Annotated in this window: 51 protein-coding genes (1 of these 51 running past the window's edge); 19 read left to right on the forward strand and 32 right to left on the reverse strand. The window is 67.4% G+C overall.

The window, feature by feature from the left end; genetic code table 11:
• From GRX31_RS15620 to GRX31_RS15635, 4 genes are all read left to right on the forward strand, one after another.
• Positions 1-3,470: RHS repeat-associated core domain-containing protein (locus GRX31_RS15620; RefSeq protein WP_160853503.1), on the forward strand; the 3,470-nt coding region annotated here is incomplete at its 5' end.
• Positions 3,467-4,504 (forward strand): right-handed parallel beta-helix repeat-containing protein, encoded by a 1,038-nt coding sequence (locus GRX31_RS30835; protein ID WP_237426694.1) that lies wholly within the window; start codon positions 3,467-3,469, stop codon positions 4,502-4,504. The genes GRX31_RS15620 and GRX31_RS30835, both read left to right, overlap by 4 nt.
• A complete protein-coding gene (locus GRX31_RS15630; protein WP_160853505.1) occupies positions 4,476-4,889 on the forward strand; it encodes a hypothetical protein in 414 nt (137 codons plus the stop codon). Before GRX31_RS30835 ends, GRX31_RS15630 begins: the two co-directional genes overlap by 29 nt.
• A 500-nt stretch (positions 4,890-5,389) precedes the next feature.
• Positions 5,390-5,914, forward strand: a complete 525-nt coding sequence (locus tag GRX31_RS15635) for a right-handed parallel beta-helix repeat-containing protein (RefSeq protein ID WP_160853507.1) — start codon at positions 5,390-5,392, stop codon at positions 5,912-5,914.
• 29 nt (positions 5,915-5,943) lie between these two features.
• Here GRX31_RS15635 and GRX31_RS15640 read toward each other — a convergent pair whose 3' ends face one another.
• On the reverse strand, positions 5,944-6,594 hold the full coding sequence (locus GRX31_RS15640) for a cysteine hydrolase family protein (protein ID WP_160853509.1): 651 nt from the start codon (positions 6,592-6,594) through the stop codon (positions 5,944-5,946).
• A 266-nt stretch (positions 6,595-6,860) separates the two neighbouring features.
• On the reverse strand, positions 6,861-10,934 hold the full coding sequence (gene hrpA, locus GRX31_RS15645; protein WP_160853511.1) for an ATP-dependent RNA helicase HrpA: 4,074 nt from the start codon (positions 10,932-10,934) through the stop codon (positions 6,861-6,863).
• A gap of 214 nt (positions 10,935-11,148) precedes the next feature.
• Between hrpA and GRX31_RS15650 the strand changes: the two genes are divergently transcribed.
• Entirely contained in the window at positions 11,149-12,315 is a 1,167-nt protein-coding gene (locus tag GRX31_RS15650; protein WP_237426695.1) for a metallophosphoesterase, read from the forward strand.
• 3 nt (positions 12,316-12,318) lie between these two features.
• On the opposite strand, the gene GRX31_RS15655 is transcribed toward GRX31_RS15650, so the two are convergent.
• From GRX31_RS15655 to GRX31_RS15670, 4 genes are all read right to left on the reverse strand, one after another.
• Positions 12,319-13,050 (reverse strand): ABC transporter substrate-binding protein, encoded by a 732-nt coding sequence (locus GRX31_RS15655; RefSeq protein WP_126312069.1) that lies wholly within the window; start codon positions 13,048-13,050, stop codon positions 12,319-12,321.
• Positions 13,051-13,140: 90 nt separating this feature from the next.
• Positions 13,141-14,286 (reverse strand): AAA family ATPase, encoded by a 1,146-nt coding sequence (locus tag GRX31_RS15660; protein ID WP_160853515.1) that lies wholly within the window; start codon positions 14,284-14,286, stop codon positions 13,141-13,143.
• 35 nt (positions 14,287-14,321) lie between these two features.
• Positions 14,322-15,176 (reverse strand): RNA ligase family protein, encoded by an 855-nt coding sequence (locus tag GRX31_RS15665; protein WP_012206358.1) that lies wholly within the window; start codon positions 15,174-15,176, stop codon positions 14,322-14,324.
• Positions 15,177-15,587: 411 nt separating this feature from the next.
• Positions 15,588-16,445, reverse strand: coding sequence for a LysR family transcriptional regulator (locus tag GRX31_RS15670; RefSeq protein ID WP_160853517.1), 858 nt, complete (start codon positions 16,443-16,445; stop codon positions 15,588-15,590).
• A gap of 120 nt (positions 16,446-16,565) precedes the next feature.
• Between GRX31_RS15670 and GRX31_RS15675 the strand changes: the two genes are divergently transcribed.
• Positions 16,566-16,949 carry a tautomerase family protein gene (locus GRX31_RS15675; RefSeq protein ID WP_047474894.1) on the forward strand — a complete coding sequence of 128 codons (384 nt, stop codon included), beginning with the start codon at positions 16,566-16,568 and terminating at the stop codon, positions 16,947-16,949.
• A gap of 50 nt (positions 16,950-16,999) precedes the next feature.
• On the opposite strand, the gene GRX31_RS15680 is transcribed toward GRX31_RS15675, so the two are convergent.
• On the reverse strand, positions 17,000-17,884 hold the full coding sequence (locus GRX31_RS15680) for a LysR family transcriptional regulator (protein ID WP_016448236.1): 885 nt from the start codon (positions 17,882-17,884) through the stop codon (positions 17,000-17,002).
• Positions 17,885-18,016: 132 nt separating this feature from the next.
• Here GRX31_RS15680 and GRX31_RS15685 point away from each other — a divergent pair, with 132 nt between their 5' ends.
• Positions 18,017-19,006 (forward strand): Bug family tripartite tricarboxylate transporter substrate binding protein, encoded by a 990-nt coding sequence (locus tag GRX31_RS15685; protein ID WP_013801719.1) that lies wholly within the window; start codon positions 18,017-18,019, stop codon positions 19,004-19,006.
• Between the two features lie 13 nt (positions 19,007-19,019).
• Entirely contained in the window at positions 19,020-20,651 is a 1,632-nt protein-coding gene (locus GRX31_RS15690; RefSeq protein WP_160853519.1) for a gamma-glutamyltransferase family protein, read from the forward strand.
• A 25-nt stretch (positions 20,652-20,676) separates the two neighbouring features.
• Here GRX31_RS15690 and GRX31_RS15695 read toward each other — a convergent pair whose 3' ends face one another.
• Together GRX31_RS15695 and GRX31_RS15700 are read right to left on the reverse strand one after the other, a co-directional pair.
• Complete coding sequence (locus tag GRX31_RS15695) at positions 20,677-21,672, reverse strand: tripartite tricarboxylate transporter substrate binding protein (protein ID WP_013801717.1); 996 nt, start codon at positions 21,670-21,672, stop codon at positions 20,677-20,679.
• A 26-nt stretch (positions 21,673-21,698) separates the two neighbouring features.
• Positions 21,699-22,589, reverse strand: coding sequence for an amidohydrolase family protein (locus GRX31_RS15700; protein ID WP_160853521.1), 891 nt, complete (start codon positions 22,587-22,589; stop codon positions 21,699-21,701).
• Between the two features lie 70 nt (positions 22,590-22,659).
• Here GRX31_RS15700 and GRX31_RS15705 point away from each other — a divergent pair, with 70 nt between their 5' ends.
• The 3 genes from GRX31_RS15705 (at position 22,660) to GRX31_RS15715 (ending at position 25,623) form a co-directional block, all read left to right on the forward strand.
• On the forward strand, positions 22,660-23,658 hold the full coding sequence (locus GRX31_RS15705; RefSeq protein ID WP_160853523.1) for a LysR family transcriptional regulator: 999 nt from the start codon (positions 22,660-22,662) through the stop codon (positions 23,656-23,658).
• A gap of 51 nt (positions 23,659-23,709) precedes the next feature.
• Positions 23,710-24,915, forward strand: a complete 1,206-nt coding sequence (locus tag GRX31_RS15710) for an MFS transporter (protein ID WP_016448243.1) — start codon at positions 23,710-23,712, stop codon at positions 24,913-24,915.
• Between the two features lie 78 nt (positions 24,916-24,993).
• On the forward strand, positions 24,994-25,623 hold the full coding sequence (locus GRX31_RS15715) for a DUF4124 domain-containing protein (protein ID WP_160853525.1): 630 nt from the start codon (positions 24,994-24,996) through the stop codon (positions 25,621-25,623).
• 63 nt (positions 25,624-25,686) lie between these two features.
• Here GRX31_RS15715 and GRX31_RS15720 read toward each other — a convergent pair whose 3' ends face one another.
• The 4 genes from GRX31_RS15720 to GRX31_RS15735 are packed head-to-tail and all read right to left on the reverse strand — an operon-like array spanning position 25,687 to position 30,559.
• Positions 25,687-26,832 carry an ABC transporter permease gene (locus GRX31_RS15720; RefSeq protein WP_160853527.1) on the reverse strand — a complete coding sequence of 382 codons (1,146 nt, stop codon included), beginning with the start codon at positions 26,830-26,832 and terminating at the stop codon, positions 25,687-25,689.
• Between the two features lies 1 nt (position 26,833).
• On the reverse strand, positions 26,834-28,048 hold the full coding sequence (locus GRX31_RS15725) for an ABC transporter permease (RefSeq protein WP_160853529.1): 1,215 nt from the start codon (positions 28,046-28,048) through the stop codon (positions 26,834-26,836).
• Positions 28,049-28,061: 13 nt separating this feature from the next.
• Positions 28,062-29,111, reverse strand: coding sequence for an HlyD family secretion protein (locus GRX31_RS15730; protein ID WP_016448246.1), 1,050 nt, complete (start codon positions 29,109-29,111; stop codon positions 28,062-28,064).
• Positions 29,108-30,559, reverse strand: a complete 1,452-nt coding sequence (locus GRX31_RS15735; RefSeq protein ID WP_160853531.1) for a TolC family protein — start codon at positions 30,557-30,559, stop codon at positions 29,108-29,110. The genes GRX31_RS15730 and GRX31_RS15735 overlap by 4 nt, the downstream gene beginning before the upstream one ends.
• Positions 30,560-30,842: 283 nt before the next feature.
• Between GRX31_RS15735 and argA the strand changes: the two genes are divergently transcribed.
• Positions 30,843-32,189 (forward strand): amino-acid N-acetyltransferase, encoded by a 1,347-nt coding sequence (argA, locus tag GRX31_RS15740; RefSeq protein ID WP_012206372.1) that lies wholly within the window; start codon positions 30,843-30,845, stop codon positions 32,187-32,189.
• 172 nt (positions 32,190-32,361) lie between these two features.
• Here the strand turns inward: argA and bla are convergent, their stop codons facing one another.
• Positions 32,362-33,273, reverse strand: coding sequence for a class A beta-lactamase (gene bla, locus GRX31_RS15745; RefSeq protein WP_160853533.1), 912 nt, complete (start codon positions 33,271-33,273; stop codon positions 32,362-32,364).
• Between the two features lie 109 nt (positions 33,274-33,382).
• Between bla and GRX31_RS15750 the strand changes: the two genes are divergently transcribed.
• The 3 genes from GRX31_RS15750 to GRX31_RS15760 all read left to right on the forward strand — a co-directional run bounded on the left by GRX31_RS15750 (position 33,383) and on the right by GRX31_RS15760 (position 35,759).
• On the forward strand, positions 33,383-34,240 hold the full coding sequence (locus GRX31_RS15750) for a LysR family transcriptional regulator (RefSeq protein WP_012206374.1): 858 nt from the start codon (positions 33,383-33,385) through the stop codon (positions 34,238-34,240).
• Positions 34,241-34,333: 93 nt separating this feature from the next.
• A complete protein-coding gene (locus GRX31_RS15755; protein WP_016453271.1) occupies positions 34,334-35,005 on the forward strand; it encodes a glutathione S-transferase in 672 nt (223 codons plus the stop codon).
• Between the two features lie 106 nt (positions 35,006-35,111).
• Positions 35,112-35,759, forward strand: a complete 648-nt coding sequence (locus GRX31_RS15760; RefSeq protein ID WP_016453272.1) for a LysE family translocator — start codon at positions 35,112-35,114, stop codon at positions 35,757-35,759.
• 41 nt (positions 35,760-35,800) lie between these two features.
• Here the strand turns inward: GRX31_RS15760 and GRX31_RS15765 are convergent, their stop codons facing one another.
• From GRX31_RS15765 to rpiB, 7 genes are all read right to left on the reverse strand, one after another.
• Positions 35,801-36,757: a sugar-binding transcriptional regulator gene (locus tag GRX31_RS15765; RefSeq protein ID WP_012206377.1), complete on the reverse strand. Its 957-nt coding sequence runs from the start codon at positions 36,755-36,757 to the stop codon at positions 35,801-35,803.
• A 45-nt stretch (positions 36,758-36,802) separates the two neighbouring features.
• Positions 36,803-37,924, reverse strand: a complete 1,122-nt coding sequence (locus GRX31_RS15770) for an alcohol dehydrogenase catalytic domain-containing protein (RefSeq protein WP_160853535.1) — start codon at positions 37,922-37,924, stop codon at positions 36,803-36,805.
• A gap of 48 nt (positions 37,925-37,972) precedes the next feature.
• A complete protein-coding gene (locus tag GRX31_RS15775; protein WP_016448253.1) occupies positions 37,973-38,953 on the reverse strand; it encodes an ABC transporter permease in 981 nt (326 codons plus the stop codon).
• A gap of 48 nt (positions 38,954-39,001) precedes the next feature.
• Complete coding sequence (locus GRX31_RS15780; protein WP_160853537.1) at positions 39,002-39,766, reverse strand: GolD/DthD family dehydrogenase; 765 nt, start codon at positions 39,764-39,766, stop codon at positions 39,002-39,004.
• Complete coding sequence (locus GRX31_RS15785; RefSeq protein ID WP_160853539.1) at positions 39,763-40,818, reverse strand: substrate-binding domain-containing protein; 1,056 nt, start codon at positions 40,816-40,818, stop codon at positions 39,763-39,765. The genes GRX31_RS15780 and GRX31_RS15785 overlap by 4 nt, the downstream gene beginning before the upstream one ends.
• 62 nt (positions 40,819-40,880) lie before the next feature.
• Positions 40,881-42,383 carry a sugar ABC transporter ATP-binding protein gene (locus GRX31_RS15790; RefSeq protein ID WP_160853542.1) on the reverse strand — a complete coding sequence of 501 codons (1,503 nt, stop codon included), beginning with the start codon at positions 42,381-42,383 and terminating at the stop codon, positions 40,881-40,883.
• Between the two features lie 2 nt (positions 42,384-42,385).
• Positions 42,386-42,859 (reverse strand): ribose 5-phosphate isomerase B, encoded by a 474-nt coding sequence (gene rpiB, locus GRX31_RS15795; RefSeq protein WP_012206383.1) that lies wholly within the window; start codon positions 42,857-42,859, stop codon positions 42,386-42,388.
• A gap of 294 nt (positions 42,860-43,153) precedes the next feature.
• Here rpiB and dhaL point away from each other — a divergent pair, with 294 nt between their 5' ends.
• On the forward strand, positions 43,154-44,950 hold the full coding sequence (gene dhaL, locus GRX31_RS15800) for a dihydroxyacetone kinase subunit DhaL (protein ID WP_160853544.1): 1,797 nt from the start codon (positions 43,154-43,156) through the stop codon (positions 44,948-44,950).
• A 3-nt stretch (positions 44,951-44,953) separates the two neighbouring features.
• On the opposite strand, the gene GRX31_RS15805 is transcribed toward dhaL, so the two are convergent.
• The 7 genes from GRX31_RS15805 to GRX31_RS15835 form a co-directional block, all read right to left on the reverse strand.
• Positions 44,954-45,460, reverse strand: a complete 507-nt coding sequence (locus tag GRX31_RS15805) for a disulfide bond formation protein B (RefSeq protein ID WP_016453280.1) — start codon at positions 45,458-45,460, stop codon at positions 44,954-44,956.
• A 98-nt stretch (positions 45,461-45,558) separates the two neighbouring features.
• Positions 45,559-46,686: a sulfate/molybdate ABC transporter ATP-binding protein gene (locus tag GRX31_RS15810; RefSeq protein WP_016448258.1), complete on the reverse strand. Its 1,128-nt coding sequence runs from the start codon at positions 46,684-46,686 to the stop codon at positions 45,559-45,561.
• A 32-nt stretch (positions 46,687-46,718) separates the two neighbouring features.
• Entirely contained in the window at positions 46,719-47,717 is a 999-nt protein-coding gene (gene cysW, locus GRX31_RS15815; RefSeq protein ID WP_061287734.1) for a sulfate ABC transporter permease subunit CysW, read from the reverse strand.
• Position 47,718: 1 nt separating this feature from the next.
• Positions 47,719-48,624, reverse strand: coding sequence for a sulfate ABC transporter permease subunit CysT (gene cysT / locus GRX31_RS15820; RefSeq protein ID WP_160853546.1), 906 nt, complete (start codon positions 48,622-48,624; stop codon positions 47,719-47,721).
• Between the two features lie 74 nt (positions 48,625-48,698).
• The gene (locus GRX31_RS15825) at positions 48,699-49,700 is read right to left on the reverse strand and encodes a sulfate ABC transporter substrate-binding protein (RefSeq protein WP_026062880.1); all 1,002 of its coding nucleotides are present in this window, start codon (positions 49,698-49,700) and stop codon (positions 48,699-48,701) included.
• 157 nt (positions 49,701-49,857) lie between these two features.
• Positions 49,858-50,493, reverse strand: a complete 636-nt coding sequence (locus tag GRX31_RS15830) for an RBBP9/YdeN family alpha/beta hydrolase (RefSeq protein ID WP_016448261.1) — start codon at positions 50,491-50,493, stop codon at positions 49,858-49,860.
• Positions 50,494-50,603: 110 nt separating this feature from the next.
• A complete protein-coding gene (locus GRX31_RS15835) occupies positions 50,604-51,533 on the reverse strand; it encodes a LysR family transcriptional regulator (RefSeq protein ID WP_017407342.1) in 930 nt (309 codons plus the stop codon).
• Between the two features lie 175 nt (positions 51,534-51,708).
• Here GRX31_RS15835 and GRX31_RS15840 point away from each other — a divergent pair, with 175 nt between their 5' ends.
• Entirely contained in the window at positions 51,709-52,347 is a 639-nt protein-coding gene (locus GRX31_RS15840) for an FMN-dependent NADH-azoreductase (protein ID WP_016448263.1), read from the forward strand.
• Positions 52,348-52,682: 335 nt separating this feature from the next.
• The gene (locus tag GRX31_RS15845) at positions 52,683-53,171 is read left to right on the forward strand and encodes a hypothetical protein (RefSeq protein ID WP_160853548.1); all 489 of its coding nucleotides are present in this window, start codon (positions 52,683-52,685) and stop codon (positions 53,169-53,171) included.
• A 91-nt stretch (positions 53,172-53,262) separates the two neighbouring features.
• Here the strand turns inward: GRX31_RS15845 and GRX31_RS15850 are convergent, their stop codons facing one another.
• From GRX31_RS15850 to GRX31_RS15865, 4 genes are all read right to left on the reverse strand, one after another.
• Positions 53,263-53,811 (reverse strand): NADPH-dependent FMN reductase, encoded by a 549-nt coding sequence (locus GRX31_RS15850; protein WP_160853550.1) that lies wholly within the window; start codon positions 53,809-53,811, stop codon positions 53,263-53,265.
• Between the two features lie 84 nt (positions 53,812-53,895).
• The gene (locus tag GRX31_RS15855) at positions 53,896-54,726 is read right to left on the reverse strand and encodes a MetQ/NlpA family ABC transporter substrate-binding protein (protein WP_017407338.1); all 831 of its coding nucleotides are present in this window, start codon (positions 54,724-54,726) and stop codon (positions 53,896-53,898) included.
• Positions 54,727-54,789: 63 nt separating this feature from the next.
• Positions 54,790-55,455 carry a methionine ABC transporter permease gene (locus tag GRX31_RS15860; RefSeq protein WP_012206396.1) on the reverse strand — a complete coding sequence of 222 codons (666 nt, stop codon included), beginning with the start codon at positions 55,453-55,455 and terminating at the stop codon, positions 54,790-54,792.
• A gap of 50 nt (positions 55,456-55,505) precedes the next feature.
• A complete protein-coding gene (locus GRX31_RS15865; protein WP_016448267.1) occupies positions 55,506-56,387 on the reverse strand; it encodes a methionine ABC transporter ATP-binding protein in 882 nt (293 codons plus the stop codon).
• 386 nt (positions 56,388-56,773) lie between these two features.
• Between GRX31_RS15865 and GRX31_RS15870 the strand changes: the two genes are divergently transcribed.
• A protein-coding gene (locus tag GRX31_RS15870) for an energy-coupling factor ABC transporter ATP-binding protein (RefSeq protein ID WP_160853552.1) crosses the window boundary here: on the forward strand, positions 56,774-56,930 show its beginning. It continues 584 nt past the right edge of the window; only the first 157 of its 741 coding nucleotides appear in the window; it begins with the start codon at positions 56,774-56,776; its stop codon lies off the right edge, out of view.

Below are 56,930 nucleotides of genomic sequence, written 5' to 3' on the forward strand. Positions count from 1 at the left end.
TCCGCATCCGCTACAACAGCAGCCGCCAGCCGCTGCAGATCACCGAGACGGGCTTCAGCCCATTGGATGCCCAGGGCCAGCCCGCAGGCAATGCGGACGGCGCCACGCCCATCGAGCGCAGCACGCGCTACCGCTACACCGAGATCAACGGCCGCAGCGTGCTGGTGGACATCGACGGGCCGCTGCCCACCTCGCTGGCAGGCTATGACGATGGAAGCCCGGCGCAGAACGACCTCACGCGGCTGCGCTGGGACCGCAGCGGCAGCCACGTCACGCGCGTGCTGCAGCCCGATGGCACCACCGTGGCGCTGGAGCATGACCAGGCCGGGCGCATCACGACCCGCACCGAAGACGACGGCGTGCGGCGCCTCCAGCGCCAAATGCGCTACAGCGCCTTGTCCGCCAACGCCCTGCAGGCCGAAGAAATCACCACCAGCGGCTGGCTGCTCGATGCCGACGGCCAGCCCCGCGCCAGCAGCCGGCTGAGCCTGAATCCATACCGCATCCGCCACGACGCCCTGGGCCGCCCCAGCCAGGCCATCGACACGACAGGCCGCAGCACCACCTGGACCTACCAGGGCAGCACCCAGGCTAGGCTCGATGGCCTGGGCAACCGGGGCCAGATCGAGCGCGACAGCGAAGGCCGCATCACGCGGCTGGGCCTGTACCGCGAAGGCCAGGACCTCCCCGAACGTGCGGCCTACTACGGCTGGAATGCGCAAGGGCGCCTGAGCCACCGCCTGCTGCCCGATGGGCGCCTGGACAGCTACACCTACGGCGATGCGGGGGAATTGCTCCAGCACACCGATGGCGACGACACCCGCACGCGCTGGCTGGACAACGGCAGTCTCCATGCCAGCCTGTCGCAAACGCCCGATGGGGCGGTACGGCTGGCATTGCAAGGCTCCTCCGATGTGCCGACAGCACCCCAGGACATCGGACACCAAACCACTGCTTCCCAAGGAGCCCAACCCGCCGAACGCCGCCAGGCCCTGCACGACGACTTCGGCCGCACCGTCTGGCTTCAGCTTGCCGATCATGGCCGCCAAAGCGCACGCTACAACGAAGCCGATCAATTGCTGGTGCACACCCGCGCCGACGGCAGCAGCACCCACTACCAGTACGCCCCCAGCGGGCGTCTGCTGGCCAAGCGCTACGAAGCGGCACCCGGCGCAGATCGTCGCTCTTCCTCGCAAACCCGGCTGCACTACCAGGGCCGGCTGCTGCAGACCATCGACAGCAACTGGCAGCGCGAGTCCATCGAATACGACGCCCTGGGCCGCCCCGTGGCACGCACCATTGCGCTGGCCACGCCCGACGGCCAGGGCGAGCATACCTACCGCACCGCCACGCGCTATGGCCCGGACGGCCGGGTCCACAGCCGCACCCTGGCCGATGGCCGCGTGCTCGTCACCCGGCGCGGCCCCGCCAGCGACGGCGCCAGCGTGCAAGGGCTGCAACTGCAAAGCGCCTGGGTGGCCGGCCTGCTGCAGGCCAGCGACCACTGGCTGGGCGCCGGCGCCACAGGCTTGCTTGAACGCTTGCTGCCCGCGCAGACGGTGGTCGGCGACATCCAAACAGACGCCTTCAACGGCCTGCAGCACTACACGGCAGGCAATGGCCTGGCCACCTCGCGCCAATACGACATTGCCGGGCGCCTCACGCAGCAGACCACCGGGCAAGGCACATCGCAAGGCACATCACAAGGCAGCGCACCCATCCTCAGCCAGCGCTACCGCTACGGCGTGGGCCCGCGCATACGCGCCATCGAGCAGGAGGGGCCACCAGCGGGCCTGCACAAGACCGACTACCGCTACCAGGGCTTCGGCAGACTGGTGCAGGACAACGCACCGTCAGCACCAGCGCCCGTGCAGCGCGACAGCCAGGGCCGCACCGTCCAGGACGCATTGCACCGCTACACCTACACCGAGGCAGGACAGCTCCAGGGCATCAGCGACCACCAGGACCGGCCCATCGCCAGCTACCGCTACAACAGCCTGGGCCAGCGCGTTGGCAAGACCGTGCACCAGGGCGATGGGCAAACGCACAGCCACTACCTGTGGCAGGACAACCGGCTCGTCGCGGAAATGGATGGCGAAGGCCGCATCACCAGCCAGTACCTGTACCTGAACGAGGGGACTCGCACCCTGCCCATCGCCAAGCTGGAATCCGCGCACAACCGGGACAACGCCAGCGGCAAGGCGCGCATGCTGCACATCCACAACGACCACCGGGGCAGTCCGCAGGCCATGACGGACGCAGGCCAGCGCGTGGTCTGGCGTGCCCGCCAAACCCCCTGGGGAGCGCCGGCCATGCATCAGGCCGGCCACACAAGCCTGCCCCGGCAGCAGGCCGTGCTCAACCTGCGCCTGCCGGGCCAGTACTTCGACGAGGAAAGCGGACTGCACGACAACTGGCACCGCAGCTACGACCCGGCCAGCGGCCGCTACCTGCAGCCGGACCCGCTGGGCTACCCGGACGGACCCGATGCCTACCTGTATGCCGGCGGCGACCCGCTCAACCGCATCGATCCCACCGGGCTGTACCAGGAGGACATGCACTACTACATGGTCTTCTTCCTGGCCCTGGCCGCCGGCCTGGACTACGAACCTGCGCGCATCACGGCGCTGGCTTCGCAGTACGTGGATGACAACCCCATCACCAAGCCGCTGGACGATGCCAACACCCTCACCACGGTGGGCTCGATCTTCAAGAACCACCGGCAACTGCTGTGGTACCACTTCACGCTGTCCGACGACAAGGGCACCACGCTGCCCCAGTACGCCAACGACAACGTCAACAGCGTGGTGGGCAACCTGAGCCCGCAACTGAACAACCTGCTCAACGCCAGCCGGCTGGGCAACCCGGCCCAGCCCTGTGCCGAATACCAGTTCCTGGGCGAATTCCTGCACTCCTACCTGGACACCTTCAGCCACCGGGACAAGGACAACCGGCCGTTCGATGCCATCAGCGTGAAGCTGGGCATAGGGCATGGGTTTGCGGGGTCCGAGCCGGATTACACCTATGACGAGGACATGCCAATACTGGGGAATATGCCTGACCCAGAGGTGCCTTATTGGGACAAGCGTGAGTATCGATCGCTGCAAGGGGAGAAAGCGGTTTATGAGTTTTTGACGGCGTATGGAACTAGGCCTGCGCTGGGGTTTGAGGAGATCAGGAATGTGCTCGAGAGATTCAATGCAATTAGAGAGGAAGGGAAAGAATTTCCAAAGAAGATCGATTTCCTGCAAAAATCCGTTAATAGATTCATTGCCAATGGCAAATTAAATCCAAAAGGAAAGAATGACAAAGAAAATCAAGAAATAAATTTTCTTGATAAGATGAGCGAAAAATATGATAAAGATCAGGCGCAAATCAATAGAGAGATTTTTCTAGGAAATCTTATCGGACAGGAAGAAAAATACCCAGGGGTTTGCCTTCCGGGGAGCAGCGTATGCAAAGAGGTATGATCACTCTATTCTTGATGCTTAATTCCGCACTATTGATTGAATGTCATTCAAATCAAAAAAAACAGCCAACAACAGAAGAATGGGCGGAGCGTCGTCACCCACCTAGCGATACTTCCCCCCTACCGGAAGGGTGCAAAGCGATTAAATATCTCGGAGGCTATTACCCTATAGCAGCGGCTATTAGAGGCAATGGCCGCTATTGTGTAATTCACGATTTTATACAGCGAAAGGCCATTGACTGGATAGAGGGTGGAACAGTGCATGGCTCACCCACGGATAGTCAAGGCGATGGAAGCGTACTGACTTTTTACAAAAGCAGTCTATCTGAATTGGATTTGAGAGAACATCTAATCTCCGGTAGACCATTTAAGAATGTAAATGGAATAGGAATATTGGGTAATGATCAAGTTTTTTTAAAAATTCATAACGGAAAAATAGAGACTCCTGGGGCTTTTGGCATAGGTGTTGAGATGGCGCCAAATATTATGATAAATAAAAGAATGAAAATGCTAACAGAAGACACTGCTGTTACGAAAGAATCCAACTGGAACCCGGAAACCGAGGCTTTTAACAAAATACCTTGGGATTATTTCCCTCCCACCTTCTACACCGCAGAAAACCTCCAAATCAAATCCGGCGGCCGCGCCATCATCATGGCGGGCTCCGACAACGTGGTGCGCAACAACACCATCGAGGTCGATGGCCGCACCGCCGTCTACCTGTACGGCCCGCGCTCGCTGGTGGAGGGCAATACCTTCATCGTGCATATGGACCCGCGAGACAAGGCCCCGCTGCCCGCCATCCTCAAGCTGCGCGATGCCGATGGGTCCATCATCCACAACAACCGCTTCATCGTGAAGCGCAGCGGGCTGTTCAGGAAGAAGGAAGAGGAACCCCAGGCAGGCATCAACCTGCTGGAGTCCAAAGGCGTTGTGATCGAAGGCAATGTGTTCGAGCAGATCGCCGTGCCGGTGCGCAAGGATGCGGCCAGTACCACAACGGAGAGTGGAAACATTTCAAAAGGCAGCCCCTGATGGAATGGAGGTATTCGACGGCCATATGCGTTATGAGTTTTTGACGCGGTATGGGGCTAAGCCGGCGGCGAGCTTTAAAGAGATAGAGAAAGTGCTGGAGAGATTCAATGCCACGCGGAAGAATGGGAGCAATTCTCCAGATAAATTTGATTTGCTACAAAACCATCTAAATAAATGGATTAATGAGGGAAAATTGAATTTAACGAAAGACAATAAAAGTCAGATCAAAATAACAAAAATAGATTTGAAAGATAAAAATTCAGAGGAATATGACTTTGAGAAAGCAGAAAACAATAGAGAGATCTTTCTTGGTGGTCTAGTGGGTAGGGAGAAAGACTATCCAGGTGTGTGTTTGCCAAGGAGTTTGTTATGCAAACCCGTATAGTGTGCATTTTAATAATATTTGTGCTGCTAGCTTTTTGGCGGACTGGGCATGCAGAAAAACAGCAATGGGAAAAATGGACCGAGAGCCAACACCCTCCTGTTGACGCAAAACTTCCACCCATATGGTGCAAGGCTGTGAAATATAGAGGTCAGAGAGTTCCAATATCAGAGTCAATCAAAGGTTCTGGTAAGCACTGCGTTGTTCATGATTTCGTTCAGCGAAAATCTCGTGACCTCATATCTGGTAGACAAAGAGGGTCTCCAATAAATGATGCTGGAACCGGAAATATATTAACGTTCTTCGAAACCAGCAATGTGGACCTGGACTTGCAAAATCATCTCGTATCGGGATCGCCTTTTGAAGATACTCGTGGCATTGGAACTAAGGGGATTGAATTATGCTTTCTAAAGGTTCATAATGGAAAGATTGAAACACCTGGAAGATTGGGAATAAGCATAGAAATGGCTTCTGGAGATTCAAATATTAGAAAAAGAATAGAAATGATGAAGGAAGATATTTCAATAATTATTAAAACAAATTGGAATGGCGAGAACCAGAACTTCAACGAAATCCCCTGGGACTACTCTCCACCCACCTTCTACACAGCAGAAAACCTCCAAATCAAATCCGGCGGCCGCGCCATCATCATGGCGGGCTCCGACAACGTGGTGCGCAACAACACCATCGAGGTCGATGGCCGCACCGCCGTCTACCTGTACGGCCCGCGCTCGCTGGTGGAGGGCAACACCTTCATCGTGCACATGGACCTGCGCGACAAGGCCCCATTGCCCGCCATCCTCAAGCTGCGCGATGCCGATGGTTCCATCATCCGCAACAACCGCTTCATCGTGAAGCGCAGCGGGCTGTTCAGAAAGAAGGAAGAGGAACCCCAGGCAGGCATCAACCTGCTGGAGTCCAAAGGCGTTGTGATCGAAGGCAATGTGTTCGAGCAGATCGCCGTGCCGGTGCGCAAGGATGCGGCCAGCACCACGACGGAGTACGGCAACGCCGTGGATTCTCGCTAGGAGACGATGCGCGGGCCCTGCCTGCAGGCTCAGCGCAGGGGCAGCTGCACCACATGCGCGGTGGGCAGCACATCGCCGAACACATCCTCGATCTCGGCCAGCGCGGCACGGTGCAGGCTGTCGGCGTCCACGGATTCGCCATTGCTGCGCGTGATGGCACGTGTGGCCACGGCGTCGCTGGCCACGACGACCTCGAAGCCCAGCGGCGCGGCATCGCGTGCGGCGCCGGCCACGCAGGCGTGGGTCATGAGGCCGCAGATGACTACGGTGGTGATGCCGCGCGCGCGCAGCTGGTCGGCCAGGTCGGTGCCGACGAAGGCGCTGACGCTGCGCTTTTGCACCACGGTGTCGCCCGCGCGCGGCTGCAGGCCGGGGTGGAACTGGACGGCGCAGCCATTGACGGCGAACACGGGCGCACCCTCGGGGGCAATGTGCTGGATGTGGAACACGGCAACCTGCCCGGCATCGGCCCATTGCAGCAGGCGCCGTGCCTGTTCCAAGGCCTGCGGGCCGCGCGGGATGGGCAGGCGGCCGCTGAAGTACTCGTTCTGGAAGTCGATGACCAGCAGCGCCGTGGCACCCCGTGGCAACTGGCTGCGCCCCGGCGCGCCTGACAGGGCGCGGAGGGTGGGATGGCTGGTGGATTGGGTGGCCTGGCTGGCCTGTTCTGCGAGGGACATGCAGTGCTCCTGAAAACGGGAAGTGGTTGATGCCTGCAGTCTAGAAGCGCACAGGGCCCACCACAACGCCATGGAGCGGCCAGCATCTGTGCAGTTTCTGCACAGATCGCCCGTGCTTTGAAAAATACCCCATCTCTGTGATGGCGCATACGGCCTTGGGCCTTGCATCGCTCCAACCGGCTGCGTGCCGGTGAAGGTGGCGATGCCGCGTTGAACCATGGCCTGCGGCCCTCCCGATCACGGAAGGGCCGCAGGCCGGCACGGCGCTAGTTCTGCAGCTGCTGCCAGACCTTGTCCAGCCGCTTGATGCTGACCGGGTAAGGCGTGCGCAGCTCCTGGGCGAAGAAGCTCACGCGCAGCTCCTCCAGCATCCAGCGGTACTCCTGCATGCGCGCATCGATGTGGCCCTTGCGCTCGGCCACCAGGCGCCAGTAGCGCTGCTCCAGCGGGCGCAGCTCGGCCAGGCGGCTGGCGTCGCGCGCAGGGTCGGCGCGGTACTTGTCCAGCCGGCTGGTGATGGCCTTGAGGTAGCGCGCGTAGTGCTGCAGCTGGGTCCAGGGCGCGGCCGCGATGAAGTTCTTGGGCACCAGGCGCTGCAGTTGCTGGGCGGCGTCGGCCGTGGCGTCGGGCGCGTTCTTGGTGTCCTTGATCTTGCGCTGGGCCGCCGCGTACTCGACCAGGATGGTGGAGGCCATGCGCGCCACCTCGTTGGCGATCAGCGTCAGCCGGCCGCGTCCGTCCTGCACGCGCTGCTTGAACTGCGCGTCGTTGGTGGGCAGCGGCTCCTGCAGGAAGGCGCGGTCTATGGCCACGTCGATGATCTGCTCGCGCAGTTCCTCCTGCGTGCCCAGCGGCATGTAGGCGACGGCCATCTTCTGCAGGTCCGGGATGTTCTTTTCCAGGTACTTGAGCGCATCGCGGATCTGCAGCGCGAACAGGCGGCGCAGGCCCACGCGGTGGCGCGCGGCCGCGACCTCGGGTTCGTCGAAGACCTCGATGCCGACGGCATCGCCGTGGTCGATCAGCGCCGGAAAGCCGATCAGCGTCTGCCCGCCCCGGCCGATCTCCATCAGCTCGGGCAGCTCGCCAAAGCTCCATTCCTTGTAGCGGCTGTCGGCAGGCTGGCTGGGCTTGGCATTCCTGGCAGGCGTGGCCTGGTCGGGCTTTTCCGCCTTGGCAGCGGGCTCAGGCTTCCTGCCGGCTTCGGGCGCGGTGGCAGCGGGTGCAGCAGGGGCCTCGGTGACCGAAGCCACCTTCAGCGCGGCCAGCGCCTGGAAGGCGCCGCGCGCCTTGGCGCCCAGTTCGGCCTTGAGCGCGCCCAGGTTGCGGCCCTGGCCCAGTTGGCGTCCATGCTCGTCCGTGATGCGGAAGTTCATGAACAGGTGCGGGCTGAGCATGTCCAGCTTGAAGTCGGCACGCTTGACGTCCAGCGAGGTCTCGTCGCGCACCTGCTTGAGCAGGGCATCGATCAGCGATCCCTGGCCCCAGCGCTCGGGCGTGGTGAAGAGTTCGGCCAGGCGCTGGGCGCTTTCGGGCAGGGGCACGAAGCGGCTGCGCGGGCGCTGCGGCAGGCTCTTGAGCAGGGCCTGGAGCTTGTCCTTGAGCATGCCGGGCACCAGCCATTCCACGCGCTCGTCGCTGACCTGGTTGAGCACGAACAGCGGCACGGTGACGGTGATGCCGTCGCGCGCGTCGCCGGGGCTGTGCAGGTAGCTGGCCGTGCAGTCCACGCCGCCGAGCTTGACCACCTTGGGAAAGGCCTGGGTGGTGATGCCCGCCGCCTCGTGGCGCATCAGCTCGTCGCGCGACAGGCGCAGCAGGTCGGCGTTTTCCTTGGCCGCCTCGCGGAACCAATGGTCGAAGGTGGCGCCGCTGAACACGTCCTTGGGGATCTGCTGGTCGTAGAAGGCGTAGATCAGCTCGTCATCGACCAGAACGTCCTGGCGACGGCTCTTGTGCTCCAGCTCCTCGACCTTGCGCACCAGCTTGAGGTTGGCGGGCAGGAAGTGCCAGCGCGTATCCCACTGCCCCTCCACCAGGGCCTGGCGGATGAAGATCTCGCGCGCGGACTGAGGGTCGATGCGGCCATAGCTCATGCGCCGGCCGTTGTAGACCACCAGGCCGTAGAGCGTGGCGCGCTCCAGCGCCACCACGTCGGCCTGGTTCTTGGACCAGTGCGGATCGAGCAGCTGCTTCTTGAGCAGGTGGGCGCCGACTTCCTCCAGCCACTGCGGATCGATGGCGGCGATGCCCCGGCCGTACAGGCGCGAGGTTTCCACCAGCTCGGCCGCCACGATCCAGCGCCCCGGCTTCTTGGACAGGTGGGCGCCCGGGTGCGGATGGAAGCGGATGCCGCGCGCGCCCAGGTAGGCGTCGCTTTCATCGCCCTTGTAGCCCAGGTTGCCCAGCAGGCCGGACAGCATGGACAGGTGCACGGCGTCGTAGCCCGCAGGCTCGGTGTTGATCTTCCACTTGTGCTCGTTGACCACGGTCAGCAGCTGCGAGTGGATGTCGCGCCATTCGCGCACGCGGCGGATGTTGATGAAGTTCTGGCGCAGCAGCTGCTCCCACTGGCGGTTGCTGAGCTTGTGCGAGGGCTCGTCATCCGTGCCGGGACCGGTGTCCTGCGGATGGAAGGCCGCCAACGCCTCGGCCGCCGGGGCGGCCACGCTCTGCCCGCCGCTGCGCTGGGCCACGGGCAGGAAGGCGGCATTGCGCGCCGATGGCTTGGCGGCAGGCGCCTGGGCCGTGGCCATTTCCTTGCGGCTCTTGGCAACCACCTTGCCACCGCGCGCATCCTGCAGCCATTTCCACAGGCGCAGGTAGCCGCTGAATTCGCTTTTCTCGTCGTCGAACTTGGCGTGCTGCTGGTCGGCCTGCTGCTGGGCCTCCAGCGGCCGGTCGCGCACGTCCTGCACGGACAGGGCCGAGGCGATGACCAGCACCTCGGCCACGGCGCCGCGCGTGCGCGCCTCCAGGATCATGCGGCCCACGCGCGGGTCCAGCGGCAGGCGCGACAGCTCGCGGCCCATGGGCAGCAGCTCGCCGCGCTCGTCCACGGCACCCAGCTCGCCCAGCAGCTGGTAGCCGTCGGCAATGGCACGGCCCGAGGGCGCTTCGAGGAAGGGAAAGTTCACCACGTCGCCCAGGCCCAGGGACTTCATGCGCAGGATGACGCCGGCCAGCGAGGAGCGCAGGATTTCAGGGTCGGTGAAGCGCGCGCGCGTGCCGAAGTCGGCCTCGTCGTACAGGCGGATGCAGATGCCGTTGGCCACGCGGCCGCAACGGCCGGCGCGCTGGTTGGCCGCTGCCTGGCTGATGGGCTCGACCAGCAGCTGCTCGACCTTGCTGCGGAAGGAATAGCGCTTGACGCGCGCCGTGCCCGCATCGATCACATAGCGGATGCCGGGCACGGTCAGCGAGGTCTCGGCCACGTTGGTGGCCAGCACGATGCGCCGGCCCGTGTGGCTGTCGAAGATGCGGTCCTGCTCGGCCTGCGACAGGCGCGAGAACAGCGGCAGCACCTCGGCATGGCGCAGCACGGGCTGCTGTGCCAGGTGCTTGCGCAGGTGGGCGGCCGCCTCGCGGATCTCGCGCTCGCCGGGCAGGAAGACCAGGATGTCGCCACCCGCGCCGCCGGCCCACAGCTCGTCCACGCCTTCGGCGATGGCGTCGTTGAGGTCATGGTCGCGCTTTTCCTCGAACGGGCGCCAGCGCATCTCCACGGGGTAGGTGCGGCCCGAGACCATGATCACCGGCGCAGGCCCCTTGGGGCCTTCGAAGTGCCTGGAGAACCGCTCGGCATCGATGGTGGCCGATGTCACCACCACCTTGAGGTCGGGGCGCCGGGGCAGGATCTGCTTGATGTAGCCCAGCAGGAAGTCGATGTTGAGGCTGCGCTCGTGAGCCTCGTCGATGATCAGCGTGTCGTAGGCCTTGAGCAGCGGGTCGGTCTGCGTCTCGGCCAGCAGGATGCCGTCCGTCATCAGCTTGACCGAGGCGTCCTTGGACAGCCGGTCCTGGAAACGCACCTTGTAGCCCACCACATCGCCCAGCGGCGTGTTCAGCTCCTCGGCAATGCGCTTGGCCACCGAGCTGGCGGCAATGCGGCGCGGCTGCGTGTGGCCGATCAGGTGGCCGCGCACCTGGCCCTTGTCGTCGGGCGTGGCGTTGACCTTGCCCCGGCCCAGCGCCAGCGCGATCTTGGGCAGCTGCGTGGTCTTGCCCGAGCCCGTCTCGCCGCACACGATGATGACCTGGTGCCGGTCCATGGCCTCCATGATTTCCTCACGGCGGGCGGATACGGGCAGGGATTCAGGGAAGCTGATCTTCAAAGGCATAAGGGGCTGGATTATCCCCGCGCCATGCCGGCGGCGCCACGCGGCTGCAGATTTCCATACGCCGGCCCTGTGCCGCCCGCATGAAAACCCCCGCATGCCAGGGCCTTCGCCAAGTCAGGCCAGCGGCATGCAAGGCATTGCGCACAATCGGCGCTCGCCTTGCCGCCCGCTCCCGGCGCTGGCCGCCTCACCCGCCTTCCTCGATCTGCTCCCCATGGTTACTCTTGCCGCCCTCGTCATCCCGCTACTGGCCCTGTGGCTGTGGTGGCCCGTCCGCCTGATGCCGCGCCGCGCCCGCCTGATGGCGGCCGTCGCCACGGCGGCCCTGGGCTGCACGCCCGCCCTGCTGCTGGTGCTGCTGCGCGAGGGCACGGTCGAGTACCGCACGCTGGCCTATCTGCAGGTGCCGGGCGGCTGGGTGCTGGCCCTGCTGCTGATGCTGGCCGTCTTCATCGTGCTGCGCGACGGCCTCTGGGCGCTGGCCGCCGTGGCCCGGCGCGAGGACTGGAAGCAGCGCCTCCACGCCCCGCTGCTCACGTCCGGCGCCCTGGCCCTGGCAGGCCTGCTGTCGGCCTGGGGCGTGACCAATGCGCTGCGCCCGCCCGAGGTGCACGAGCGCACGCTGCGCCTGCCCGGCCTGCCCGCCGGCCTGGAAGGCCTGCGCGTGGCCGTGCTGGCCGACATCCACGCCAGCCCCATCAACGACGCACGCTATGTGCAGACCATCGTGGACCGCACGCTGGGGGCGCGCCCCGACCTCATCGTGCTGCCCGGCGACATGGTGGACGGCGACGTGGACAGCGGCCGCGCCAACATCGCGCCGCTGGCGCAGCTCAAGGCACGCCACGGCGTCTGGGCGGCGCCCGGCAACCATGAGTACTACAGCGGCTACGACGCCTGGATGGCCGAATTCCGCCGCCTGGGCCTGAACCTGCTGGAAAACCGCATGCAGCTGATCGATGTGCAGGGCGCGCGCCTGGCGCTGTCGGGCATCGGCGATCCGGCCTATGGCCGCCTGTCGCGCCAGAACACCGACCCGTCCGTGCCCGAAGGCGTGCCGCCCGACATCGACACCGTGGCCCGCCAGGCCCGGGACGCCAGCGCGCAATACCACCTGCTGCTGGCCCACCAGCCCAAGACCGCCCGCGACAATGCGGCCCACGGCGTGGGCCTGCAGCTGTCGGGCCATACGCACGGCGGCCTGATCCTGGGCATGGACCAATGGCTGGTGGCGCCCGCCAATGACGGCTTTGTGCGCGGCGAGTACGAGGTCGGCGCCATGAAGCTCTTCGTCAGCGCCGGCGCAGGCCTGTGGGCCGGCTTTGCCGTGCGCCTGGGCGTGCCGGCCAGCATCGACCTGCTGGTGCTGCGCGGCGCCTGACCTTCAGGCCGCAGGCGCAACCGCTGCGCCCTGGATGCCGTGGCGCTGCAGTGCCTCGGCCACAAAGCCCGAGGCCTTGGCCTCTTCCACAAAGGCCGCCAGCACGCGCAGGGCCTCATCGCCCCGCCCCTTGGGCAGGCCCATGGCCTGCTGGATCACCATGAAGCGGCCCGGCAGCAGGCGCAGGCCGGGCAGGCGGGCGGCATCGGCCTCCAATTGCTGCTTGACGCCGGCGGCCACGTCGGCCGTCGATTCCACAAAGGTCTGCACCACGGCGGGCGAGGACACGGCGCGCTCTATCTGCGCATGCTTGAGCTCGCGGCTCAGGTACAGGTCATAGGCGCTGCCCTTGCCGACCACGACCGTGTGCCCGGCCCGGTCCACCTGGGCGTTGTCGGTCAGCGGCGAATCCTGGCGCACCAGGTAGCTGCCCTCGATCAGCACATAGGGTGCCGTGAAGCCGATGCCCGCGCCACGCACGGGGTCCACGGCAAAGAAGCCGAAGTCGGCCTCCTCGCGCGTGACGGCATCCACCGACTTGGCGGCCGTGTCGAAGACCACCAGTTCCAGCTCCAACCCCAGCTGCTGCGCAAAGCGCCGGGCCAGGTCGATGGACACGCCCGCAGGCCGGCCGTCGGCATCCAGCCGCGCAAGAATGGGATTGCCGGTGTTGATGGAGGCGCGGATGCGGCCAAGCGGCGCGAGGGTGGACAGCAGCTGGGAAGACGGTGTCATGGTTCGGTCCCGTGGTTGAAATCCGCCGCAGTATCGCACTGCCAGCGGCCGCCTCCCACGCCCTATCCACCCTCTCACGGCGCCCCTGCCCTACCCCTCATTGACCAGCAACGACAGCGCATGCGCCTCGGTAGGCAAAGGCACATCCCAGCGCTGCAGCAGGCCGAGCAGGGCCGCGTTGGTCAGCGTGGTGTCGCGCGCGCGGTTGCGGGCCAGCAGGGTTGGGCGGCTGGCTTCCAGGTGCACGAGTTCCACGCGGGCGCCGTAGGCCAGGCACAGGTCCACGGTCTTGCTGCGCATCTGGCGCGACAGGTGGGTGGCGTTCCAGACGAAGGGCTGGCCCGCGCGCAGCAGGGCCTTGGCCTTGTCCACGGCGTGGTGGGCGGCCGCGCCCTCGTTCTGGCCGTGGCGCAGGCCCAGCTCCGTACGCGCATCGTCGAAGGAGACCACGGGCAGGTCGCCATGGTGGGCGGCCACCCAGGTGTTCTTGCCGCTGGCCGGCAGGCCGCACATGACGATGGCGCGCGAGCCGGCCTGCGCGTGCAGCGCATAGTCGGGATGCAGCTGCGCGCCGCGGAAGTAGCGCACCGCCGTCTCGGCCGAGGCAAAGCGGCGTGGCGTGCGCAGGCAGCCCTCCTCCAGCGCGAACTCGCGCACCAGCTCGATGTTGACCAGCACGGACGCAATGTCCGGGCAGATGCGACCGCGCATGTCGGCCCGCGCCAGCAGGGTGAGCAGGTGCAGGTCCACCTGCCAGGACAGCTCGCGCACGATGAACTCGGGCGAGAGGCCACGCCGCGAATCGGCAAAGGCGAAGAACGGCACCTGGTGCACAGCGATCAGCCGGCAGATGGCCTCGCGCTGGTCCACGGGCGCGCCGGCTTCCCAGAGCATGAGCCGCGCATCCAGCGCACCGCGGCGCGAATGGCCGGGCTGGCCGATGCGGCCGTCCTCGCCCACCACGGTGGTCGAGCACTTGGCCACGTCGTGCAGCAGCGCGGCCAGGAAGACCGTCTCGCGCTCGGTGGCGGTGAGCGCCGCATGGCCGGGATCGGCCAGCAGCTCGCGCACCACCATCTGCGTGTGTGTCCAGACATCGCCTTCGGCGTGATAGACGGGGTCCTGCGGCGTGGTTTTGGCCTGCTCCAGCTGGGGGAAGGCGGCCAGGCAGGCCGCGAAGTCGGGGTCGGCACCGGGCTGCGGCACCAGGGACTGGATCTGTTTCCAGTTCGTCATGGCAATCTCCTTGCGATGGGTCTGCGCTGCAGGCCTCACCAGCTTTTTGAAATATCGGCCGCAAAGATGTCTGCGCCTTCGCGCAGCCCGTTGGGGACGATGGGCCGCTCGCTGTGGTGCGAGCCCGAGTCGAGGATGACCTGCACGAAGTCCGGCCGCACGAACTTGTAGCGCGCCACGGTCTGGCCGTCCTCCTCCACCTTGAGGTAGAGGCCCTCGGCCAGCTCGGAGCCGTCGGTCTGCCGCCAGCACAGCGGCAGGTCCAGCTTCTGGCGGGCCACCACCTGCTCGAAGGCCTGGCGCCAGCGCGCGCTGCGGCCCAGCGAAGGGGCCAGCAGCGCCAGCAGGTCCTGCATGCGCCGGGGCGCCGCCCCGCTGTAGAGCACGGGCACCGAGACCACGGGCACGCCGGCCAGCAGGGCATGGCGGCGCGGCGTGTCCAGGAAGCACTGCGCCGAGCGGTCCCAGATGTCGAACTCGCAGAACCAGTGCGGCAGCGCGTCGTAGAACAGCGAGTGCTTGGCGTACATCCACTCGCCGAACACCTGGTAGCGGTCGTCCAGCAGGGACAGCAGCGCGCCCTCGTGGGCCTGGGCCCATTGCTTGAAGAGGTTGAACTGGCGCTCGCGCCCGCCGGGCCGCTCGCTGTCCAGGTAGTGGCCGCGCGACTGCAGCAGCAACTGGCCGTCGCCGGCAAAGCTCAGCGCGGCGTTGGCGCCGTCGAGCTTTTCCTCGACGACGATGTGCCGGCCGGCCAGCCGCTCATAGGGCACGGCGTCGTCCTGGTCACCGGACTGCAGGCGCGAGCCGCGCAGGTGCGGCGTGCGGGGGTATTTGAGGATCTCGACGCTCGAAAGAAAGTGAGCGCCTTGGGCAATGGATGGGGTCATGTCGTGCTTTCCGAAAACGATGCAGCACCCCACGGCGACATGCCGTGGAGCGGGAAAAGCCGACGACGACGCCAGGCGCCGCAATGCAGGGGATGCAGCGACAGCGCGGCCTGGCCCGTGGTGGCCGGGCCGGCAGGCTGTCGAAGGGGAAGATGGCAGGACTGTCGGCGCCGTCCGCAAACCGGACGGTCAGCCGCAAGCCCTCAAAAGGCCACGCACCGCAGCGCACACGCAAAAGACATCCGGGGCAAGGCCAGGATCAGCGTGTGACGAAGTCGTTCAGCAGGAAGCTGTGCGGCGGAGCATGGTGCACCTCGAAAGGGTGAGGGTGGATGGGAGGGGTGCGAGTCTATCGCCCGTTGCCCCGCAGGCACAAGCGGCTGCGCACCATGCCGGGCCGATTGTTGGCTGCTAGCCACGCACGGCGGACTTGAAGGCGGCGCCCAGCGCATCCAGCGCCGCGCGCGGCCGGCCTTCGCGCACGCGGGTGTGCAGCAGCACCGGCAGGCGCGGCAGCGTGGGCAGGCCCAGGCGCGGGCCCACGTCCACGGCGCCCAGGGCCAGCATGCGCGGCGCCAGCGCGGCCACGCCCAGCCCCGCCATGACGGCGGCCGAGACAGCGGCTACGCCGCCGCCCACGAACACCTCGGTCCACGGCATGCGCGCCGTATCCAGCAGCTGCCCGGCCATGGCGCGCACGCCGCAGGGCTCGGCCAGCGTGGCCAGCGGCAGGGGCTCGCCCGCGCGGTGCTGCCAGCCGGGCGCGGCAAACCAGCCGAAGGGCTCCTCGGCCAGCAGCTCGCCGTCGTCACGCCCGGCATGCGTGCGAACGATCACCGTGTCGTATTCGCGCCGGTCAAACCCCTGCAGCAGCGGGCCGGACGATGCGATGCGGATGTCGATCAGCAGCTGCGGGTCCTGCGCATTCATGCGGGCGATCAGGGCCGGCAGCTCAGGCCCGGCCACGTGGTCGCTGATGCCGATGGTCAGCCGCTGGCGCGTGCTGACGGCCAGCGCCAGTGCGCGCTCATGGGCCTGCAGCAGTTCGCGCGCATGGGGCAGGAAGTCGGCGCCCAGCGCCGACAGCTGCACATGGCGCGGCGTGCGCTCGACCAGCCGGCAGCCCAGCCGCTGCTCCAGCCGCTTGAGCTTGAGGCTGACTGCGGCCTGCGTGGTCTGCATGGCTTCGGCCGCGCGCGTGAAGCTGCCCAGGTCCGCGATGTGCACGAAGCCTTGCACGGCATTCAGGTCAAGGGGTCGTTGAATCATTTCAATCCATTATTACTGATATCAGCAATCATGGCTTTTCAAAATATCTGGCACGGCCTACCTTCGAGGCTCCCACAACGCAAAGCAACGCAATTCAACGCAACGCAAAGGAGCCACACCATGCCCATGACCCGGATCAACATGCGCGCCGGCAAGTCCCCCGCCTACCGCCAGGCCATCTGCGACAGCCTCTACCGCGCCATGCGCGAAACCTTCAACGTGCCGGAGGACGACCAGTTCATGACCATCACCGAGCATGACGGCGACAACTTCCGCTACGGCGCCTCCTACCTGGGCGTGGCGCGCAGCGACGATCTGGTGCTGGTGCAGCTCACGGTCAGCAACACCCGCAGCCTGGAGCAGAAGATGGCGCTGTTCAGCCGCATCGCCGAGCTGCTGGTCGAAAGCCCCGGCCTGCGGCCCGAGGACGTGTTCGTCAACCTGGTCGAGGTGGACAAGGAGAACTGGTCCATGGGCCACGGGCTCGCGCAATACGCAACTTAAGACACGCGGATCGGCGCAACACCCACAGCGGCGCGCTCAGTCCGGCACACTCAGTCCGGCACCGCCAGCGCCGCCACGAATTGCTGGCCCACGGCGGTGATGATCTCGGCGCGCGCCGCCGTGCGCAGCTGCACCAGGGCGATCTGCCGGCTCTCGGCAGTCTGGGCAAGGGGCAGCACGCGCAGGCGCGGGTCGCCCTCCCAGCCATGCCGCGCCAGATTGGGCAGCATGGCCACGCCCATGCCGTCGCGCACCAGCTCCACGATGGTCTCGATGGAGTTGAGCTCCAGGAACTCCTGGGGCTTGGCGCGCAGGCGGCGCAGCGTGCGCTCCACCAGCTCGCCCGTGTGCTCGGTGCGGTCGAAGCGGATGAAGGGATAGCGCTCCACCATGTCGGCAGGCGCCGCGGGCCGGGCGGCGCGCGGCGCCAGCAGCACCATGGGCTCGGCGTACAGCGGCGTCCAGACCAGCGAGGGGCGCTTGATTGCCGGGTTGTAGACCACCACGGCCGCATCCAGCTCATGGTTCTCCACCTGGGCGATCAGCCGGTTGGACTTGCCCGAGACCACATGCAGGTCCACCGCCGGATGGTGGCGCTTGAGCTCCAGCGTGGCGCGCACCAGCTGGCTCAGCGCCGAGACGATGGAGCCGAACTGCACGGTGCCGGCCAGCGGTGCGTCGGCCCGCGTGCCGTGCTTGGCCTGCTCGTACAGCGCCACCAGCTGGGTGGCAATGGGCACCAGCGCCCGGCCCTGCTCGTTGAGCGTGACCAGCTTGCCCTGGCGCGCGAACAGCTTGCGCTTGAGGTCGTTTTCCAGCGTGCGCATCTGCAGCCCCACGGCCACCTGGGTCAGCGCCACGCGCTGGCCTGCCGCAGTGAAGGAGCCCTCGGCCGCCACGGCGAGGAAAGTGCGAAGAATGCGCAGGCTTGGCATAAAAGGTTTACTTTCAAGATTCGTAAGAAATTCCAGCTTTCACCAAACAGTTTCTATCATCAAAATCGCTGGCAACCGATAGCCGATCGTCCTGATCGCACCCTCCCACTTCCCGGATTTCTGGAGATCTCCATGCCTGCACCCGTGTCCCGCCGCCTGCTCGTCTGCTGCGCCGCCCTGTTGACCTGCGCCACGCCCGGCTGGGCCGCGCCCGCCGCCGATGCCTGGCCCTCGCAGCCGCTGAAGATCATGGTGGGCTTTGCCGCCGGCGGCGCCAACGACATCGTGGCCCGCATCCTGGCCAAGGAGCTGCAGCAGCGCCTGGGCCAGAGCGTGGTGGTGGAGAACCGCGGCGGCGCGGGCGGCCTGATCGCCAGCGAAGTGGTGGCCAAGGCGCCCAAGAACGGCTACACGCTGCTGTTGGGCTCCATCGGCAGCAACACCGTGGCGCCCGTGCTGGCCAAGAAGCTGTCGTTCGACCCGCGCAAGGACCTGGAGCCCATCACCCTGGTGGCCGAATCCGGCAACGCGCTGCTGGTGAACGCCGCCCTGCCCTACAAGACGGTGCAGGAAATGATCGAGGCCGCGCGCAAGGCGCCGGGCAGCATCAACTACGCATCGTCGGGCAACGGCTCCACCCTGCACCTGGCCGGCGCGCTGTTCGCGCAGCAGGCCGGCGTGAACCTGGTGCACGTGCCCTACCGCGGCAACGGCCCGGCCATCACCGATGTGTCGGGCGGCCAGGTGCAGGCCATCTTCTCGGGCATTCCGCCCGCCATCACCTCGGCCAAGACCGGCCAGACCCGCATCCTGGCCGTGACCACGAAGCAGCGCGTCAAGAACCTGCCCAACGTGCCCACCGTCGCCGAGGCCGGCCTGCCCGGCTATGCCTTCACGTCCTGGTACGGCCTGTTCACCACGGGCGGCACGGACCCGGCCATCGTCGAGCGGCTGGCCCAGGAAGTGCGCAAGATCATGGAGCGCCCCGAAGTTCAGGCCCAGTTCGAGGCCCAGGGCCTGGACCCCGAGACCAGCGACCCCAAGTCCTTCAAGCAGCAGATCGACCGCGAGCTGACACGCTGGAGCCGTGACGTGAAGACCATGGGCATCACCGCCGACTGAGGCAGGTTCTTTCATGCACGCCTCTTCCTCACCCTTCACTCCCGGCAACCCCTACGACTCCAGGCGGGTGCCCGTGTTCGCGCGCAATGCCGTGTCCACCTCCCACCCGCTGGCGGCGCAGGCCGGCCTGCGCATGCTGTGGGCAGGAGGCAACGCGGTGGACGCGGCCATTGCGGCGGCGGCGGCCATGACCATCGTCGAGCCGGTGAGCAACGGCCTGGGCTCGGACGCCTTCTGCATCCTCTGGGATGGCAAGGAGCTGCACGGACTCAACGCCAGCGGCCGCGCACCGCAGGGCTGGGCGCCCGAGTACTTCCACCAGCGCTACGGCCGCCAGGACAAGCCGCCGCGCCGGGGCGTGGACTCCATCACCGTGCCGGGCGCCGTCAGCGCCTGGGTGGCCCTGCACGAGCGCTTCGGCAAGCTGCCCTTTGACGCGCTGATGGAGCCGGCCGCCGAGATCGCCGAGCGCGGCTACCTGGTGCCGCCCGTGGTCCAGCAGAAATGGGCCGCAGGCGCGCCCGAGCTGCAATCGCAGCCGGGGTTCAGGGAAAGCTTCCTGCCCCGGGGCCGCGCGCCTGAGGTGGGCGAGCTGTTTTGCTTTCCCGCCGCAGCGCGCGCCCTGCGCGCCATTGGCGCCACGCGCGGCAAGGCCTTCTATGAAGGCGAGATTGCCCGGGCCGTGACCTCGTTCGTGCAGCAGCACGGCGGCTGCCTGGGCATGGCCGACATGGCCGCGCACGAGGTGCAATGGGTGCAGCCGCTGGCCAAGGACTATCGCGGCCACACGCTGCACGAGATCCCGCCGGGCGGGCAAGGCATTGCCGCGCAGATCGCGCTGGGCATTCTGTCCAACTTCGACCTGGCCAGCCTGCCCGTGGATGGCGTGGCCTCCCAGCATCTGCAGATCGAGGCCATGAAGCTGGCCTTTGCCGACATCTACCGCTACGTGGCCGACGCGGACATGGAGGTGACGCCCGCACAGATGCTCGACGACGCCTACCTGGCCTCGCGCGCCAAGCTCATCGATCCGCGCCGTGCGCAGGACTTCAAGGCCGGCAACCCCGTGCGCGGCGGCACCATCTACCTGACGGCGGCCGACGAGAACGGCATGATGGTCAGCTTCATCCAGAGCAACTTCTCGGGCTTTGGCTCGGGCGTGGTGGAGCCGACCTTCGGCATCAGCCTGCAAAACCGCGGCCACGGCTTCGGCACCGACCCCCAGCACCCCAACCGCGCCAACCTGGTGGGCCCGGGCAAGCGCCCCTTCCACACCATCATTCCGGCCTTCCTGACCCGCGACGGCCAGCCCGTGATGAGCTTCGGCGTCATGGGCGGCAACATGCAGCCCCAGGGCCACATGCAGACTGTGGTGCGCATGCTGGACTACCGCCAGTCGCCCCAGGCGGCCTGCGATGCGCCGCGCTGGCGCGTCAACGAAGGCCTGGCCATCAACGTGGAAGGCGGCATGGAGCCGGCCACCATCGCCGGCCTGCAGGCGCTGGGCCACCAGGTGGAGGTCATCCACGACCCCTACCAGGACTTCGGCGCCGGCCAGTTCATCTGGCGCATGGGCGATCCCGCCGTGGAGGGCTACCAGATCGCCAGCGACCCGCGCCGCGACGGGCTGGCGGCCGGGTACTAGAGGAACGGGAAAGTGCGCGCGGCGGCTACTCCGCGCGCAGGCGCCCCTGCCGGGTCAGCCGCGCCGCCAGCGCGGCTTCTTCGCTGACCAGGCGCTGCAGCACAGCCGCGCTGGCCGGGAAGGGCTCGCTGCCCAGCTCGCGGATCAGGCGGCTGAACTCCGGGTCGGCCACAGACTGGGAGATCCAGCCATACAGGCTGTCCACGCTGGCCGTGGGCGCACCCTTGGGCGCGAACACGCCCACGAAGGTGGTGGCATCGAACACCGGCAGGCCCAGCTGGGCCAGGTCGGGCACATCGGCCAGCCCGCCCCCGGCGCGCGGCCCCAGCACGAACAGCGCGCGCAGGGCGCCGCTCTTGATATGCGGCGTGGAGCTGGTGATCTGGTCCACCACGGCGTCGATCTGCCCGCCGATCAAATCGACCAGGGCCGGCCCCGATCCCTTGTAGGGCACGGGATTGACGCGCACCTTCACCGCATCTTCCAGCTGCAGCACGGCCAGGTGATTGGGCGAGCCCGGGCCGGCATGGCCCACGGTCACGCTACCATCCTTGGCCTTCATCGCCTTGATGAAATCGGCAGCGGTCTTGAAGCGCGCGTCGTTGGCGCGCACCACCACGACCACGGGCGTGCGGCTGACCACGGCAATGGGCGCAAAGCTGTCGGCGCGGTAGGGCAGCTTGATCATCTCGGGCAAGGTGCCCAACTGGCCCGGCGTGGCCACCAGCAGCGTATGCCCGTCCGGCTCGGCGCGCGCCACCCAGCCCGAACCCACGGCACCACCGCCGCCCGCACGGTTGTCCACGATCACGGACTGCCCCGCATGCCGGGCCAGCGGAATGCCCAGCGTGCGGGCCACGATGTCCACGTTGCCGCCCGGCGCAAAGGGCACGACCAGCGTGAGCGGCTTGGCCGGAAATGCGCGCGCCTGCACTGCCGATGCAGCCGATGCCGCAGCCAGCGCCGCGAAAGATACCGCCGTGCGGATAAAGCCTCTGCGGCCCGATGTGATTCGATTCATTTTCTCTGTCTCCTGCTATTTGAAAATCAATGACCCCAATACAGGCGCGCGGGGTTATCGACCAATACCGTGTGCCTGTATTCCTCTGGAACCCAATCCACCAATGCCCGCGCCAATTCGCCAGCGGAATTCGAACGGGCCTTTATTCCGGGATGCGGCCAGTCCGACCCCCATACGATCCGGTGCGGATTGGCCTGCACCAGGGCATGTGCAATGGGAACCACGGCCGGGTCCACGGCCGATGCCGTTGCCGATATCCGGTAGGCGCCCGAGAACTTCACCCAGGCCCGGCCTTCCTTCATCAGCGCCTGCAGGTTGCGGCTGCCCGGCCCGCCGGCGCCCAGCTGGCGCGACGGGTGGCCGAAGTGATCCACCACCACGGCCACGCCCATGTCGGCCACGCGCTGCGCCAGGCCAGGGTCTTCATCCACGTTCACCAGCAATTGCACATGCCAGCCCAGGCCCCGGATGCGGTCGGCCACGGCCCGCAGGCTGGAGACGGAGACCCCGCCCGAAAACAGCGCATTGCACCGTGCGCCCCGCACGCCCAGGGCGTGCAGCGCTTCGATCTCTGTATCCGGCGTGTCCTCGTAGATCACGGCCACGCCCCGCATGCGGCCCGCCTCGGCATGGCGCAGCGTCTGCTTGAGAAGGCCGTGATCGCAGCCATACACGCTGGGCTGGACCAGAACGCAGCGGTCCACGCCCAATGGGCGAAAGGCCTTCCAATAACCGTCCATGGACGCGACAGCCGGTGTATAGGCGCGTTCCGCAATCAACGGAAAATCATCGGAACGACCAAATACATGGAAATGGGTATCGCAGGAATTTTCTGGAAACAGATATTGTTCCGCTGGATTTTCTGCTGCGTCGCAATCACCGGCACAGCGGTTGAAACTGGGTGAATTCATGGGCATTCATTTCAAAGCTGGTGCATTGTCGTGACGCACGTAAAATTCAGTCAAGCTCATCTTTGTCATCATCAAAATGAACAGTATTCAACATGCAGACGGCGCGCCCCGGGCTCCGGTCAACCTGCGCAGCATCGACCTCAACCTGCTGGTGATCTTCGAGGCCCTGGTGGAAGAACGCAGCGTGGGCAAGGCCGCCGCGCGGCTGGGCATCACCTCCTCGGCCGTCAGCCATGCGCTGCGCCGGCTGCGCACCCAGTTCAACGACCCGCTGCTGCTGCGCACGGCCGAAGGCATGGCGCCCACGCCCGAGGCCGTGCGCCTGGCGCGCAGCTTCCGCAAGGCCTTCAGCGAGATCGAAAGCGCCATCGAAGTCAGCGGCGCCTTCGACCCTGCCACGGCGCGGCGCAACTTCCATCTGCGCCTGTCCGACTACGTGGGCGTGCTGCTGCTGCCGCAGCTGTGCATCCATCTGCGCGCCGTGGCGCCGGGCATCAGCCTGTCGGTGCAGTCCTTCGACGGCCGCCAGCCCTCGGACCGCGTCGAGTACGAAGGCGTGGAAATCCGCCTTTCCGTCTCGCGCGGGCGCTCGGTGCTGTCGGCGTCACGGCGCCTGCTGGACGACCAGTGGATGGTGCTGATGCGCAAGGACCATCCGGCCGCCGCCTCCCCGCTCACGCTGGAAAAATACCTGGAGCAAGGCCACCTGAAGGTCACGGGCGTGGGCAGCAGCATCGTGGACGAGCTCCTGGCCGAGCGCGGGCTGGCGCGGCGCGTGATGTTCCAGGTGCCCACCTGGCTGGGCATGGTGCCCGTCATCGAATCCACCGACCTGGTGGCCGCCATGCCCGCGCACTGGATGCACAGCGTGCTGTCCGGCTCCAACTGCGTGGCGCGCCCCATGCCCCTGCCCGAGCTGGCCCTGTCCATCGACGCCGTCTGGCATCCGCGCAACGACCATGACGCGGGGCACAAATGGTTCAGGGAGCTGATCCACCAGATCTTCCAGGAGGCGTACAGCAAATCCCTGCTCCAGCAGCGCCTGGACAGGGCTGGCACACGGAACAACGCTTAACCCAGCCCTCATGCTTTTCGGTGAAGATGCGGTCTTTCCGCCGCACAAGCCATGACACCAGAACAACACACTCCAGCGCTGCAGCGCCGCAACCTCGGCCTGCTCGTGGCCGCGCAATCGCTGGGGGGCGCGTCGCCACCCATCATCATTTCGCTGGGCGGCCTGGTAGGGCAGCAGCTGTCCACCAATCCCACGGCCACCACGCTGCCGGTCAGCATCTACCAGTTGGGCCTGGCGCTGTCCACGCTGCCTGCGGCCTGGCTGATGCAGCGCATGGGGCGGCGCACGGCCTATGTGCTGGGCGCCATCCTGGGCGTGGTCTCGGGCGTGATCGCCGCCCAGGGCATTGCGCACTCCGATTTCGTGACCTTCTGCATCGGCACGGCGCTGGCGGGCTTTTACGCGGCCTGCGTGCAGAGCTACCGCTTCGCGGCCACCGACGCCATGACCGACCCCGCCGAGCAGGCTCGCGCCATCTCGCGCGTGATGATCGGCGGGCTGATCGCGGCCATCATCGGCCCGCAGGTGGTGATCTGGACGCGCGACGCCCTGCCCATGACGCCGTTCGCCGGCAGCTTCTACAGCCAGGCCGTGCTCGCCCTGCTGGCCCTGCCGCTGCTGCTGGGCCTGAAGCTGCCGCCGCCCCAGGCCCGCGCCGTGGCGGGCGAGGCCCGGCCGCTGGCCGAGATTGCGCGCACGCCGCAGTTCATCGTGGCGGCTTCGGCCGGCGTGGTCAGCTACGGCCTCATGGCCTTTCTGATGACGGCCGCGCCCATGGCCATGGTGGGCTGCGGCCACACGGTGGGCGAGGCGGCGCTGGGCATCCAGTGGCATGTGCTGGCCATGTTCGCACCCAGCTTCTTCACGGGCCGGCTGATCGCGCGCTTCGGCAAGCGCCGCATCACGGCGCTGGGGCTGGTGATGATCGCGGCCTCGGCCCTGATGGCGCTGATGGGGCTGGAGCTGCTGCACTTCTGGGGCTCCCTGGTGCTGCTGGGCGTGGGCTGGAACTTCGGCTTCATCGGCGCCACGGCCATGGTCACCGAGTGCTACCGGCCCGCAGAGCGCGCCAAGGTGCAGGCGCTCAACGATTTCCTGGTCTTCGGCACCGTGGCCGTGGCCTCGTTCGGCTCGGGCCAGCTGCTGCACACGGCCGGCTGGGACGGCATCAACACCTGGCTGCTGCCCATCGTGGGCGTGGTGCTGCTGATGCTGGCCATGCAGGGACGGGGTCGCGGCGCGGGCGCGCCGGCCTGAAGTGTGAAGCGCATGTCGGAACGGACGCCATGCCAGGCCATCGAAAATCGTGGTCCATACCTCTTGTGGAGAGAATCCATGCGTGAAGCCATTGCACTGTTGTGCGGCCTGACATTCGCAGTTCCAGCCATGGCGCAGATTTATCAATGCAAGGATCCATCCGGAGAAATGAATTTCTCCGACCGTCCATGCAGCAGCGCGCAAGTCGGCGGCATGATCGAGCGCCGAAAGACGGATGCGGAGATTCTCCAGGAGCGCGCCGAGGCCGCGCAGGCCAACGAGCGCAAATACCGCCAGCAGGCCGCTGAAGCACAGCGGCGCCAGATCGATAGCCAGCAGCGCATGATCGACCAGCAGGCGCAGCAGCCCACGCCTGCATCAGCCTCCCCGGGCTGCAGCCAGGCTCGCAAGGAGCTGGAATTCCTCTCCAGCATCCGCAGCCTCTCCGAAGGCGAAAAGCGCATGCGCATGAATGCGCAGATCTCCAACGTGAACGCATCCTGCGGCACGAATATGCCCTTGCTCCAGGAGCCACCCAAGATTGTCCTGACCCCTCCAGCGGGCACCCGCACCGTAAAGCTCGACCGGTGCAAGGCAGACAGCTGCTTCGACATCAAAGGCAACCTCTATCGCCGGTATCGCGACACCTTGACCGCCTACAACGGGCTGATCTGCGTGCTGGAAGGCGACACGATTCGCTGCGACTGAGCGGCGCCGTCCAACCCATGATGGGACCCGCCAAGGCGGACCTGTGCTGGACGCAGCATCGGTCTACTTGCGGCCATCCCCGGGCAGGTCCGCACGGCGGCTGCCCAGCCAGAGCACGGCCACCCAGCCCAGCAGCGCCAGGGCCAGCAGCACGGACAGATGCCATAGCGCCGCCTCCAGCGGCGCGCCGGCCTGGTTCAGTCGCAGCGAGGCCTGGATGGCCGCCGTGCTGGGCGACAGCCAGCGCAGCGCCTGCAGCAGTTGCGGCAGGGCTTCGGCCGGCCAGCTGAAGCCGCCGACGAAGGCCAGCGGGATGGAGGTGAACAGCACCACCTGCATGGCGCGCTCACGGTTGGCCAGCCACCAGCCCAGCAGCGCCGCCGCTCCCGCCACAGCCGGGACGAAGACGGCCAGCAGCGCCAGCGCACCCCAGGGATTGCCGCCGCGTGGATAGTCGTGCCAGACGAAGATCCAGCCGAAGTAGTACAGGCCCGAGAGCCAGCCCAGCGTGCACAGCGCCAGCAGCCGCGCCAGCCAGGTGCGTGCCGGCGCCCGGTCCAATCCCTGCTCGCGCCAGGTTCCCACCAGCAGCGCGCCGCCCATGAGCAGCGTCTGCTGCAGGATGATGATGGCCACGGCGGCGACGACGAAGCTGCCGTAGCCTTCCGTCGGATTGAACAGGGCCTGCATCTGCAGGTTGACGGGCGAGCGGCTGGCCTGGGCCTGCAATGCGCTCTGTCCGCCGGCCGTCAGGCGCCGCAGCTCCACGCCTGCCGAGACCGTGCCGAAGGCTTCGGCAAAACCGTACTGCACCTGCTTGGCGGCCAGCGGGTAGGCACCGTTGGGATAGACAGGGACCACGGCCTCTTCGCTGCGCACCACGCGGCGCTTGAGGTCGCGCGGCAGCAGCGCGTAGCCCATGACGCGGCCATCCAGCAGGGCCTGCTGCGCCTGGGCCTCGTCGCCCGTGACCAGGGTCACCTCGATGCGCGGGCTGGCCTGGGCAAAGCGCAGCATCTGGCGTGCCAGGCCGCTGCCGTCGTGCTGCACCACGGCCACGGGCACGCGCTGCACGACCTCCTGCCCATAGAACCAGGGATAGAAGAAGCCGTAGAGCACGGGTGCGCCCACCAGCAGCATGAGCACGCCCACGTCGCCGAACACGGCACGCAGGGCGCTGATGAAGTCTTGCGCAAAGCCCCTGGCCATCTCAGCGCCCTCCCCATTTGTCGGGGCGGGAAAGGCCGCGCGCCAGGCCTGCCGTGGCCAGCAGCAGCAACACCAGCGCGGCCAGCAATAGCCCGGCCACCACGGGCAGGCTCTGCACGATGGGCGCGCCCATCTGCAGCTGCTCTATCTGCAGCCGCGCATAGTGGGTATAGGGCATGGACAGGGCCCAGGCACGTGCCGAATCCGGCATGGCCAGCAGCGGAAAACCCACGCCGCTGAACGCAAAGGCCGGCGCCGACAGCAGGCCCGCGCCCGACAGCGCCGTGCGCAGCGACAGCGTGAGCGCCGCCAGCAGCGCCCCCGCCGCCAGGCTCACGGCGATCAGCAGCAGCAGGGCCAGCGCCACCCAGGCCAGGCTGGCAGCGCCCTGCCCCGGATGCCAGCCCCGTCCGGCCGTGAGCCACAGCATGGCCAGCGTACCGCCCAGGCCCAGGCTGGCCCAGGACAGCGCCAGCTTGCCCGCCAAGGCGCCCGCAATGGCGCTCCAGCCGGGCTTTCCCGGGCCCGCAGCCTCGGCCATCCACTGGCCCAGCGTGCGGTCGCGCAGCTCGCGCCCCACGGACCAGGCGCCGGCCGTCATGCCCAGGATGTGCAGCAGCGCGGGAATCAGCGCCGCCGCCAGGAACTGCTCGTAATTGGCGGAGATGTTGAACAGCGACACCAGGTTGGTGCGTATGGGCTCCATGCGCACGCGCAGCGCCTGGGCCGGGTCGCCGCGCTTGGCACGGGCCTGCATTTCCACGCCGGCCGACAGCGTTCCCACCACCTGACGCAGGTCGCGCTGGATCAGGCTGGAATGCGTGGCCAGCTGGGCGTTGTGCATGAGCACCACGTCGGCCCCCTGGCCCCGCTTGATGTCGCGCGCAAAGCCGGGCGGGATCTGCACCACGGCATAGGCATTCATGGACTGCAGCGCCCATTGCGCCTCCGAGGCATTGAGCGCCTGCGACTGCACGGCCAGGCCCGGCGTGGCATCCAGCATGCGCACCAGCTGGCGCGACAGGGCGCTGTGGTCCTGGTCCCAGACAGCGACGGGCAGGCGCTGGACCAGGCCTGCCGAGAAGATCCAGACCATGAGCAGCAGCGCCAGCAGCGGCACCCAGCTGACCATGGCCAGGTCCCAGGGCCGTCCGCGCAGCAGACGCCATTCGCGCCGCAGGCTGGCGGCAAAGGCCGTGGGCGGGTTCGCGCTCACTGCCGCCGGCCGCTCAACGGCCGCCTTCCACGACCACGCTCATGCCGGGCCGCGCGCCTGCAATGGGCTGCTGCGGCCGCGCGCGGACCTCGAAGGTGCGCGCATCGAAGCCCTGGCCGGCGCGCGTCGCGCGCCAGGTGGCGAAGTCGGGCAGCACACCCAGGTAGTAGACCTCGAAGCCGGCCTCGCGGTTGTCCAGGCCCGGCAGGCGGCCGGTGAAGCGGCTGCCCTGGGCAAAGCGTGCAAGCTGGTCCTCGCGCACATTGAGCACCACCCACTGGTCGGCCAGGTCCACCACGGTGACCACGGCCACGCCCTGCGGGGACAGCTCGCCCTGGCGGGCCAGCACCTGGACCACCTCGCCGCCCACGGGGCTGCGCAGCTCGGTCTCGGCACGCGCGGCCTCCACCTCGGCGACCACGCCCTGCACCTGGCGTGCCTGGGCCTGGGCGGCACTGCGATCCTCCTGGCGCGCGCCCGAAGCCGCCATTTCATATTGCGCGCGCGCAGCCAGCGCCTGGTCGCGCGAGGCGCGCCAGTTGGCATCGGCTTCATCGCGCTTCTGGGCCGCAACCAGTCCCTGGTCGAACAGGCTTTGCACGCGGCGCAGCGAGGTCTGGGCCAGGTCGGCGGCCGTCTGGGCGCGCTGCCAGTTCAGGCGCGCCATCTGCACTTCCTGCGGGCGTGCGCCGGCCTGCGCCTTGTCGGCCTGGGCCTGGGCGGCATCGCGCGCGGCCTCGGCCTGGGCCAGCTTGGCGCGCACCTCGGGGCTATCCATCTCCACCAGCAGATCGCCGGGCTGGATCTTCTGGCCTTCGGTGACCCGCACCTTGGCGATGCGCGCCGTGACCTTGGGCGCGATGTCGGTCTCGCGTGCCTCCATCTGGCCCTGGAAATACAGGGGGGCGGGCTGCGCCGCACGCCAAAAGCCCCAGGCCACGAGCAGCAGCACGGCCAGCACGATGGCCAGGGCCAGCCAGGGGCGCCTGCGCCCCGGCGGCACGGGCGCGGGGCCGGGTGCTTCGGTGGCGCTGCGGGGATGATCGGGCGTGGCTGTGCTCATGGTGCGTCGGGTGGGATCTGTATGTCGGCCTGGGCCATGAATCGGTCGAATTCCTCGCTCTGGCCCGTGCTCTCCAGCAGTGCGGCCAGGGCCTGCACATACTGGTTGGCCAGTTCGGCACGCTGGGTCTGGACCTTGGCGAGATTGAGGCTGGCATCGATCAGGTCCAGCGTGGTGCTGGTGCCTTCCCGCAGGCCGGCCTCGCGCAGCCGCAGCAGCTCGCGAGCAAGATCCTCCTGGGCCTGCTGGGCCTGGTACTGGCGGCGTGCCTGCTCCACGCCCAGCCAGTTCTTCTCGACCAGCAGCGCGATGTCGCTGAGCGCCTGGGCTTGGGTCAGCTCGGCCTGCTCGATCTTGCGCTGCGAGGAGGCGGCCAGCGCATCGCGGTCGATGCTGTCCCACAGCGTCCAGCGCACGGCCACGCCTGCCACCCAGTTGGGCTTGCCGCTGGTGTTGACCTCGCGCGAACCGAAGGCCAGCAGCTGCGGCCGGCGCAGCGCCTCCTGGGCGTCGTGCAGGGACTCCGCCTGGCGCTTCTTGGCCTGGACCTTGTCCAGACCCGGATGGTGCGACTGGGCCGCGGCGACAAAGCCGTCCAGCGGCGGCAAAGGCCGGCTGCTGACGAACAGCGGCGTGCTGGGCAGCACCTGCCGCTGCGCCTTGACCGTGCGCGCCAGCGCCGCTGCGGCCAGGTCTGCGTCGTCGCGCGATTTGCGCGCCTGCTGCTCGGCGTCGGCCAGCGCGGCACGGGCCTGCAGGCGCTCCAGCCGGGAGATCACGCCCGCCTTGAGCATGCTTTGCGCGGCCGCGTCATGCACGCGCACGCCCTCAAGCGCACGCTCGCGCAGCCGTGCGGCCCGCTCGGCCAGCTGGGCGCCGAAGTAGCGCTGCACCAGCAGCGAATGCAGGGCGTGGCTGCTGCTGGCGGCATCGGCCAGGGCTTCGTCGGTGGCAGCGTCCAGGCCACTGCGCACCGCATCGGACAGGCCGCCCAGGTACAGCGGCCAGACCAGGGACAGGCTGGCCGAGGCATTCGTGCTCTTGCGCTGCAAGGCATAGGAGGTGGGCAGTTGCGGCAGCGAGGGAATGGCCGGCCCCACCGAGGGCGGCAGCTGGCCGAGGACGCCGTCCAGGGTGCGCCGCGCAGGATCGAGATCGATGTCGGCATTGGCCGAGTAGCGGTAGCCCAGGCCCGTGATGGCCACGGAAGGCCCGCCCAGCCCCTGCGTACCCTGGCGTCTGAGCCGCGCGCTTTCCACGGCCTTGGCCGAGGCGGCCAGCTGGTCGGAGCCCTGCAGCAGCGCCTGGCGGGCCTGCACGAAGCTCATCGCGGCGGCAGCCTGGAAGGCCGGAGCCTCCCCTGCAGCCTGGGCCGCCCCTGCGACCATGCCCAGCGCCGCCAGCCACGGCACAAGGCGCGCGGGCCGCGCAAGCAACGGAAAAAACATGGAAGCGCTCAATGGCATGAATGGGGGCGCCTTGCGTGGTTCACCGATGGTGGCGAAGCTTACACGGGCTTGCAGGCGGGCCCCCGTCGGACAAGGTCCTGTGCCTTGTGCCCCCGGCACCGTGCAGCAGGGCCGATTTGCGTGGCGTTCCATCCCATTTCTGTGCGCAGGTGCCGCGCCATGCCGCTACACTGGCGCCTGCCTGCGCGAGCATGTCCTGGCGGACCTGTCCGCAGGCCTTTTTTTTCTGCCCGGCATCGGCCCGATGCCCCGACTGACCACCATGTCCACCGTCTTCAACTTCACCTTCGTCCCCTGGTTCCGGTCCGTGGCTCCCTATATCCACAAGTTCCGACACCAGACCTTTGTGGTGGGACTGACGGGCGAGGCCATCGCATCGGGCAAGCTCAGCTCCATCGTCCAGGACCTGGCCATGATCCAGGCCATGGGCGTGAAGATCGTGCTGGTCCATGGCTTCCGTCCCCAGGTCAACGAACAGCTTGCCGCCAAGGGCCATGAGGCCCAGTACTCGCGCGGCGTGCGCATCACCGACTCCGTGGCGCTGGACTGCGCCCAGGAAGCCGCTGGCCAGCTGCGCTACGAGATCGAGGCCGCCTTCAGCCAGGGCCTGCCCAACACGCCCATGGCCGGCGCGCGGGTGCGGGTGATCTCGGGCAACTTCCTCACGGCGCGGCCCGTGGGCATCGTGGACGGCGTGGATTTCAAGCATTCGGGCCTGGTGCGCAAGGTCGATGTCAGCGGCATCCGCAGCGCCCTGGACATGGATGCCATGGTGCTGATGTCGCCCTTCGGCTTCTCGCCCACCGGCGAGGCCTTCAACCTGAGCATGGAAGAGGTGGCCACGCGCGTGGCCATCGAGCTGAAGGCCGACAAGCTGATCTTCATGACCGAGGTGCCGGGCATCCGCATGGACCCCACGGGCCCGGCCGATGAGACCAACCCCATCGACACCGAGCTGCCGCTGGCCACGGCCCGCCGCATGCTGGCCGAGCTGCCCACGCCCGAGCAGCCCACGGACACGGGCTTTTACCTGCAGCACTGCGTGCATGCCTGCGAGCACGGCGTGGAGCGCAGCCACATCCTGCCCTTCGCCATCGACGGCGCGCTGCTGCTGGAGATCTATGTGCACGACGGCATCGGCACCATGATCATCGACGAGAAGCTGGAAGAGCTGCGCGAGGCCACGCCCGACGACGTGGCCGGCATCATCCAGCTGATCGAGCCCTTCGAGAAGGACGGCACCCTGGTCAAGCGCAGCCGCACCGAGATCGAGCGCGACATCGCCCACTACACCATCATCGAACACGATGGCGTGATCTTCGGCTGCGCCGCGCTCTACCCCTATCCCAGCGCCAGGACGGCCGAGATGGCGGCCGTCACCGTCTCGCCCAAGAGCCAGGGCACGGGCGATGGCGAGAAGCTGCTCAAGCGCATAGAGCAGCGCGCCAAGGCCCAGGGCCTGGACAGCCTGTTCGTGCTGACCACGCGCACCATGCACTGGTTCATCAAGCGCGGCTTCCAGCCCGTGGACCCCGACTGGCTGCCCGAGGCGCGCAAGGCCAAGTACAACTGGGACCGCAAAAGTCAGGTCCTGGTCAAGAAGTTGTAACCCCCTGAGGCGCTGTGCGCCTTCCCCCTCACGAGGGGGGCATACGGGCGGCCGGCGACACCCTCGGTGCGGGGGCGGCGCGGCCGGCCCAGGCCCTTCCTCGGTGTCTCTCGTCTTCAGGCCGCGCCAATTTTTTTGAAATCGCCCAAATCAAGCGACATGGTGGCGCAACTCAGCCTTGCACTGCTGCCTGCCAGCGTGCGGCCGCCTTGCCGGCCGCTGCCAGCGCCGCATCGCGCTGCGGCGCGTCGGCCGGGCATTCGGTGAGGTAGCCCGTCACCAGCAGCGGTGCGCTTTGCGGCGTGGGCCAGGCGATGACGGCATCGTTGGCCGTGCCGCGATCGCCGGTGCCCGTCTTTCCACCCACGCGCCAGCCGGCCGGCATGCCCGCGCGCAGGCGCTTGTCGCCCGTGCGGCTGGCCACCAGCCACTGCTGCAGCAGGGCGCGGCCATGGCCGTCCAGCACCGATCCCAGCAGCAGGCGCTGCATGCTTTGCACCATGGCCAGGGGCGTGGTGGTGTCGCGCTCGTCGCCGGGCAGGCCTTCGTTGAGCTCGGGCTCCATGCGGTCCAGGCGCGTGGTCTCGTCGCCGCTGGCGCGCAGCCACTGCGTCAGCGCCTGCGGGCCGCCGCTGGCGTCCAGCAGCAGGTTGGCTGCGGTGTTGTCGCTGAGCACCACGGCGGCCTCGCACAGCTCAGAGATGGTCATGCCGCCGCCATCACCGGCACGCGGGCCGCTGGCCGGCGAGTAGGGAACCAGCCGGGAGCTGGCGTAGTGCACGCGGCGCGACAGGCGCTCATCGCCCTGCTGCACGCGGTCCAGCACCTGGGCGGCCAGCAGCAGCTTGAAGGTGCTGCACATGACAAAGCGCTCATCGCCGCGGTGGTCCACGCTGGCGCCCGACTCCGCCTCCAGCACGGCCACGCCGAGCCGGCCGCCCACACTTTTCTCGATGCGCGCCAGCTCCGTCCTGAAGGCCTGGTCCGCAGCCCCCTGTTTTTTTGATGGCAGGGCGCAGCCGGCCAGCCCGGTCACCATCCAGGCGGCCGCGCCGCCCGTCATCAGAAAATCGCGTCTTTGCATTGTTTTTCCTTTTCAGTTGCAGATCGACAACCGCAACGATAGCGCCGCGCCCAAGCTGCGACCAGCGTGAATAATTGGCAGCATCCCTTAGAAAAACTATTGGCTCACCATGCAACTGCCCCTCAATGCCCTGCGCATGTTCGATGCGGCCGCGCGCCATCTCAACCTGACGCGGGCGGCCGACGAGCTGTGCGTGACCCAGGCCGCCGTCAGCCAGCACATCCGCAACCTGGAGGAGCGCCTGGGCAAGCCGCTGTTCCGGCGCCTGCCGCGCGGCCTGGCGCTGACCGACGAGGGCCATGCGCTGTGGCCTGCCGTGGCCGAGAGCTTTGCGCGCATAGAGCATTCGCTGCAGCAGGTGGCCGAACCGCGCCCGCGCGAGGTCCTCACCGTGGGCGTGGTCGGCACCTTCGCCATCGGCTGGCTGATTCCCAGGCTGGGCCAGTTCCAGCAGCAGCACCCCTACATCGACCTGCGACTGCTCACGCACAACAACCGCGTGGACCTGGCCGGCGAAGGGCTGGATGCGGCCGTGCGCTTTGGCGACGGCGCCTGGCAGGGCACGCGCGCCGAGCTGCTGCTGCGCGCGCCGCTGACGCCCATGTGCACCCCGGCCCTGGCCCAGCGCCTGCGCCAGCCGGCCGACCTGGCCGGGCAGACGCTGCTGCGCTCGTACCGCCTGCAGGAGTGGGAGAGCTGGTTCGCCACGCTGGACCAGAGCGCGCCGCTGGCGCGCGGGGCCATGTTCGACTCCTCGCTGACGCTGGCCGAGGCGGCCGCCCAGGGCGCGGGCGTGGCCCTGCTGCCGGCGCGCATGTTCCAGCACCTGCTGCAGCAGGGCCGGCTGGTGCGCCCCTTCGAGCAGGAGGTGGACACGGGCGCCTACTGGCTGACCCACCTGCGCTCGCGCGCACCCAGCGCGGCGCTCAAGACCTTCAGGCAATGGCTGCTGGCGCAGCTGCAATAGCCACGGACGCCCGCGGCAAGACCCGCAGGCCGCCCGACTTTGGCCCCGGCGCTATCATCTGCCGCTTTTGGCCCCTAGCCCCGTCCCCGCTCCATGACCCAGACCCTGCCGGTTCTCTACTCGTTTCGCCGCTGCCCCTACGCCATCCGCGCCCGCCTGGCGCTGGCCCATGCCGGCCTGGCCTGCGAGCTGCGCGAAATCAACCTGCGCAACAAGCCGCAGGCGCTGCTCGATGCATCGCCCAAGGGCACGGTGCCCGTGCTGGTGCTGGAGGACGGCCGCGTGATCGAGCAGAGCCTGGATGTCATGCTGCACGCGCTGCGCGCCAATGACCCGGACGGCTGGCTGGCACCGACCAGCGGCTCGCTGCAGGACATGCTGGCGCTGATCGAGCGCAACGACGGCTTTTTCAAGCACGCCCTGGACCGCTGCAAGTACCCCGAGCGCTATACGGCCGAAGAGGTCAACCACGCCCAGGCCGATGCCCTGACCTGGCTGGCCGAGCTGGACGACCAGCTGGAGGCCACCGGCTACCTGTTCGGCCAGAACCCCAGCCTGGCCGACATGGCGCTGCGCCCCTTCGTGCGCCAGTACGCGCGCATCGACGAGTCGCAATGGAACGAGCAGCCCTGGCCGCACCTGCAGGCCTGGCTGCAGCGCTGGATCGATTCGGCCCTGTTCGCCGAAGTGATGGAAACCTACCCGGGCTGGGTGCCCGGCACGCGCGGCCCGGTCTTTGCCGCCGGCGGCGTGGGCAGCGACTGACGCCTGCCCGCCCCGTGTGCCCTGCCCCGGGTCGGCAGGGGCTGCGCAAGGCAGGCAAAGCTGGCACAGTGGCAGGCTGTTGCCAACCGCATGAGCCTTCGCCGACATGACCCTCGCCACCCTGCTCGTCTTCTCCCTGGTCGCGCTGATCGCGATCATCACCCCCGGTCCCACCGTGCTGCTGGCCCTGGCCAATGGCTCGCGCCACGGCGTGCGCCGCGCCCTGCCGGGCATGCTGGGCGCCGTGCTGTCGGACTTCGTGCTGGTCGGCGCTGTCGCGCTGGGCCTGGGCGCGCTGCTGGCGGCCTCGGAGTTCTGGTTCTCGGTGGTCAAGTGGGCGGGAGCGGCGTACCTGGCCTGGCTGGGCCTGCGCATGCTGCGCAGCCAGGGCGGATCGCTGTCGGCACCCCAGGGTGACGGCAAGGCAGAGGCCGGCGCCGACGGCTACAGCGCCCGCACCGTGCTGCTCAAGTCGTTCCTGGTCGCCGTGACCAATCCCAAGGGCTACCTGTTCTGCTCGGCCCTGCTGCCCCAGTTCATCGACCCGGCGGCCGCCCAGGCGCCGCAGTACATCGCCATTGCGCTGGTGTTCGCGCTCATCGATTTCCTGGTGATGCTGGCCTACGCCTTCGCCGGATCACGCGCCGCGCGGCTGCTGCGCGGGCGGGCCGTGATGTGGCTGGACCGCCTGTGCGGCGGCATGCTGCTGGCGCTGGCAGGCTCGCTGGCCTTCTACCGCCGCGCGTCGAACTAGGCGCGCCGCCCAAGAGCCGCGAGCCGCGCCCCCCCGCTGCGTCAGCGCGTCGTCCCCATGACATCGTCCAGCTGCAGCACGGCCGCCGCGTTGGCGGTGGTGGTGGCCAGGGTGTCGATGGCGCCGGTGCGCAGGGCGCCCAGGATGGCCGTGACCTTGCTGGATTCGGCCGCCACGGCGATGACGTTGGGTATGCGCAGCAGGTCCTCGCGGCTCAGGCCGATGACGCGGTCCTGCATGGGGGTTGCGGCCGGCTGGCCGTGGATGTCGATGAAGTCGTAGCCCATCATGTCGCCCACCGTGCCCGCGCGGCGGGCGTCCGAGATCTCCTGCGCGGAAAACCAGCCCATGCGGGCCATGTTGCTGTCCACGCTGACATCGCCCACGCCGATGAGGGCGATGTCGGCGCGGCGCGCCTTGTCCAGGGTGTGCCTGACGGTGTCGTTGTCCAGCAGCGCCTTGCGCAGTTGCGGATCGCCCACCAGGGCCGGCGCATAGAGCGATTCGGACTTGCCGCCAAAACGCGCGGCCAGGCGGCGCGCGATGTGGTCGGCGTTCATCGCCTCCCCGCCACGGTAGGAGCCGCCGATGGCGCTGACGAAGTGGCACTCCCGCCGTGTGGCGGACAGGGCGTGCTCGGAGACCGAGGACACGTTGCGCCCCATGCCCACGGCCACGATGGAGCCGTCGACCAGGATGCGCTCCAGCTCGCTGGCCACCAGGCCTGCCAGCAGTTCGCGCTGCCGGTCGGCATCCTTGTGGTCCACCGCGATCAGTGCGCGCTTGATGTGAAAGCGCTCGGTCAGCTGCCGCTCCAGGTCGGCGGACACCAGCGAATGCGGCCGCACGCGGATCTCGACAATGCCCTCTTCCTGCGCGCGGCGCAGCAGCCGCCCGACGGTGGCGCGCGAGATGCCGAACTCCTTGGACAGTTGGTCCTGCGTGCATCCATCGACGTAGTACAGGGTCGCCAGTCGCGTCAGGTCGCTTTCAGTCAAGGGTGCCTCCAAGGGTGCCGGGAAAGGCGCGCAGTGTAGCGCCGCTCACCGGGCCTCGCCAGCGTGGGGCAGCAGCAGGACCTTGACCGAGTCCATGGAATCGGCCACCCGGATGGCGCTCTCCCACTCCGACAGCGCATAGCGGTGGGTGACGATGCCCTCGGAGGTGACCAGCCCGCGCGCCAGCAGGTCGATGGCGATGGGGTAGCAATGGGCGCTCAGGTGGGCGCCACGCAGGTCCAGCTCCTTTTCCTCGCCGATGATGGACCAGTCCACCGTGGTCTCGCGCCCGAAGACGCTGAACTCCACGAAGCGGCCGAGCTTGCGCACCAGGTCCAGCCCCTGCGTCACGCCCGAGGGCGCGCCCGTGGTCTCTATGTACACATCGCAGCCATAGCCGTCGGTCAGTGCGTGCACGATGGCGCGGGCATCCTCGCACGCGGGGTTGATGGTCACGTCGGCGCCGCAGCGGCGCGCCAGCGCCAGGCGCTGGTCCGACAGGTCCATGACCACCAGCCGGCGCGGCGTCTTCAGGCGCGCCACCTGGGCCATGAGCAGGCCCAGCGTGCCCGCGCCGGCGATGACCACCACATCGTCGAGCTGGATGTCGCCGCGGTTGACGGCATGGATGGCGCAGGACAGCGGCTCGGTGATGGCCGCATCCTCGAAGGCCACGCTCTCGGGAATCCGGTGCACCACGGCGCGGGCGGACAGGCGCATGTACTCGGCCATGCCGCCATCGGCCACCTTGCCCTGGAAGCCGTAGACATCGTGCACCTCGCACATCCAGCGAAAGCCGGTCCTGCAATAGCGGCAGGCATGGCAGGGCACGATCTGCTCGGCGATCACCCGGTCACCCAGCTGCACGCCGTGGTGCTCCTGGGCACCCTCGCCCACCTCCACCACATGGCCCCAGAACTCGTGGCCCGCGATCACCGGCGGGCGCACATAGGCGGGGCGGCCTTTTTCCGGATCTCCCCAGAAGCGCGGCGCGCCAGCCCAGCATTTGCAGTCGCCCGCGCAAATGCCGCAGGAAGCCACGCGGATGACCAGCTCGCGCGGCCCGGCCTGCGGACGCGCGACGCGTTCGAGCCGGTAATCCCTGGGGCCGTGGCAGACCACGGCCAGCATGTTCGTATCGGCGGCGTCAGGCAGGGTGTTTTGCATGGAACTCTCCCGGGTTGCAGATGGTGGACAGGACGTGGGCGCAGCGCTTCATGCCCTGCGGCGTGAACTGTCGAGCAGCACGGCGCCGACGATGATCACGCCCTTGATCAGCTGCTGGTAGTACGAGGACACGCCCAGCAGGTTCAGCCCGTTGTTGATCACGCCGATGAGCAGGGCGCCGACGACCGTGCCGCCCAGGCTGCCCGTGCCGCCCGACAGGCTGGTGCCGCCGATCACCACGGCCGCGATGGCGTCCAGCTCGTAGGACACGCCGGCCTGCGGCAGCGCCGCCGTGGTGCGCGACGCCAGCAAAATGCCGGCCAGCCCCGCGAGCAGGCCGCTGACCACATAGACCAGCAGCACGATGGCGCGGGTGTTGATGCCGCTGGTCTTGGCGCTGCGCAGGTTGCCGCCCACGGCGTAGATATAGCGGCCATACACGGTGTAGCGCAGCACGAAGGCGAACACTGCGACGGCAACGGCAAAGATCACGATGGGCATGGGCACGGGGCCCAGCTGGCCGGCGCCGATGGCAAGAAAGCCGTCGGGCAGCTCGGACACCGGCATGCCGTCGTTGTAGATGTAGGTCAGGCCGCGCGCCGCACTGAGCATGCCCAGCGTGGCCACGAAGGGCGGCACCGCGAACCAGGCCACCAGCAGGCCGTTGACGCCGCCCAGCAGCATGCCCACGCCCAGCCCGGCGCCCACGCTCACCGCCAGCCCCTGGCCATCGGCCGCCAGCCAGGCGCCGACCATGCCGGCCAGCGCCAGGATGGCGCCCACCGACAGGTCGATGCCCGCCGTCAGCACCACGCACGTCATGCCGATGGCCAGGATGCCGTTGATGGAGGTCTGGCGCAGGATGTCGGCCCAGTTGCCCCAGGTCATGAAATGGGGGTTGGCCAGCGCCAGCGCGGCGCACAGCGCAACCAGCGCGATGACCACGCCGTAGCGCTCGCGCAGGCTGCGCAGGTCCAGCGCGCGCCGCCCCAAGAGCGGCGGCGAAGATGCGGCTTGAAGATTCGTCATGGAGGACTCCCGCGTTGATGGAAGAAAGGCGTGGGGCCGGCAGGCCGCTCACTGGATGGAGTAGCCCCCGTCGATGACGATGTTCTCGCCCGTCAGCATGCCGGCGTGCGTACCGGCCAGGAACACGGCCAGCCGCGCCACCTCCTCGGGCTGCGCAAAGCGGCCCGTGGGGATGAGTGCCCGCATGGCCTCCCCCACCTGCCCGGCCCAGGCCTTGCGGCCCAGCGGCGTGTCCACCACGGTCGGCGAGATGGCGTTGACGGTGATGCCGTCGGACGCCCACTCCAGCGCCAGCACGCGCGTCAGTCCCACCAGGCCCGCCTTGCTGGCGCAATAGGCGGCATGGCGCCGGAGCGCGACCACGCTGGCCTGCGAGGCCAGGTTGATGATGCGTCCGTGGCGCTGGCGGCGCATGGCCGGTGCCACCGCCTGGGCCAGCAGCAGCGGCGCCGTGAGGTTGACGGCCAGCGTGCGCTCCCACGCGGCCTCGCTGATTTCGCCGGCCGGCTCCAGCAGCGCCACGCCGGCGCTGTTGACCAGGATGTCGATGCGGCCCGTGGCCTCCAGCACCGTGGCCACCGCCTGCTCCACGCCCTCGGGCCTGGTCACATCCACCGCCAGCGCCAGGTGGCGCCTGGGCTCCGCCAGGCTGGCAGCGGCCACGTCCAGTGCCTGCCGCTCCAGGTCCAGCAGGACGACACGCGCACCGCCTTGGGCGAGCTGCCGGGCAATCGCCAGGCCGATGCCGCCCGCGCCGCCGGTGACCAGGGCCGTGCGGCCGTCGAAGTCCCGCTCCAGGCCGGCGGCGCTCATTTGCGCACCTTCTGCAAGAAGGCGTCGGCATTGGCGGGCACGATGGCGGTCCAGGGCACCTCGTAGGATTTGGCCGTGCCATCGCCCCAGGGCATGGCCTGGGCATACTCGCTCCATACCACCGAGCGCGGCCGGTAGGACGGGCCGACTAGCTGGCGCAGCAGCACATCCAGCGCGCCCTGCGCCTGGGCCTGGGCATCCTGGAAATTGGTGGTCATCTCGCCGCGCTTGACGGCCGTGATGGCGGCGGCCACACCGTCCACACCCACCACCGGGATGGTCTTGATATCGATGCCCTTGGTCTTGATGGCCTGCACCGCGCCCAGGGCCTCGTCGTCGTTCTGGGCGATCACGCCCTGGATCTGGCCCGGGAATGCGGTCAGCCAGTTCTCCATCAGTCCCATGGACTCGGCGCGCGACCAGTTGGCGGTCTTGCGCGCCAGCACCTTCACGTCCTTGTGGCGGGCCAGCACCTCGTCATTGCCGCGCGCCCGCTCGATCTGTGCCGACTGGCCTATGGGCCCCTCGATGACGACGATATTGCCCTTGCCGCCGATGGCCTTCATCAATGCCTCGGCCTGCATGCGGCCGGCCACCACATCGTCATTGCCCACGTAGGAGGTCAGCACATCGCCCTGCACGCGCGTGTTGGAGCCCACCACGGGAATGCCGGCCTTCACCGCCTTCTGCACGGGCGCCGCGCCCGCCTTGAGGTCGATGGGCACGAAGAGGATGCCGTCGTACTTCTGCGTGATCATGGTGTCGAACTGGTTGCTCTGCGTCAGCGCGTCGTAGTTGCCGTCGAACACGGTGATCTGCACCGTGCCGTCCTTCACGGCCGGATGCGCCTTCAGCTCCTTGGTCCACATCTGCATGAACTCGCCCTTGAGCCCATAGACGGCCGCGCCTATGCGGTAGGGCTTGGCCGGTGCGGGTACTGGTGCTGGTGCCGACAGCGGGGCCGGAGCCTGGGCCCGGACCTGCGCTGCGGCCAGGAACAGCCCGCCGGCAAGCGCGGCTGCAAGCACGGTGGTGAGGCGGAAAAACGGCATGGTCATGTCTCCTGTGTGTTGTGAAAGGCAAGGGGAAAACGCAGCACGGGCATCGCCCGGGCTCAGGACGCGAGGTGCATCAGCGCCTCCTGCGTGATGCCGTGGCCGGCCACCACGCGGTCAAGCCGGCCTTTGCGGAAGATGGCGATGCGGTCGCTCAGCTCCAGCAGTTCCGGCGCCTCGGAGGACACCACCACCACGGCATGGCCCTGCGCGGCCAGCGAGGCCAGGAAGGCGTACACCTCGCGCTTGGCGCCTTCGTCGATGCCGCGCGTGGGCTCGTCGCACAGCAGGCAGACGGGGTTGGTGGCCATGCAGCGGGCCAGCACCACCTTCTGCTGGTTGCCGCCGCTCAGGCCCGACACCGGCATGGCCGGGCTGGCCAGCTTCACGCGCAGGCGCTGCAGCAGACCGCCCACCAGCACGCGCTCTGCCGCGCCATCCACCACCCCGGCGCGCTGCAGGTCCGTCAGTGCGGGCAAGCTGGTGTTGAAGCGCACCGAGGAGCTCATCACCAGCCCCGTGGCCTTGCGGTCCTCGGTCACCAGGGCCAGACCCGCCTTGATCGACGCCGCCGGATTGCCGCGCGGCAGGGGCCGTCCGCCCAGGCTCGCCTGCCCCTGGTCGGCGCGCGTGAGGCCGTACAGGCAGTTGAGGAATTCGCTGCGGCCCGATCCCATCAGTCCGTAGATGCCCAGCACCTCGCCGGGGGCGACGTCCAGGCTGATGTCCTCGAACTCGCCCCGGCGCGTGAGCCCCTGCACCGACAGCAGCGGCTCACCCGGCGCCGCAGCCCTGCGCTCGCTGGCGGCAGCGCGGACCTCCCGGCCCACGATGAGCTTCACCAGCTGCCGCCGGTCGATATCGGCCAGCGCGCCGGTCTGCACGAAGCCGCCATCGCGGAACACCGTGTAGCTGTCGGCAATGGTGAAGATCTCTGTCAGGCGGTGCGACACGTAGAGGATGCCGGCGCCCTGCGCGGTCACGCGGCGTATCGCGTCGAAGAGGATGGCGGTCTCGCTTTCGCCAATGGCCGAGGTGGGCTCGTCCATGATGATCAGCTCGCTTTGCCGGCTCAGGGCGCGGGCGATCTCCACCAGCTGGGTCTGCGCCAGGCTCAGGCGGCCCATCTGCGCACGCGGATCGATATCGAAGCCCAGCTGCCTGAGCAGCGCATCCGCCTGCTCCAGCAGCGCGGCATGGCGGACCACTACGCCGGCGCGCCGGGGCTCGCGGCCCAGGAAGATGTTCTCGGCCACGCTCATGCCCGGAATGGGCGACAGCTCCTGCGTGATGATGGACAGGCGGTGCGCCAGCGCCTCGTGCGGCGTGGCGAAATCCACCGGCCGGCCCTTGAGCAATATCTCGCCGGCATCGCGCCGCAACAAGCCCATCACGATGTTCAGGAAGGTGGACTTGCCTGCGCCATTGCCGCCGCACAGCGCGTGCACGCTGCCCGCCTGCAGCTCAAGGCAGCCGTTGCGCAGCGCAGGCACGCCCCCGAAGCTCTTGGCCACGCCGCGCGCCTGCAGCAGTGCGGTGCCGGTGCGGGTGCCGGTGTCCATGGTCACGCGCCCTGCCCGCGCCCGGCCGCGGCGGCCTGCGAGCGTTCGAAGCCGGTGATGGCATCCACCTTCAGGGCCGAGCTGCCGCCATCGAAGCGCGATGCGAGGAAGCGGTCCACGATGGCCTTGGCCAGCTCCACCCCGATCACGCGCGAGCCCAGCGTGATGATCTGCGCGTCGTTGCTGCGGCTGGCGCGCTCGGCCGAATAGGTGTCATGGGCCTGCGCGGCGCGGATGCCCGCCACCTTGTTGGCGGCAATGGCCATGCCGATGCCCGTGCCGCACAGGAGAACGCCGCGCTCATGGCGGCCCTGGACGATGGCCTGCGCCACCGCGATGCCGATGTCGGGGTAGAGCACCGGCTCGCCGTCGTGCGTGCCGAAGTCGGCCACTTCGTGGCCCTGGGCCAGCAGATGCTGCTTCACGGCGTTCTTGAGGTCGCAGGCGGCTTCGTCGCAGCCGATGGCCAGCTTCATGGCATCCCCTTCATTACAAAAGACCATCACATGATCATTTGATCAATGTTTTTTGAGAGTCTTCTCAATCGGAGAGCAGTTGTCAAACAACGATAGCTATGTGAATCGGCAAGATGAATACGTAACCTGTTGAATTTTCTACAAAATCCGTCAAATCCTATCGTTTTCCCTTGGCTATTGAATAGCCAAAAGGCATTGACACGCCAATTTCAACAAAACAAAAATGACCACTCAATGATCATATGAACGGTCTTCGGCACACCCGCCGGGACCGCACCTGGAGGAGACAAAGGCATGACGACCAACCGCGTGATCAACGACCCCGACCGGGTGGTGGAGGACATGCTCCAGGGATGGATCGCCGCCCATGGCGACACCCTGCGCATCGACGCCGGCAATGCCCGCGTCGTGCGCCTGCATGGCGCGCCACGCAGGGGCAAGGTGGGCATCGTGACGGGCGGCGGGTCGGGGCACGAGCCGGCCTTTCTGGGCTATGTGGGCGCAGGCCTGTGCGACGCCGCCGCCGTGGGCGAGGTCTTCTCGTCCCCCACGGCCAGAAGCTTCTACGACGCCATGCGCGCGGCCGATGGCGGCGCCGGCGTGGCCTGCCTGTATGGCAACTACGCAGGCGACAACATGAATGTGGCCATGGCCGTGCAGATGGCGACAGCCGAAGGCATGGCGGTCAGGACCGTGGTGGCCAACGACGACGTGCCTTCTGCCACGCGGGGCGACGAGGCCAGCCGCCGCGGCGTGGCCGGCGAGATCCTGATGTGGAAGGTGGCGGGCGCCCGGGCAGCCATGGGCGCCAGCCTCGACGAAGTGATCGCCCTCGCCCGGCACGCCATGGCCCGCACGCGCAGCATCGGCATCGGCCTGTCGGCATGCACCATTCCCGCCGTGGGCAAGGCCAATTTCCATATCGAGCGCGGCAGCATGGAGGTGGGCATAGGCCACCATGGCGAGCCCGGCATGTCCGTGCACCGCACGGCCACGGCGGCCGATATGGCCGAGCGCATGCTGGACACCCTGCTGCCCGACCTGCCCTTCTGCCCGGGCGACCGCGTGGCCGTGCTGCTGTCCGGCCTGGGCGCCACGCCGCTGATGGAGCAGTACATCCTCTATAGCGAGGTCGCCCGGCGCCTGCAAGAACGCGGCATGCAGGTGGCCTTCCGGCTCGTGGGCAATCTCTTCACCTCGCTGGAGATGATGGGCATCACGCTCACGCTGATGCAGCTGGACGACGAGCTGCTGGCCTGCCTCAACGCGCCCTGCCAGTCAGTCGCCCTCACCGTGGCCGGCGGGCTGCCGCCCCAGCCGCAGGAGGCCATTCCAACGCCGCCCTCTGTTCCGGCAAGGACGCCGGCACAGGCCCAGGAACAGGCACAAACCGCCCGTCCCCAAGCCGCAAGGCGCACCAGCGAAGGGCCGGCCATCGCGCTTGATGACGCGGGCAGCATCGTGCGCGAGCTGATCACGGCCATCGTCGGCCACCGGGAGTTCCTGAGCGAGATCGACGGCCTGATCGGCGATGGCGATCACGGCATCAACATGGCCAAGGGCTTTTCCGGCTGCGGCGCACGGCTCGATGCCATGGACGCCGGCCAGGCGGCGCAGCTGCCTGCGGCGCTGCAGCAGCTGTCCCAGGCCTTGATGGACGATATCGGCGGCTCCATGGGCCCGCTGTACGGCAGCTTCTTCCAAGGCTTCGCCGATGTTCTTGGGCCGGAGCAGGAGATGGATGCCGCCCTGTTCGGCCAGGCGCTGGCGCGGGCCGTCGCCGATGTGCAGGGGATGGGCAAGGCCCGGGTGGGCGACAAGACCCTCATCGATACGCTGGCCCCGGCCCTGCAGGCCTACCGGCAATCGCTGCAGGCCGGCGCCGGTTTCCGCGAGGCGCTGCAGGCCATGGAGGCCGCGGCCGAGGCAGGCAAGGAATCCACGCGCCACCTGCAGGCCCGCATCGGGCGCTCGGCCCGGCTGGGGCCGCGCTCCATCGGCGTGCTGGACGCGGGCGCCACGTCCTGCTGGCTGATTCTGAGCACCCTGGCGCAGTCGCTGCAGCGGCGACTGGCGCAAGCCTCAGCCTAGGGCTCAGCGCCTGCGGGCAGCGCCGCGCACCAGCAGCACCAAGACGGCCACGCTCATGATGGCGAAGCAGATGAAGGACCAGTTGGCGATGGAGCCGCCCAGGAAGCTCCAGTCCACGGCAACGCAGTCACCCGAGCCACGGAAGATCATGGGCACGGCACGGCTGATGGAGTAGTTCTCGATCATTCCGTAGAAGTCGCGGCCGCAGGTGGCGAACTCGGGCGGATACCACTGCAGCCAGCTCTGGCGCGCGGCGACGAAGGCGCCAAAGCCTGCGGCGACCAGCGCCGCGATGCCCCAACCCATCAGCCAGCCGCGCCCGCCGCGTGCGCTGCCCAGGCCCGCGAAGATGGCCACGCCGATCAGCGCGTAGCGCTGCACGATGCACATCGGGCAGGGCTCCAGCCCGACCACATGCTGCAGATACATGCCGAAGGCCAGCATGGCCACGCAGGCCAGGCTGATGAGCGCCAGGATGCGGCGCGGAGCGTTGTCAAACCATTGAAGCATTCTTGTCTTTCGTCACCCGGTTGAATGAAATCAGGGCTGCGGCGCCGGCCCGGCGCTGCAGCCCTGTTCAGCGGGTGCAGGAAACCGTTGCCGCGCCGTCAGATGCCAGCCGCCTCGTCCAGGAACACCTTGGCGCGGCGCGGTGTCACCACCAGGGTTTCCCCCTCGCGCAGCGCCATGTCCCTGAACTGCTGCGCAGGAATCTGCGCCTCGATCAGGCCACCCTCTTCGGCATTGTCCGTGCTTTCGGTGCTCTCCGATGGAATAAGTTCCAGGCGCGCAATGGGCCCCACGACGATGGCGCGGGCCAGCTGCACGACGATGCCCGTGGGCCGTCCCTGGACGTCCAGGTTCTGTCCTGGCGAGTAGCGCTCCACCTCCAGATCGTGCGGGCGCACATAGGCGAAGGCCTTGCTGTCGCTGGCGCCCTTGGCATCGTGGCTGTCCAGCTGGGTGCCGTCGTCCAGGTAGACACGGCCATCGCTGGCACGGCCCTTGAACAGGTTGACATCGCCCAGGAAGCCGTAGACGAAGGGCGTGGCCGGGTTGTCCCAGACCTGCTGGGGCGTGCCTTCCTGCTCGATGCGGCCCTGGTTGATGACGACCACGCGGTCGGCCACTTCCAGTGCCTCTTCCTGGTCGTGGGTCACGAAGATGGAGGTCACATGCAGCTCGTCATGCAGGTGGCGCAACCAGCGGCGCAACTCCTTGCGCACCTTGGCATCCAGCGCGCCGAAGGGCTCGTCGAGCAGCAGCACCTTGGGCTCCACCGCCAGGGCGCGGGCCAGCGCGATGCGCTGGCGCTGGCCACCCGACAGCTGGGACGGAAAGCGGTCCGCGATCCAGTCAAGCTGCACCAGCTTGAGCAGGCTCATCACCTTGTCGCGGATCTGGGCTTCGCTGGGGCGCTGGCTGCGGGGCTTCACGCGCAGGCCGAAGGCCACGTTCTCGAACACCGTCATGTGGCGGAACAGCGCGTAGTGCTGGAACACGAATCCCACGTTGCGCTCGCGCACATGGACGTCGGTCGTGTCCTCGCCGCTGAAGTGGATGCTGCCCACGTCGGGCGTCTCCAGCCCCGCGATGATGCGCAGCAGCGTGGTCTTGCCGCAGCCCGAGGGGCCGAGCAGCGCGATGAGTTCGCCGGACTGGATGTCCAGGCTCACATCGCGCAGGGCCTGGAAATCGCCGAACTGCTTGCTGACGTTGCGTATTTCAATGCTCATGGTCTTGCTCTTTTCTGGTCGGGGCGCGGGCCTCAGGACACCTGCGGCACACGGGATGCCTGGGAAGCCGGCGTGGGGCGCTCGGGAGGCAGCTCGGCTGCGGCCTTGGCCTGGTGCTCGGCACGCCACTCGGCCACCGACTTGATGACCAGGGTCACCAGGGCCAGCAGAGCCAGCAGCGATGCGGCAGCGAAGGCGGCAACGGACTGGTACTCGTTGTAGAGGATCTCCACATGCAGCGGAATGGTGTTGGTCTGGCCACGGATGTGGCCCGAGACCACCGACACCGCGCCGAACTCGCCCATGGCGCGCGCATTGCACAAAATCACGCCGTACAGCAGGCCCCACTTGATGTTGGGCACGGTGACCTTCCAGAAGGTCTGCCAGCCCGTGGCGCCCAGCACGATGGCGGCCTGCTCCTCGTCGCTGCCCTGCGCCTGCATCAGCGGGATCAGCTCGCGCGCGATGAAGGGGAAGGTCACGAAGATGGTGGCCAGCACGATGCCGGGCACGGCGAAGATGATCTTGATGTCATGCTCGGCCAGCCAGGGGCCGAACCAGCCATGGGCACCGAACACCAGCACGTACATCAGGCCCGCCACCACGGGCGAGATCGAGAACGGCAGGTCAATCAGCGTGATCAGAAAGGCCTTGCCCCGGAACTCGAACTTGGCGATGCACCAGGCCGCCGCCACGCCGAACACCAGGTTCACCGGCACGGCGATCAGCGCCGTGATCAGGGTCAGCTTGATGGCCGACCAGGCATCGGGCTCCTGCAGGCCGGCGACATAGGCATCCCAGCCCTTGCGCAGCGCCTCGGTGAACACGGCCGCCAGTGGCAGCACGAGGAACAGGCCGATGAAGGTCAGCGCAATGCCCGTGAGAATCCAGCGCACGGCGCGCGGCTCGGTGGTGGAGAGCTTTTCACGCCGGCCCTTCGGGGGCGCCGTGAGCCTGTACAGCACCAGCACGGCGACCAGCACCGCGCCAATGATCTTGAGAAGCAATGCTTCCTGTGGAGACAACGCCATCTCAAGCCCCTCCCGAATGCTTGCGCTGCCATGCCTGCAGCGCGTTGATGACCAGCAGCATCACGAAGGAGAACAGCAGCATCACCACGGCCACGGCCGTGGCGCCTGCGTAGTCGTATTGCTCCAGCTTGCCGATGATGATCAGCGGTGTGATCTCGGAAATCATGGGCATGTTGCCCGCGATGAAGATGACCGAGCCGTACTCGCCGATGGCGCGCGCGAAGGCCATGGCAAAGCCCGTGAGCAGCGCGGGCGTGATGGCCGGCAGGATCACCTTGTAGAAGATCTGCCAGCGCGAGGCGCCCAGGCTGGTGGCGGCCTCCTCCAGCTCCTTCTCCGAATCCTCCAGCACAGGCTGCACCGTGCGCACAACGAAAGGCAGGCCGATGAAGATCAGCGCAATCACCACGCCGTTCGGATTGAAGGCCAGCTGGATGCCGTAGGGCTCCAGGTACTGGCCCACCCAGCCATTGCCGGCCAGCAAGGCAGTCAGCGAAATGCCGGCCACGGCCGTGGGCAGGGCAAAGGGCAGATCGACGAGCGCATCGACGATCTTCTTGCCCGGAAACTTGTAGCGCACCAGCACCCAGGCGATCAGCAGGCCGAACACCAGGTTCACGCAGGCCGCCGCGAACGAGGCGCCAAACGTCAGCCGGTACGAGGCCAGCACGCGCGGCGAGGCCACGGCCTCCCAGAACTGGGGCCAGGTGAGCAAGAAGGTCTTGAACAGCAGTGCCGACAGCGGGATCAGCACGATCAGGCTCAGATAAAACAGCGTATAGCCCAAGGTCAGCCCGAAGCCGGGCAAAACGCGCTTGGCGCCGCGCCCCTTGCGCGCCGCACCGGACGGTGCGGGCACAGGAGCGTCGGCGCCAGGCCTTGGGCTGGTCGGAACGGCAGACACCATGTTGGATTCCAAATCAGCCAGTGTGGGGAGGGGGCCTCAGGCGGACTTCGCCGCCTTCATGCCTGCTTGCGTGCTTACTTGCCGGGGACGTAGATCTTGTCGAACTGTCCGCCGTCGTTGAAGTGCACCTTCTGGGCTTCGGACAGCGAGCCGAAGTACTTCGCCACGGTGAACTGCTTGATGGGCTTGAACACGTCGGCGTGCTTCTTGAGCACGGCCTCGGAGCGGGGGCGCAGCGCGTGCTGTGCGGCGATTTCCTGGGCTTCGTCGGAGTACAGCCAGGCCAGGTAGTCGTGCGCCAGCTGGCCCGTGCCCTTCTTGGCCACGGTGCGCTCGACCACGGCCACGGGGTTCTCGGCCACGATGGACACCGAGGGATGGACGGCATCGACCTTGCCCTTGCCGAATTCGCGCTCCACGGAAACCACTTCGGACTCGAACGTGATCAGCACGTCGCCGATGTTGCGTTGCAGGAAGATGCTGGTCGCATCGCGACCGCCCTTGCCCAGCACGGGCACGTTCTTGTAGAGCTGCTGCACGAACTCGGCCGCCTGCGCATCGGTGCCGCCCTTCTCGCGCACCGAGCCCCAGGCCGCCAGGTAGGCGTAGCGGCCATTGCCGCCCGTCTTGGGATTGACCACCACGACCTTCACGTCGGGACGGGTCAGATCGCTCCAGTCCTTGATGTTCTTGGGGTTGCCGTTGCGCACCAGGAACAGCATGGTCGAGGTGGTGGGCGATGCGTCATTGGGGAATTTCTTGGCCCAGTCCTTGGCGACCACGCCGCTGTCGGCCAGGAACTGCACGTCGGTCGTGGTGTTGAAGGTCACCACATCGGCAGCCAGGCCGTCGTTGACGGCGCGCGCCTGGGCGCTGGAGCCGCCGTGCGACTGGTCCACCTTGATGTCCACGCCCTTGGTCTTCTTGTAGTGGGCGACGAAGGCGGCGTTGTAGTCCTTGTAGAACTCGCGCGCCACGTCGTAGGAGACGTTGAGCAGCTGGTTCTGCGCCGATACGGTTCCTGCGGCGGCCAGCGCCAGGGTGGCCAACAAAGTCTTGAGCTTCAAAGAATGCATGGTTCGCTGCCTTTTATTAGTGGACATCTCTGCGGTGGATTCACAGACAGTCACATTGTGCGAACGCTGGCTTAAAACTCAAAAGAATATATTTTTGTTTGTTAATGGCCTGCTTCCATATAAGAAGCCTGGCCCACCGTCTTCGCCAGCCGCCACCTCACAGCCCGGCGGCCCAGGGGGCGCCCGCGCCTGCCGGCACCGCTGCCCGTGCACCGGCAACGCGCGGCGCACGCACGGCAGGCCGGGGTTGCGCGGGCTGCCAGCTGTCACCCTGCATCAACGACTGCAGCAGCGCCAAGCCCAGGGGCCAGTCGCCGAAACCCGATTCGACATTGATGTGCCCCGCGTTCTGCAGCCGCACGAACTCGCTTCCCCAGGCCCGCGCATAGGCGCCGGCCCGGCGGATCGGACAGTAGGGATCGTTGCTGCTGGCCACCAGCACGCTGCGGTAGGGCAGCGGCGCATAGGGCACGGGCGCAAAGTCGGCCAGCTGGGCGCGGCGCTCGGGATCGGCCGGCGCCACCAGCAGCGCACCCTGCACGCGGGCGCTGGCCTCGGGCCCCATGTGCGCGGCCGTGATGCAGCCCAGGCTGTGGGCGGCCAGCACCACGGGCTCGGGCCGGGACAGCACCAGTTGCTCCAGCGCGGCCACCCAGGGATCGCGGTGCGGCACGAGCCAGTCGTCCTGCTCCACCCGCTCGGCATGCGGCAGCTGCTGTGCCCACAGGCTTTGCCAGTGGTCAGGGCCGGAGTTGCGCCAGCCGGGCACGATGATGATGCGGTGGGGATTCATGGGTTCTCCTGGACTGTCCATTGCTGGACATGGGCCCCGATTGTGGAGAACGCCGCCGACGATCCCAACGAACGATTTGTTGTTTTCTTATGGCATGGCGGGGTGCAGCCTCAGCGCACCACCGGCTCGCGCGTGGCGTGGCTGTTGCGCCCCGGCACGGTCTCTCCCAGGAAGTCCAGGAAATGCCGCACGGCCGGCGCCAGGCCGCGCCGCGAGGGGAAGACCGCATGCACGATGCCCTGCGGCGGCTCCCAGCCCGGCAGCAGATGGACCAGCCGGCCTTCGGCCAGTTCCTCATGGCACATGTAGTCGGGCAGCCAGCACATGCCGCTGCCGGCCAGCGCCGCGAATTTCAGCGTCAGCAGGTCATCCACCACATAGCGCGGCTGCAGCTGCAGGCGTTGCTCGCGGCCTTCGGGGCCGACCAGCAGCAGGCTGGACTGGCCATCCACCGCCGACATGGACATGCTGTCCAGGTGCTGCAGGTCGGCCAGTGCACGCGGCGTGCCCTGGCGCTCCAGCAGCTCCGGGCTGGCCACGAGGATCTGGCGCGCCACATCCAGCCGCTTGACGACCATGGAGCCGCTGTCCTCCAGGCTGGGGCGCACGCGCAGCGCCACGTCGATGCCCTCCTCCACCAGGTTCACGGGCCGGTTGGTCACCTGCATTTCCACATGCACCAGCGGGCAACGCTGCAGGAACTGGGGCATGAGCTCGCCCAGCACGGTCTGGGCCAGGGTGACGGGACAGCTCACGCGGATGGTGCCGCGCGGCTCGGTCTGCACCTCGGCCACGGTGTCGGCGGCGGCCAGGGCCGCATCGCGCATGGCCTGGCAATGGCGCAGATAGGCCTCGCCCACCTGGGTCAGCGAGAGCTTGCGCGTGGTGCGCTGCAGCAGGCGCACTCCGAGCCGGGCCTCCAGCTCCGCCACGCGCCGCGACAGCCTGGACTTGGGTATGCCCAGCGCCCGCCCGGCAGAGGCGAAGCCGCCGCGCTCCACGACCTCGGCGAAGTACAGCATGTCGTTGAGATCCATCATGTCGCTCGTCCCTCCCTGTGCTCATTGGCTGCAAATTCAGGACAATCTATCGCAATTTCTGCGGCTTATCAAAGACTCTGTCCAAATTCACAATTGATCCCATCGTCGGCCCTACAAGCTTTCCCGAATGGCCGATCCCAACCGCGATCCCAACCGACATCCCAGGAGCTTTTCCATGCAAGTGCTGCACATCGACTCTTCCATCACCGGCGCCGCTTCGGTGTCCCGCCAGCTGACCGCCCAGACCGTGGCCGCCCTGGTGGCCGCCAATCCCGGCGCCAAGGTCGAGTACCTGGATCTGGCCGTGAACGCCCCCGACCACCTGAACGCAGTGTCCATGGGCTTTCGCACCGGCCAGGCCGCCACGACGGAAGCCGAGCGCGCACAGAACGCCATCTCCGAAGCCCTGGTGAGCCAGTTCCTGGCGGCCGATGTGGTCGTGGTCGGCGCTCCGTTCTACAACTTCACCATCTCCAGCCAGCTCAAGGCCTGGATCGACCGCATCGCCCAGGGCGGCCGCACCTTCCGCTACACCGCAGCCGGCCCCGAAGGCCTGGCCAAGGGCAAGAAGGTCATCGTGGCCTCCACGCGCGGCGGCGTGTACTCCACCAGTGAAATGGGCCAGGCCCTGGAGCACCAGGAAAGCTACCTGAAGACGGTGTTCGGCTTCCTGGGCATCACCGATGTGAGCATCGTGCGCGCAGAAGGCGTGGCCATGGGCGATGAGTCCAAGGCCAAGGCCCTGGAATCGGCCCGCAACGACATCGTGCGTGCAGCGGCTGCCGCCAATCAGGAAGCGGCCATCGCCGCCTGATGGCCATTGCAGCCCGCAGGGGCTGCCTGCTCAATGAATGGACAAGCGCCTGGGTTTCGGCCCAGGCGCTTTTGCTTTTGGAGAGGCACGACAGCGGCCGTGCCGGGCTGTCCGGAATGCTCCCAATGGACTGTGGCGAATAAAAGAGGTATCCGCCTCTGCACCTCCTTTGAAAAAAGCAATGCGCGATGGGCTTTCGCAGACACACGAAGCTGGTAGGCTGAACCATCACCGCCCTATTCGCGGCCTTGTCCGACACGAACCGTCTGTATTTCAGAAAGACGGCGGACCTGCCGATATCCAGGCAGCCTTATTGCATTCACTGCCTTCCATCCATGCCAGCCACAAGCCACCGTCCCCATGCCCGGCCCCGCGGCCCTGTCCATGTCCATGTCCGCCCGCCGTCCGATGAAAACCTGGTGATCACGGTGATTGCCGTGTCCCTGCTGGCCATTACCGTGCTGGGCATCGGCGTCTACCAGTTCATGCAGTACCAGCGCGAGCAGGACCAGGAGCAGCTCAATTCGCGCGTCTACCGCAGCTACGTGCGCAACACCGACGAGGCACCTGCGCCCGAGGAGCCCGATCAGCCCGCCGCAGCGCCCACCCCCGCCAAACCCAGCCAGCAACAACTGAACCAGGAAATGACGCGCAAGCTGCTGGCCCATCCCGGCGTGACGCCCGGTGCCGGCTTTTCGGCGCCCGGTGTCAAGTCGACCGGCGTGGTGATCATCGACGCCATCGACCAGGCCCAGGCGCGCGAGAAAGCATCGTCCGCCGCGCGCCCTGCTGCGGCGATTGCCAACCCGTCTCCCGCTTCCTGACGCGTCCTGACCTCTGCGCTCACAGGAGCTGCAACGCAAAAGCCCGGCATTGCCGGGCTTTTTTGTGTCTTGAGCGGCCTTGCCGCACCGCTCACTGGTGCTTGCGCGCCCAGGCCGCGAACTTCTGCACGAAGCCGTTCACGAAATCGCGGCTGCCGGCGCCGATGGAGCCGTCTTCGGCAAACAGGCCGTCCTTGGCCTGGATGAAGATTTCGGGCTGGGCCAGCGTGGGCATGTCCAGGTAGGCCAGCACATTGCGCAGGTGCTGCTGCGCCAGCGCCGTGCCGATGGCACCCACGGAGACACCGGCCACGGCAGCGGGCTTGCCGGCCCAGACGCTCTTGCCGTAGGGGCGCGAGCCCTGGTCCAGCGCATTCTTGAGCACGCCGGGAATCGAGCGGTTGTACTCGGGCGTCAGGAACAGCACGGCCTGGGCCGACTGGATCTGGGCGCGGAACTGCTTGACCACGTCCGCCTCATTGCCGTCATGGTCCTGGTTGTACAGGGGCAGGTTGTCGATGGCGACCTGCTCGAAGACCAGGCCTTCGGGTGCCAGGCGCGCAATGGCGTCGGCGAATTTGCGGTTGAAGGAATCCTTGCGCAGGCTGCCCACGATGACAGCGACCTTGATCTGGCTCATGCATTGCTCCTGGAGGAAGTGGCGAAAAACGGGTGGGAGGCGTACCTCCCGCAGGCAGCCATTATGTGGCTGCCTGCAGGGCGCTTACTGTAGGAAAGTGGGCTTGGCATAGCCCTGGAACTTGCTGTCCACCACGGCCTTGAACTCCGCCGAACGGTAGACCTCGGCCAGGTCCTTGGCCCATGCCGCGCCCTGGTCCTTCTTCTTGATGGCCACCACGTTCAGGTAGTGGTCGGGGGTCTTTTCCAGCGAGACGGCCTCGGTCAGCTTCAGGCCCGAGGAAATGGCGAAGTTGCCGTTGATGATGGCGTATTCGGTATCGCCCAGCGAGCGCGGCAGCTGCGCGGCTTCCAGCGGGATGAACTTGAGCTTGCGCGGGTTCTCGGCCAGGTCCTTTTCGGACACGCGCAGCGGGTCGATGCCGGGCTTGGCCTTGATCAGGCCGGCCTGCTCCAGCAGCACCAGCGCGCGGGCCAGGTTGCTCGGGTCGTTGGGCAGGGTCACGCGGTCGCCTTCCTTGGCCTCGGCCAGGGTCTTGCGGGTCTTGGAATACACGCCCAGGGGGGCGATGGGGCCTTGCACCAGTTCCACCAGGTCCAGCTTCTGGTCGGCCGCGAACTTCTGCAGGTAGACACGGTGCTGGAAGAAGTTGGCATCCAGCGAGCCCTGGGCCAGCGCCAGGTTGGGCTGCACGTAGTCGTTGAACTCCACCAGCTTGACCTGGTAGCCCTTCTTTTGCAGCAGCGGCACGATGCCCTGCTTGAGCTGGTCGATGTTGGAGCCTGCCGTGCCGCCGATCACCAGCTGCTTCTTGTCGGCCTGGGCATGGGCGGGCAACGCCAGCACGCTGACGGCGGCAAGGGCGGCGGCCGAGGCCAGCAGGTGGCGGCGCACGAAGGAAAGGGATGCGGTCATGTCGGAATCCTTTTTTTTGGGAGGGAGCGGGAAGAAAGAAGAAAGCGGGTCTGGACAGCGCGCTCAGCCGCGCTTGTCCAGGCGGCGGGCCGCCGTGTTGCCCACGAACTGGATGACCTGGACCATGGCCACGAGGATGGTCACGGTGAGCACCATCACATCGGTCTGGAAGCGGTAGTAGCCGTAGCGGATGGCCAGATCGCCAATGCCGCCGCCGCCCACCACGCCGGCAATGGCCGAGTACGACAGAAAGCTCACGGCCAGCACGGTCAGCGCCAGCACCAGGCCCGAACGCGCCTCGACGATGAGCACGCGCCAGACGATCTGCAGCTCCGAGGCGCCCATGGCGTGCGCGGCCTCGATCACGCCGCGCGGCACGTCGCGCAGGCACTGGTCCACCAGGCGTGCCAGGTAGGGAATGGCCGCCACGGACAGCGGCACGGCCGCAGCCAGCGGGCCGATGGAGGTGCCGGCCAGCCAGCGCGTGAAGGGCACCAGCGCGACCAGCAAGATGATGAAGGGGAAGGACCGCACGGTATTGACCGTCCAGTTCAGCACGGCAAAGGCCGGGCGGTTGTCCAGCGACTGGCCGGGGCCCAGCAGGAACAGCAGCACGCCCAGCGGGCCGCCGATCAGCACGGCGGCCGACAGGCCGATGCCCAGCATCAAAAGGGTCTGGCCCATGGCCAGCCACAGCTCGGGCAGGATTTCGACGATGTTTTCAGACATGGGAATGCGGAAGCTAAAAGAAGAGGAAAACGGGACCGGGCGAAAGCCCGTCAGTGCTCGGAGCCGCCCACGGCGCGCAGCACCACGGGGCGGGTGGCGCCGCGCTCGCGCAGGGCCTTGTCGGCACGCTCCACGCGCAGGGCCTCAAGTTCGCTGCCCAGCAGCGTGGCGCGCTGCGGCGCCTCGTAGGCCCGGCCCTGCGGCAGGGCGGGCAGCGTGAAGCGTTCTGCCACCTGGCCCTGCTCGATGATGGCCACTTCGCTGCACAGCGCATCGACCACGGCCAGCTCGTGCGTGACGATGACGATGGTCACGCCCAGGCGGCTGTTGATGTCCGCCAGCGTGGCCAGGATGGAGCGCGTGGTCTCGCTGTCCAGCGCCGAGGTGGGCTCGTCGCACAGCAGCACCTGCGGGCGCGGCGCCAGGGCGCGCGCAATCGCCACGCGCTGCTTCTGACCTCCGGACAACTGGGCCGGATAGCTGCCGGCCTTGTCGGCCAGGCCCACGATGTCCAGGCATTCGCGCACACGCTGCTCGATCTGGGCGCGCGAGTGGCCGCCATGGATGCGCAGCGGAAAGGCCACGTTCTCGAACACGCTGGCGTTCTGCAGCAGGTTGAACTGCTGAAAAATCATGCCGATGTTCTGGCGCGCCTCGCGCAGCGCGCGGCGGCCCAGGTCGGTCAGGCGCTGGCCTGCCACCACCACCTCGCCGCTGTCGGGGCGCTCCAGCAGGTTGATCAGGCGCAGCAGCGTGGACTTGCCCGCACCGCTCTTGCCGATCAGGCCGAAGACCGTGCCCTGGCCGATGTCCAGTGATACCGAACGCACGGCATCGAAGTGCTTGCCATCGGCTGTTACAAATTTCTTTTGCAGGTCGCGCAGGCGGATCAGCGCGTTTTCCGGGGCGAAATCGGCGGTCTGGACGGTCATGGAGTCTCGGTTCGGCAGTGAAAACGGTCCTGGGATCGGCAACGGCAGCCTTTGCACCGCCATCTCCAGGCAATGGCGCGCAATTTCCGGGCCCTGTGCTGCGCAGTTGGACGCAGTTGCAAGCCGATGGGCATGCGTTGTCTTGCGTCGTCGCCAAGCACAGGCGAATCCCCAGGATCTGCCGTCATTAGTGTTCTAACGAGTGTGTTGCAAAACGTTGTTCAAACAAAAGAATAAAAAATACGGTGCTTATATCGATTGCCGTCTTTCAAGCCTTGATGTACGGCCTGGACGGCATTGCTAGAATCCGCCCCCGACAGGCCTGTACAACGGCAAGATTCCTTGTGGTTGCGTGCATTACAGGTAAGTACCCGCTTTCATTCGCCATGCCTGAATCCTCCCGAACTGCCGACTGCCCCGCCTGCGCCGCCAGCCTGCGCGTGGAAGCGGTGCGCCTGCGGCGTGGCATCACAACCGTCTTTGATGGCCTGGACCTGCAGCTGGACGAGCCGCGCGTGGGACTCATCGGCGACAACGGCGCGG

The organism is Delftia sp. CH05 (assembly GCF_009827015.1).
Classification (GTDB): domain Bacteria; phylum Pseudomonadota; class Gammaproteobacteria; order Burkholderiales; family Burkholderiaceae_C; genus Comamonas; species Comamonas tsuruhatensis.

Coding starts and splice junctions, on each gene's coding strand:
- GRX31_RS30835 (WP_237426694.1), top strand. CDS start 3,467: ATGATCACTCTATTCTTGATGCTTAATTCCGCACTATTGATTGAATGT.
- GRX31_RS15635 (WP_160853507.1), top strand. CDS start 5,390: ATGATGAAGGAAGATATTTCAATAATTATTAAAACAAATTGGAATGGC.
- GRX31_RS15640 (WP_160853509.1), bottom strand. CDS start 6,594: ATGTCCCTCGCAGAACAGGCCAGCCAGGCCACCCAATCCACCAGCCAT.
- hrpA (WP_160853511.1), bottom strand. CDS start 10,934: ATGCCTTTGAAGATCAGCTTCCCTGAATCCCTGCCCGTATCCGCCCGC.
- GRX31_RS15650 (WP_237426695.1), top strand. CDS start 11,149: ATGGTTACTCTTGCCGCCCTCGTCATCCCGCTACTGGCCCTGTGGCTG.
- GRX31_RS15655 (WP_126312069.1), bottom strand. CDS start 13,050: ATGACACCGTCTTCCCAGCTGCTGTCCACCCTCGCGCCGCTTGGCCGC.
- GRX31_RS15660 (WP_160853515.1), bottom strand. CDS start 14,286: ATGACGAACTGGAAACAGATCCAGTCCCTGGTGCCGCAGCCCGGTGCC.
- GRX31_RS15665 (WP_012206358.1), bottom strand. CDS start 15,176: ATGACCCCATCCATTGCCCAAGGCGCTCACTTTCTTTCGAGCGTCGAG.
- GRX31_RS15670 (WP_160853517.1), bottom strand. CDS start 16,445: ATGATTCAACGACCCCTTGACCTGAATGCCGTGCAAGGCTTCGTGCAC.
- GRX31_RS15675 (WP_047474894.1), top strand. CDS start 16,566: ATGCCCATGACCCGGATCAACATGCGCGCCGGCAAGTCCCCCGCCTAC.
- GRX31_RS15680 (WP_016448236.1), bottom strand. CDS start 17,884: ATGCCAAGCCTGCGCATTCTTCGCACTTTCCTCGCCGTGGCGGCCGAG.
- GRX31_RS15685 (WP_013801719.1), top strand. CDS start 18,017: ATGCCTGCACCCGTGTCCCGCCGCCTGCTCGTCTGCTGCGCCGCCCTG.
- GRX31_RS15690 (WP_160853519.1), top strand. CDS start 19,020: ATGCACGCCTCTTCCTCACCCTTCACTCCCGGCAACCCCTACGACTCC.
- GRX31_RS15695 (WP_013801717.1), bottom strand. CDS start 21,672: ATGAATCGAATCACATCGGGCCGCAGAGGCTTTATCCGCACGGCGGTA.
- GRX31_RS15700 (WP_160853521.1), bottom strand. CDS start 22,589: ATGCCCATGAATTCACCCAGTTTCAACCGCTGTGCCGGTGATTGCGAC.
- GRX31_RS15705 (WP_160853523.1), top strand. CDS start 22,660: ATGAACAGTATTCAACATGCAGACGGCGCGCCCCGGGCTCCGGTCAAC.
- GRX31_RS15710 (WP_016448243.1), top strand. CDS start 23,710: ATGACACCAGAACAACACACTCCAGCGCTGCAGCGCCGCAACCTCGGC.
- GRX31_RS15715 (WP_160853525.1), top strand. CDS start 24,994: ATGCGTGAAGCCATTGCACTGTTGTGCGGCCTGACATTCGCAGTTCCA.
- GRX31_RS15720 (WP_160853527.1), bottom strand. CDS start 26,832: ATGGCCAGGGGCTTTGCGCAAGACTTCATCAGCGCCCTGCGTGCCGTG.
- GRX31_RS15730 (WP_016448246.1), bottom strand. CDS start 29,111: ATGAGCACAGCCACGCCCGATCATCCCCGCAGCGCCACCGAAGCACCC.
- GRX31_RS15735 (WP_160853531.1), bottom strand. CDS start 30,559: ATGTTTTTTCCGTTGCTTGCGCGGCCCGCGCGCCTTGTGCCGTGGCTG.
- argA (WP_012206372.1), top strand. CDS start 30,843: ATGTCCACCGTCTTCAACTTCACCTTCGTCCCCTGGTTCCGGTCCGTG.
- bla (WP_160853533.1), bottom strand. CDS start 33,273: ATGCAAAGACGCGATTTTCTGATGACGGGCGGCGCGGCCGCCTGGATG.
- GRX31_RS15750 (WP_012206374.1), top strand. CDS start 33,383: ATGCAACTGCCCCTCAATGCCCTGCGCATGTTCGATGCGGCCGCGCGC.
- GRX31_RS15755 (WP_016453271.1), top strand. CDS start 34,334: ATGACCCAGACCCTGCCGGTTCTCTACTCGTTTCGCCGCTGCCCCTAC.
- GRX31_RS15760 (WP_016453272.1), top strand. CDS start 35,112: ATGACCCTCGCCACCCTGCTCGTCTTCTCCCTGGTCGCGCTGATCGCG.
- GRX31_RS15770 (WP_160853535.1), bottom strand. CDS start 37,924: ATGCAAAACACCCTGCCTGACGCCGCCGATACGAACATGCTGGCCGTG.
- GRX31_RS15775 (WP_016448253.1), bottom strand. CDS start 38,953: ATGACGAATCTTCAAGCCGCATCTTCGCCGCCGCTCTTGGGGCGGCGC.
- GRX31_RS15780 (WP_160853537.1), bottom strand. CDS start 39,766: ATGAGCGCCGCCGGCCTGGAGCGGGACTTCGACGGCCGCACGGCCCTG.
- GRX31_RS15785 (WP_160853539.1), bottom strand. CDS start 40,818: ATGCCGTTTTTCCGCCTCACCACCGTGCTTGCAGCCGCGCTTGCCGGC.
- GRX31_RS15790 (WP_160853542.1), bottom strand. CDS start 42,383: ATGGACACCGGCACCCGCACCGGCACCGCACTGCTGCAGGCGCGCGGC.
- rpiB (WP_012206383.1), bottom strand. CDS start 42,859: ATGAAGCTGGCCATCGGCTGCGACGAAGCCGCCTGCGACCTCAAGAAC.
- dhaL (WP_160853544.1), top strand. CDS start 43,154: ATGACGACCAACCGCGTGATCAACGACCCCGACCGGGTGGTGGAGGAC.
- GRX31_RS15805 (WP_016453280.1), bottom strand. CDS start 45,460: ATGCTTCAATGGTTTGACAACGCTCCGCGCCGCATCCTGGCGCTCATC.
- GRX31_RS15810 (WP_016448258.1), bottom strand. CDS start 46,686: ATGAGCATTGAAATACGCAACGTCAGCAAGCAGTTCGGCGATTTCCAG.
- cysW (WP_061287734.1), bottom strand. CDS start 47,717: ATGGCGTTGTCTCCACAGGAAGCATTGCTTCTCAAGATCATTGGCGCG.
- cysT (WP_160853546.1), bottom strand. CDS start 48,624: ATGGTGTCTGCCGTTCCGACCAGCCCAAGGCCTGGCGCCGACGCTCCT.
- GRX31_RS15825 (WP_026062880.1), bottom strand. CDS start 49,700: ATGCATTCTTTGAAGCTCAAGACTTTGTTGGCCACCCTGGCGCTGGCC.
- GRX31_RS15830 (WP_016448261.1), bottom strand. CDS start 50,493: ATGAATCCCCACCGCATCATCATCGTGCCCGGCTGGCGCAACTCCGGC.
- GRX31_RS15835 (WP_017407342.1), bottom strand. CDS start 51,533: ATGATGGATCTCAACGACATGCTGTACTTCGCCGAGGTCGTGGAGCGC.
- GRX31_RS15840 (WP_016448263.1), top strand. CDS start 51,709: ATGCAAGTGCTGCACATCGACTCTTCCATCACCGGCGCCGCTTCGGTG.
- GRX31_RS15845 (WP_160853548.1), top strand. CDS start 52,683: ATGCCAGCCACAAGCCACCGTCCCCATGCCCGGCCCCGCGGCCCTGTC.
- GRX31_RS15850 (WP_160853550.1), bottom strand. CDS start 53,811: ATGAGCCAGATCAAGGTCGCTGTCATCGTGGGCAGCCTGCGCAAGGAT.
- GRX31_RS15855 (WP_017407338.1), bottom strand. CDS start 54,726: ATGACCGCATCCCTTTCCTTCGTGCGCCGCCACCTGCTGGCCTCGGCC.
- GRX31_RS15860 (WP_012206396.1), bottom strand. CDS start 55,455: ATGTCTGAAAACATCGTCGAAATCCTGCCCGAGCTGTGGCTGGCCATG.
- GRX31_RS15865 (WP_016448267.1), bottom strand. CDS start 56,387: ATGACCGTCCAGACCGCCGATTTCGCCCCGGAAAACGCGCTGATCCGC.